The sequence below is a fragment of the Actinomadura sp. 1N219 genome (assembly GCF_044326405.1).
Taxonomy (GTDB): domain Bacteria; phylum Actinomycetota; class Actinomycetes; order Streptosporangiales; family Streptosporangiaceae; genus Spirillospora.
Map to the genome: position 1 here is coordinate 1 of NZ_JBIRAY010000023.1, position 57,671 is coordinate 57,671.

General features: G+C 72.9%; 14 protein-coding genes (1 of these 14 running past the window's edge). 12 read left to right on the forward strand and 2 right to left on the reverse strand.

Going from position 1 to position 57,671, the window contains the following annotated elements:
* Nucleotides 1–52: 52 nt before the first annotated feature.
* A complete protein-coding gene (locus tag ACH35V_RS39635) occupies nucleotides 53–1,696 on the reverse strand; it encodes a carboxylesterase/lipase family protein (protein ID WP_395980036.1) in 1,644 nt (547 codons plus the stop codon).
* A 593-nt stretch (nucleotides 1,697–2,289) separates the two neighbouring features.
* Between ACH35V_RS39635 and ACH35V_RS39640 the strand changes: the two genes are divergently transcribed.
* The 5 genes from ACH35V_RS39640 to ACH35V_RS39660 all read left to right on the forward strand — a co-directional run bounded on the left by ACH35V_RS39640 (nucleotide 2,290) and on the right by ACH35V_RS39660 (nucleotide 7,773).
* Complete coding sequence (locus ACH35V_RS39640) at nucleotides 2,290–4,158, forward strand: CocE/NonD family hydrolase (protein WP_395980037.1); 1,869 nt, start codon at nucleotides 2,290–2,292, stop codon at nucleotides 4,156–4,158.
* A 421-nt stretch (nucleotides 4,159–4,579) separates the two neighbouring features.
* Entirely contained in the window at nucleotides 4,580–4,861 is a 282-nt protein-coding gene (locus tag ACH35V_RS39645; protein ID WP_395980038.1) for an FmdB family zinc ribbon protein, read from the forward strand.
* Nucleotides 4,862–4,870: 9 nt separating this feature from the next.
* A complete protein-coding gene (locus ACH35V_RS39650; RefSeq protein ID WP_395980039.1) occupies nucleotides 4,871–5,524 on the forward strand; it encodes an AmiS/UreI family transporter in 654 nt (217 codons plus the stop codon).
* A 61-nt stretch (nucleotides 5,525–5,585) separates the two neighbouring features.
* Nucleotides 5,586–6,833, forward strand: a complete 1,248-nt coding sequence (gene fmdA / locus ACH35V_RS39655) for a formamidase (RefSeq protein WP_395980040.1) — start codon at nucleotides 5,586–5,588, stop codon at nucleotides 6,831–6,833.
* A 154-nt stretch (nucleotides 6,834–6,987) separates the two neighbouring features.
* On the forward strand, nucleotides 6,988–7,773 hold the full coding sequence (locus tag ACH35V_RS39660; RefSeq protein WP_395980041.1) for an SAM-dependent methyltransferase: 786 nt from the start codon (nucleotides 6,988–6,990) through the stop codon (nucleotides 7,771–7,773).
* Here the strand turns inward: ACH35V_RS39660 and ACH35V_RS39665 are convergent.
* On the reverse strand, nucleotides 7,770–8,429 hold the full coding sequence (locus ACH35V_RS39665) for a hypothetical protein (RefSeq protein WP_395980042.1): 660 nt from the start codon (nucleotides 8,427–8,429) through the stop codon (nucleotides 7,770–7,772). The two genes, ACH35V_RS39660 and ACH35V_RS39665, sit on opposite strands and share 4 nt — an antisense overlap.
* Nucleotides 8,430–8,716: 287 nt before the next feature.
* Between ACH35V_RS39665 and ACH35V_RS39670 the strand changes: the two genes are divergently transcribed.
* The 7 genes from ACH35V_RS39670 to ACH35V_RS39700 all read left to right on the forward strand — a co-directional run.
* Nucleotides 8,717–9,100 carry a helix-turn-helix domain-containing protein gene (locus ACH35V_RS39670; protein ID WP_395980043.1) on the forward strand — a complete coding sequence of 128 codons (384 nt, stop codon included), beginning with the start codon at nucleotides 8,717–8,719 and terminating at the stop codon, nucleotides 9,098–9,100.
* A 27-nt stretch (nucleotides 9,101–9,127) separates the two neighbouring features.
* Complete coding sequence (locus ACH35V_RS39675) at nucleotides 9,128–9,541, forward strand: hypothetical protein (RefSeq protein WP_395980044.1); 414 nt, start codon at nucleotides 9,128–9,130, stop codon at nucleotides 9,539–9,541.
* 392 nt (nucleotides 9,542–9,933) lie between these two features.
* On the forward strand, nucleotides 9,934–25,755 hold the full coding sequence (locus ACH35V_RS39680) for an SDR family NAD(P)-dependent oxidoreductase (protein WP_395980045.1): 15,822 nt from the start codon (nucleotides 9,934–9,936) through the stop codon (nucleotides 25,753–25,755).
* A 6-nt stretch (nucleotides 25,756–25,761) separates the two neighbouring features.
* Complete coding sequence (locus tag ACH35V_RS39685; protein WP_395980046.1) at nucleotides 25,762–42,288, forward strand: SDR family NAD(P)-dependent oxidoreductase; 16,527 nt, start codon at nucleotides 25,762–25,764, stop codon at nucleotides 42,286–42,288.
* A gap of 184 nt (nucleotides 42,289–42,472) precedes the next feature.
* The gene (locus ACH35V_RS39690) at nucleotides 42,473–43,342 is read left to right on the forward strand and encodes a proline iminopeptidase-family hydrolase (RefSeq protein WP_395980047.1); all 870 of its coding nucleotides are present in this window, start codon (nucleotides 42,473–42,475) and stop codon (nucleotides 43,340–43,342) included.
* Nucleotides 43,343–43,349: 7 nt separating this feature from the next.
* Nucleotides 43,350–53,861, forward strand: a complete 10,512-nt coding sequence (locus ACH35V_RS39695) for an SDR family NAD(P)-dependent oxidoreductase (RefSeq protein WP_395980048.1) — start codon at nucleotides 43,350–43,352, stop codon at nucleotides 53,859–53,861.
* A 40-nt stretch (nucleotides 53,862–53,901) separates the two neighbouring features.
* Nucleotides 53,902–57,671, forward strand: the beginning of a protein-coding gene (locus tag ACH35V_RS39700; protein ID WP_395980049.1) for a type I polyketide synthase. 16,444 nt of this gene lie beyond the right edge of the window; only the first 3,770 of its 20,214 coding nucleotides appear in the window; the start codon lies at nucleotides 53,902–53,904; its stop codon lies off the right edge, out of view.

The following is a 57,671-nucleotide window of genomic DNA, read 5'->3' on the forward strand; positions in this document are numbered from 1 at the left end:
CACACCCGCGGGCCCCCGATTCGGATTGACGGTCACGGTTGTCGATTGACGGTCAGCGGTTGTAGGGAGTGAGCTTGTCCCAGAAGTCGCAGTGGTGCTGGCGCGCGATTTCGCGGGTCAGTTCACTGTCGCCGGCCGGGGCCAGGGACATCACGTCCGGGTTGTGGCGGGTGAATCGCGGCCACAGGGGCGCGCCCTTCACGGTCGGGCTGCCGGTGCGGGCGAATCCCGTCCACTGGGCGGTGATCTGCGCGCCGAACGCCTGCTGGTTCGGGGTGAGTTGCGCGCCCGCGCGGGGCGACAGGAATTGGTTCAGCAGGACGTGGAAAGCGCCGTTGGGCTTGGTCTGGTCGAGGAAGCTCGCGGGCGGGGCGTCGGCGTTGTCGGATTGGTAGGCGTACACATTGATGTAGCGCGACATCCGCCGGTGGTTGAGCAGGGACGGGCAGACGGAGTTGGAGTCGGCGACGATCGTCCGGTAGGCGATGAACGCCGAGGGGTCGGGGAAGCGGTCGAGCGGGTACCGGGCGAACACCTGGGGGGCGTACCGTCCGTACTGCTCCCGCACCATCCGCTGGTAGTCGGCGGGCGAGTTGGCGGAGGCCAGCTGGGTCTCGTCGCGGTCCACGCCGTGCATGAGCGTCACGTCGTTGATGCGGCCGGTGGCGAGCGCCTTCCCCATCGACATGGTGAGGGTCTTGCCGTCGACGACCGGCGCGATCGTGCCCTGGTCGGGGCCCATCCCGTTGCCGGACTTGTCGAGCAGCGTCTTCACCGGCACCTGGCGCAGGCAGGCGGCGGTGTCTGCGGCGTCGCCGCAGCCGACGGCGGCCGCGAACCGCTCGTTGATCCGGTGCGCCTCGTCCGCGGTGGGCAGTTCGGACTTGCAGTCCTGCGGCTGCCAGGACGTGTTGGTGGTCCCGAGCAGCGAGTTGTATTCGCCGCTTTGCGCGATTCCCTTGTGGAACAGTCCCTTCGCGGTGGGCGAAACGGCGTTGGCGCAGACGCTCGACCCTCCGGCGGACGCCCCGAAAATGGTCACGTTGCCCGGGTCGCCGCCGAATTTGGTGATGTTCTTCTGCACCCAGCGCAGCGCGGCCTGCTGGTCCTGGAACGCGTAGTTGCCGGAGTTTTGGCCCAGCTCCTTGTGCGACATGAATCCGAAGATGCCCAGCCGGTAATGCAGCTCCACCGAGATGACGTCGCCGGACCGGACGAGGTGGCTTCCGTCGGCGGGGGTGCCGAACCGGAATCCGCCGCCGTGGATCTGCACCATCACCGGCAGCCGTTTGGAACCGGCGTTCTCCGGCGCCCGGACGTTCAGGTTCAGGCAGTCCTCATTGGTCGACCCTGCGCCGAGACCGTCCGCCTGCGGGCAGTTGGTGCCCCGCTCGGTGGCCGGGAACGTCGAGGTCCAGGCGGGTGCGGGCGCGGGCGGGGCCCAGCGCAGGTCGCCGACGGGCGGGGCGGCGTACCGGATTCCGAGCCAGGACGCGACGCCGTTCGAGACCGTCCCGCACACGGGTCCCTTGTCCGTGTTGACGGTCGTGCCCGGTGCGCATTCGGCCGCTTCGGCCGTTTTGGTCAATGTCGTGGACGCGGGGGAAGTGCGGGCCGCGGACGGCGGGGCGGTGAACATCATCGCCGCCGCCGCGACCGCGATGATCGCGGGCCATCGGAGTTTCTTCGGCTCCATGCCGACCTTCTCTTTCTCGCGCGGGGGAATGGACGGCGCCGCCGATCCAATGGAAGGCGCCGGGGGTCGCGGGAAGTCGGCCACGCCACCGGGAAACGGCAATATGCCGGACGCTCTCTGTCCGGGCCGGTGACGTGACGAGCGGGGTACGGATCTGTCTCAGGGGCCGACGAGGGCAGTAGCGCCTTTACTTCTGCCGGATAGTGTGCGCGCGCATGATGATCGCGGGTGAATCGAAGATTAAATTGGCGTTTTGAAGCCGGATAGAGTCCCGTGCCGCCGTGTTCGGCCAGCGGCCACCTGGGAGCGGCGACCGGCGCGGGGGATCGATGAGCGGTCGGATCCCTGCGACGGGCGGTCGTTCGGGCCCGAATTTCCGCGTCCGGCCTTCGCTCGACCGGACGATCGGGACAATCCACGCAAATCGCACGGCTCATCGTGCGTTCCCGACCGCTCGCCGCAGCCGCCCCCGATGCTCGACGCGCCCGCCCGGCGGTTCGGCGCAGCCGCCTCCCGGCCCCCCTGACCAGCGCTCGTGATCATGTGATGCTCCGCCCGACGACGTCGAGTGATCGACCGGAAGGGATGCGGGGATGAGATCAAGACGGCGTACCACCAGACCGGCGGGAGCGGGCCGGGGCCGAAAACTGTCCCTCGCGGCGGCGGTCGTGGTGCTGGCCGGCGCGGCGGCCGCCCCCGGCGCCAGCGCCGCCGGCGGCACGGCGGCGGCGGGCGAGAAGTGCGAGTTCACCGTCCAGAGGGACGTCCCGACGACCATGCGGGACGGCACCGTCCTGCGCTCCAACGTGTTCACCCCGAAGGGGAAGGAGGACTTCCCGGTCATCCTGATACGGCTGCCCTACAACAAGGACCGCGCGGAGAACATCTTCTACGCCGACCCCGACTTCTACGCGGCCGCGTGCTACATGGTCGTCGCGCAGGACGTCCGCGGGCAGTACAAGTCGGACGGCACCTTCTACCCCTACCGGGACGAGGCCACGGACGGCTACGACACCATCGAGTGGGCGGCGCGGCTGCCGCACTCGAACGGCAAGGTCGGCATGTACGGCTTCTCGTATCCGGGGCTGACGCAGTGGCTCCCGGCCACGCTCCGTCCGCCGCACCTGGTCACGATCGTCCCGGCGTTCACCTCGTCCGACGCCTACGACGGGTGGACGTACGAGGGCGGCGCGATGTACCAGTCGTTCACCCAGGACTGGCCGCTGTTCTCCCTGGCCAACAGCGCCGTCGACCGGCTGCCGGACGGGGCGGAGTTGAGCGCGGAGATGAGCCAGGCGTCCCGCGACCTGTTCCGGAAGTGGTACTGGTCCCTGCCGCTGAACAAGTGGCCGCCGCTCTACCCCAAGGACGAGCGCGTCGCGCCCTACTACTACGACTGGGTCAAGCACCCCAGCAACGACGCCTACTGGAAGCGTTGGAGCATCCGCGACCGGTACCCGCAGATCACCGTCCCGGCGCTGAACTACGGCGGCTGGTACGACATCTTCCTCGACGGGACGGTCGAGAACTTCGCCGGGATGCGCGCCAAGGGCGGCTCACAGGAGGCCCGCGACGGCGCGAAGATGCTCATCGGCCCGTGGGGCCACGGCAGCTCGGGCCGCAGGTCGGGGGTCGCCGACTTCGGGCCGGAGGCGGTCGTCTCGATCGAGGAGGTCCAGCTCCGCTGGTTCGACTACTGGCTCAAGGGCAAGCGCAACGGGCTGGACAAGGATCCCGCCGTGAAGATCTTCGTGATGGGCGCCAACAAGTGGCGCACGGCGGACTCCTGGCCGATCCCCGGCACCGACTACACCACGTACTACCTGCACAGCAACGGTGACGCGAACACGCTGACCGGCGGCGGCACGCTCAGCACCGGCCGGCCGGCGAGGGAGGCGGCCGACCGCTACCGGTACGACCCGGAGAACCCGGTGCCGAGCTTCGGCGGACGGTTCCAGAGCTCGGTGCCCGGCGGCGTCCAGGACCAGCGGCTCATCGAGCAGCGGCGGGACGTCCTCGTCTACAGCACCCCGCCGCTGGCGAAGGACACCGAGGTCACCGGCCCGATCTCGGTGACGCTGTACGCGTCGTCCTCCGCCCGCGACACCGACTGGACGGCGAAGCTCACCGACGTCCACCCGGACGGCAGCTCGATGATGATCCGGGACGGGATCCAGCGGGCCAGGTACCGGGTGTCCCTGGAGCGCCCGTCGCTGATCCGTCCCGGGAAGGTGTACAAGTACACGATCAAGCTGTGGCCCACCAGCAACGTGTTCAAGGCCGGCCACCGCATCCGCCTGGAGATCTCCAGCAGCAACTTCCCGATGTTCGACCGCAACCCGAACACGGGGAAGACGTTCGGCACCGACACCAGGACGAAGGTCGCCGACCAGACGGTCTTCCACGACGCCGAGCACCCGTCCTCGATCACCCTGCCGATCATGCCGAGCCCGATCGGCTGACCGCGCCCGATCGGCTGACCACCCCCGATCGGCTGACCGCGCCCGGACGGTGCCCCGGCTCGCCAGACCTTGGCGAGCCGGGGCACCGTTCAGGTTAGAACTATTCCGCTCGACAGTACTTAGGGCCCGAACGACCGTGCCGTCCACCACCGTCCGGTAACGGCCACGCGCCGCGTCGCCGCCCCGTGCGAGCCAGGCCGCGGCGGCCGTTGCGCGCGACCCCGGGAGCCCATAGCAGGACGTCATCGCACGGCTCTGGCCCGCACTCCGGGACCCGGGCCGCGGCCGCGGTGCCGAATCCTCGCCGCGAGGCGGTTTGCCGCCCGCGGATCGGGAAGACCCGCATCACATCATTGACGGATGCTTCCGAAAGAAATACTTTCGTCAGAAAGTAAGCATATGGGCAGCCGGGAGGCCCGTCATGGTGACCTATCAATACCGCTGCGCGCGCTGCGGCCCCTTCGACCTCGCGCTGCCGATGGGCCGGGCACGCCCCGAGGAGCGCTGCGCCCAGTGCGACGGCACCGCTCGCCGCGTCTACACGGCCCCGTCGCTCACCCGTCCCGGCGCCCCGCTCACGCGGGCGCTGGACGCCCAGGCCGCCAGCCGGCACGAGCCCCAGGTGGTGACGACGGCGCCTCCGCCGGAGCGCCGCCCGGCCCCGCCGTCCGACCCGCGCCACGCGCTGCTACCACGGCCCTAGGGGGTTCTCATGGCAAGCGTAGGACTGCTCTACGTCGGCGCGGTGCTCTTCGTCAACGCGGTGATGCTGCTCGGACGCGTCGACCCCCGATCCGCCGGGGTCATGAACCTGTTCGTCGGCGCGATGCAGGTCGTGTTCCCGACGATCCTGCTGGTCCAGGCGGGCACCGACACGGCCGCGATCAGCTTCGCGGCCGGCATCTACCTGTTCGGCTTCACCTACCTCTACGTCGGCATCGGCAACCTCGCCGGCCTCGACTCCACGGGCGTCGGCTGGTTCTCCCTGTTCGTGTCGTTCTCGGCGATCATCTTCTCGGCCGTGAACTTCTTCGACGTCAAGGACTACCCGTTCGGGGTCATCTGGCTCTCGTGGTCCTTCCTGTGGTTCCTGTTCTTCCTCCTCCTGGGGCTCAAGCGGGCGGAGCTGAACGACTACACGGGATGGGTGACCCTCGCCAACGCGCTGGGCACGACGACGCTCCCCGCGTTCCTGCTGCTGACCGACAACTACTCCAGCGCGGGCAAGTACGCCGTGATCTGGGCGGTCTGCACCGTCGTCATCGTCGTCGGGCTGTGGCCGCTGACCCGGCCCGGACGCACGGCCGGAGGCGCACCCGGAGGCACGGCCGGAGGCGCGCCCGCCGAACCCGCCACCGGACCCTGACCGCACTCCGGCAGATCACCGCACTTTCAACAGATCACGCAACAACTCTGGGAGGGCACTCATGCCAGAAGTCGTGTTCAGCGTCGACCAGGCCCGGTCGATGCGCGACCAGAACGTCCCCGGCCACAACCGGTGGCACCCGGACATCCCCGCGGCGGCGACCGTCCGTCCAGGGGCGGAGTTCCGGGTGGAATGCCGGGAGTGGACCGACGGCCAGATCGGCAACAACGACTCCGCGAACGACGTCCGCGACGTCGACCTGCAGCCCTGCCACATGCTGAGCGGGCCCATCGCCGTCGAGGGCGCCGAGCCCGGGGACCTCCTCGTGGTCGACATCCTCGACCTCGGGCCCGTCCCGCAGGAGACCGGGCCGAAGCCCGGCCAGGGCTGGGGCTACACGGGCATCTTCGCCAAGCAGAACGGCGGCGGTTTCCTCACCGACTACTACCCCGACGCCTACAAGGCCATCTGGGACTTCCACGGCCAGCAGGCCACGTCCCGGCACATCCCCGGGGTGAACTTCACGGGGATCACGCACCCCGGACTGTTCGGCACGGCGCCGTCCCCGGAACTGCTGGCGAAGTGGAACGCCCGCGAGCGGGCGCTCATCGCCACCGACCCGGACCGCGTGCCGCCGCTCGCGCTGCCGCCGCTGGAGCCCGGGACGCTCGCCGGCCCGCTCACCGGCGACGCGCTGGCCAGGGTCGCCGCGGAGGGCGCCCGCACCGTCCCGCCGCGCGAGAACGGCGGCAACCACGACATCAAGAACTTCACCCGCGGCGCGCGCGTGTTCTACCCGGTGCACGTGGCCGGCGGCATGCTGTCCGGCGGCGACCTGCACTTCAGCCAGGGCGACGGTGAGATCACCTTCTGCGGCGCCATCGAGATGGGCGGCTTCATCGACTTCCACGTCGACCTCATCAAGGGCGGCATGGAGAAGTACGGCGTGACCACCAACCCGATCTTCATGCCCGGCAACGTGGAGCCGCGCTACACGGAGTTCGTGTCGTTCATCGGCATCTCGGTGGACCACGACACCAACACCAACTACTACAACGACGCCACCATCGCGTACCGCAACGCCTGCCTGAACGCCATCGAGTACCTCAAGACGTTCGGCTACAGCGGCGAGCAGGCCTACCTCCTGCTCGGCGCCGCGCCGATCGAGGGACGCGTCAGCGGCGTGGTCGACATCCCGAACGCCTGCTGCTCGCTCTACCTGCCCACGGCCATCTTCGACTTCGACATCCGCCCGACGGCCGACGGCCCGCGCCGCGCCGACCGCGGCCAGTGCGCGGTCTCGTCCTGACATCGGAAACGCAGGGCGGCCCGCGGCGTCCGCCGCCCTGACCGCCGTGGGCGCCCCGGCCCACACGCCCCCCCCGCCCCCCGGCCCCCCACGGCGCGCTCCGGGGCTATAGTCCACGGCTGGACGAGCCCCGAGCGAAAGGCAGGACCCGCCCATGCCGGACGAGCCAGACCTGCGGACAGACCGTCCACACTCCGCACGGGTCTACAACTACATCGTCGGCGGCACGGCCAACTTCGCCGCCGACCGCGAGACCGCCGCGAAAGCACTGGAGGGCTGGCCGGGCCTGCGGACCTCGATGCTCGCCAACCGCGCCTGCATGCGGCGGATGGCCCGCCATTTCGCGGGCCTCGGCATCCGGCAGTTCCTCGACGTCGGCGCCGGCATCCCGGCCTCGCCGAACCTGCACGAGGTCGTCCAGGAGACGGCGCCCGACGCGCGGATCGTCTACGTCGACAACGACCCGGTCGTCCTCGCGCACGCCCGGGCGCTGCTGACCAGCACACCCGAGGGCCGCACCGCCTACATCGACGCCGACATGCGCTCCCCCGACCGGCTCTTCGGCGATCCCGCCCTCCACGAGACCCTCGACCTTTCCCGTCCGGTCGCCCTCACCGTGATCGCGATGCTCCAGTTCGTCGAGGACGCCCAGAGCCTGATGGACGCGCTCGTCGCCCCGCTCGCCCCCGGCAGCTGCGTCGCCCTCACCATCCCCACCGGCGACCTCGCCCCCGAGTCCCGCGACCTCGCCCGCGAGTACACGCGCAGCGGCATCCCCATGTACCTCCGCGACCGCGCCGAGGTAGAAGCCCTCCTCGCCGGCCTGGAGCTCCTCACCCCCGGCGTCGTCCCGATGCCCCGCTGGCACCCGGCCCCCGGCGACGCACCCCTCCCCGACACCGCCACCAACATGTACGCCGCCGCCGCCCGCAAGCCCTAACCCCACCCACCGCCAGGCGACCACAACCACGCTTTGGCGCGGGTCTCCTTGCAGCTGACGCGCAGGGGACGGTAGGCGTCCGGATTGATCAGACCGCCGCGAGCGGTGGCGTCGTCGTACAGCCTGTCGGACACGATGAGCCCGAGGTCGGCGGCGCCGTCGGCGAGCGCCTTCTTGAAAGCGGCGGCCTCTAGCAGCCGGAACAGATGGAGGACCGCCTGACCGGCCACGCCGTGCGCGTCCCGGTGGACGTGACCCGCGTGGACGGCGACGCGCAACCTTAACCGCGCCGCCGGGGACGCGAGGCGGTTGGAGCGGCGGAGCACCGCGGTCAGATGATGCGCGAAGGGGTCCAGGAAGTCGTCGGCGGGCACGTCGGGCGGCGCGATGATGAGAGCGCCGTCCCCACGGTCCTCCCGGTAGCAGTCCCACCAGGGGATCCGCGTGATCTCGCAGGCCTCGGCCAGGCGCATGTACATCTGGTGGCGCTGGTGAAGCTGGCTGTGCGCGTCGCCGAGCAGGCCGAAGGAGCAGATGTCGACGGCGGCCAGGGTGGCGTAGAGCGCGGGCGGCACGACGTGCGGCCGGAGGATGACCTCTCCGTCCGGCCGTGTCGGCGTCTGTTCGATGACGCGGAGATTGCGAGCGCTGGCCATGATTGCTGAACTCCGTTCGTGTTTTATGGTGTCGACCTGCTCTGGCGGGAACCAGGCTGTTGCGGAAATCGGCCCGGCGTCAGGTCATTAATGCCCCACCCCTTTTCAGGACGAGGGCCCTCCTGGCTCAGATCTAGCAGATCGACTGGATGAAGCTCGGAGCCTTGACAAGAGTGCGACCTTTGCTAGCGGCCAAGGGTGGCAGCGAAACTTTTCGAACTTTGGCAAATTTCTCCGGGTGATGCCGGACAATGACGGGCAACGATGCCTGCAGGAGTCTGCCGACCATGCCGCCACGTCCACGTCCCCTGAACCCGTCGGTCCCCGTGGAGCGCTTCGCGCTGGCCCTGCGCCGCCTGCACCGGGACGCGGGCAGGCCCAAGCAGCAGGTACTCGCCACCGCGATGCACTGCAGCCACGCCACCGTCTCGGCCATTCTCAACGGTCACCGGTTCCCCTCCTGGGAGCAGACGGCGGCGTTCGTCGAGGCCTGCCGCGGTGACGTCCAGGCGTGGCGGTCTCATTGGGTCGAGGTCGACCGGGAGATCAGCGCGGAACTCTCGCCGGACCACGGCGGGGAGGCGCTGCTTCAGGCCCCCTCGTCATCGGTCCAGCATCTGACCGGACGCCACCACTACAAGGCCTTGACCGCGCAGATCCGCAAGGCCTAGTCGCGCATCCTTACCACTTATATCCGCGTGACGCCGCCGTCGTACTTCGTCGGGTTCACGGACCGCGACACGGGTGATGCCGCGGAAGAGTACTTCGCCGAGTTGAGCAATTGGCCCCTTTTGCAAGGGGCGCGATCGATGTGCCGTCTGATCTGCCTGCCCAACAGGGAAATGGTCGACTGGGCCAGAGGGCACCACGAGAGCTCCGGGGATCTCCCGAACTACGAAGTGCGAGTCGTCGACTGGCAGATCAGCGCGGACCCCGTCAACCTGGCCGTCTTCGACGACACCGTCGCCTTCCTCACGTTCGCGGCCGGCACCGCCCAGGAGATGACCGGCTTTCGCATCGACGACCGGAACCTCGTCCGCGACGCCGCCGGGTACTTCGGCCGACTCTGGTCCAGCGGTATCCCGCTGGCCGACCGACTCAGGGAACTCTGAACGGTGGCACCCGCCTCGCGGGCTGTCCGCGGGTGTGCGGCGTGCTCGCGCCGGCAGCCTTTCCGGGACGGTTGATTGCTTCGCCCGATCGCGGATCTGTTTTCGGTAAGTCGTGCCTAGCGCTTATCGTGAGAAGAGTTCATTGGCGGACCGGGAAGCGCTGCGACCGAATGTCGTCGGCGCTGACGTTACGGACGGAATGGACGCCGAACAACCCCTATGTCAACCCCTACCATTGGCCGTCGCACCGGACTGGCCTGGCCATTCTTGGACGGTAGGGGTGGTGTGACGGCGATCAGGGGTGCGCGCGGGTAGTGGCCTGCCCGCCCCGGCCGGTTGAATTCGCTGGTGACCGCGGGTTCGCGGTGTGTCGGCCGATTTCAGTGTGCGGGGTGGTCGGGATAAATACCGAGGAGAAGCTGCTCGACTATCTCAAGCGGACGACCACGGATCTGCGCGAGGCGCGCAGGCGTGTCGCCGAGTTCGAGGAGCGGGACCGGGAGCCGGTCGCGATCGTGGGCATGGCGTGCCGGTTCCCGGGAGGCGTCGTCTCGCCCGAGACGCTGTGGGACCTGGTCGCGGGCGGCGCGGACGGGCTGTCCGGCTTCCCCGCGGACCGGGGCTGGGACGCGGCGGGCCTGTTCGACCCGGAGCCCGGCCGTCCGGGCAAGAGTTACGTGGACCGCGGCGGCTTCCTGCACGACGCGGGCTGGTTCGACCCGGGGTTCTTCGGCGTCGGCCCGAACGAGGCGCTGGTCATGGACCCGCAGCAGCGGCTGCTGCTGGAGGTCTCGTGGGAGGCCCTGGAACGGGCGGGGATCGACCCGTCCTCGCTGCGGGGAAGCCGCACGGGCGTGTTCGCCGGCGTCAACTACCACGACTACGCGTTCAACAGCAGCACCGGCGCGATCGCGTCCGGCCGGATCTCCTACACGCTGGGCCTCGAGGGCCCGGCGGTGACGGTGGACACGGCGTGCTCGTCGTCGCTGGTGGCGCTGCACTGGGCGATCCAGTCGCTGCGCACGGGCGAGTGCTCGCTCGCGCTCGTCGGCGGAGTCACGGTCATGGCGACCCCCGACACGTTCATCGAGTTCAGCCGCCAGCGCGGGCTGGCGGCCGACGGGCGCTGCAAGTCGTTCGCGGCGGCGGCGGACGGCACCGGGTGGGGCGAGGGCGCCGGGATGCTGCTGGTGGAGCGTTTGTCGGACGCTCAGCGGAACGGTCATCGGGTGCTCGCGGTGGTGCGGGGGAGCGCGGTCAACCAGGACGGGGCGTCCAACGGGCTGACCGCGCCGAACGGGCCGTCGCAGCGGCGGGTGATCCGCGAGGCGCTGGCCGCCGCGGGGCTGAGCACGGTGGACGTCGACGCGGTCGAGGCCCACGGGACGGGGACGAGGCTCGGCGACCCGATCGAGGCGCAGGCGCTGCTCGCGACGTATGGCCAGGACCGTCCGGAGGGGCGGCCGCTGTGGCTGGGGTCGATCAAGTCGAACATCGGGCACACGCAGGCCGCGGCGGGTGTCGCCGGGATCATCAAGATGGTCCAGGCGATGCGGCACGGCATGCTGCCGAAGACGTTGCACGTGGACGAGCCGACCCCGCATGTGGACTGGTCGGCCGGCGATGTGGAGCTGCTGGCCGAGGCGCGCGAGTGGGCGGCCGGCGGGCGTCCGCGCCGGGCCGGGATCTCCTCGTTCGGGATCAGCGGGACGAACGCGCATGTGATCATCGAGGCCGCCGAACCGGCCGGCCCCCGCAGCGACCAGGCCGTTCGCGAGTCGCCGCCGGCCGTTCCTTGGGTGCTCTCGGCACGCGATCAGGCCGGGCTGCGCGGCCAGGTCGAACGGCTGCGCTCGCACGTCCGGGCGCGCTCCGAGCTGGCGCCTCTCGACGTCGGATGGTCCCTGGCGACCGGCCGGGCGGTGCTGGAGCACCGCGCGGTCGTGATCGGCCGGGACCGGGACGAGCTGCTCGCGAGCCTGGACCGGCTCGTTGATCCGGACGGTCAGACCGCCGTCCAGGGCATCGCCGGGTCGGGTTTGACGGCCTTCCTGTTCTCGGGCCAAGGCGCGCAGCGGCTCGGAATGGGCCGAGAGCTGTATGAGGCGTTCCCGGTGTTCGCGGTTGCTTTTGATGACGTGTGCGCGGCATTGGACGGGCATTTGGACCGTCCGTTGCGTGACGTGATGTGGTCTGAAGCCGAATTGCTGGATCAGACGGTGTTCACGCAGGCTGGATTGTTCGCGGTCGAGGTGGCGCTTTTCCGGTTGCTGGAGTCGTGGGGTGTGCGGCCTGATGTGCTGGCCGGGCATTCGATTGGCGAGTTGGCGGCGGCGCATGTGGCCGGGGTGTGGTCGCTGGACGATGCGGCGAAATTGGTGGCGGCGCGCGGACGGTTGATGCAGGCCCTTCCGGCGGGCGGCGCGATGGCGGCCGTGCAGGCTTCCGAGGACGAGGTCACCGATCTGCTCGGTGATGGGCCGGTGTCGGTGGCGGCGGTGAACGGCCCGGCGTCGGTGGTGGTGTCGGGAGCCGAGGACGAAGTCGTCCGGATTGTTGAGCACTTCAAGGGGCTGGGGCGTAAGGCGTCGCGGTTGCGGGTGTCGCATGCGTTCCACTCGCCGCTCATGGACCCGATGCTGGACGGATTCCGCCGCGTCGCCGAAAGCCTGGAATACCGGCTGCCGGAGATCCCGATCGTTTCCACCTTGACGGGTGGAGCCGCCGCGTCCGGCGAAGTCGGCTCGGCGGAGTACTGGGTGCGGCATGTGCGGGAGGCGGTGCGGTTCGCCGATGCCGTCCAGACGCTGCACGCCGACGGGGTGACCCGTTTCGTCGAGCTGGGGCCGGACGGCGTTCTGACCGCGATGACCGAGGCGTGCCTCGACGCGTCCCAGGACGGCGAGACGACGGACGGCGAGACGACGGTGGCGGCGGCGCTGCGCGGAGACCGTCCGGAGCCTGCCGCGCTGCTCGCCGCGGTGGCTTCGCTGCACGTCAAGGGCGTCCCCGTGACCTGGCGGGCCGTGCTGGACGACCGGGGCGCCGAGCAGGTGGATCTGCCGACGTACGCGTTCCAGCGGGAGCGGTACTGGCTGGTGAGCCCGGACGGGACGGGCGACGTCTCGGCCGCCGGGCTCCAGCAGGACGAGCATCCGCTGCTGGGCGCCGTGGTGGCGTTGCCGGAATCGGGCGGCGTGGTGCTCACGGGACGCCTGTCCCTGAACGCGCAGCCCTGGCTGGCCGACCACGAGGTGGGCGGCGCCGTCCTGCTGCCGGGGACCGCGTTCGTCGACCTCGCGATCCGCGCCGGGGACCATGTCGGCTGCGGGTTCCTGGAGGAGCTGACGCTGCAGGCGCCGCTCGTCCTGCCGGAGCACGGCGGTGTCGCCGTCCAGGTCGTGGCGGGCGCGGCGGACGAGTCCGGACGGCGCGTCGTCGGCGTCTACTCCCGGACCGGGGACGACACGGCCGACCAGGTCTGGGTCCGGCACGCCACCGGGACGCTGACCGCCGAGGCGGGCGAGCCGTCCTTCGACCTCGCGGCGTGGCCGCCCGAGGGGGCGTCGGCCATCCAGATGGACGGCGCCTACGAGCGGCTGGTGGCCGCCGGATACGGCTACGGCCCCCTGTTCCAGGGCTTGAAAGCGGCGTGGCGTCGCGGGGACGAGCTGTTCGCCGAGGTCGCGCTGCCCGACGACGCCTGGGAGGACGCCGGCCGGTTCGGGTTGCATCCGGCGGTCCTGGACGCGGTGCTCCACACGGGACTCGTCGCCAGGGCACAACGCGAGCGACCGGAACACGAAGAGGAGGAGGACGCGACGCTGCTGCCGTTCGCATGGAACGGCGTCCGCCTCTACGCGTCAGGCGCGCCCGCCGTCCGGGCGCGGCTGACCCCGGTCGGCTCGGACGGCACGGCCCTGCACCTCGCCGACGGGACGGGACGCCCGGTCGCGGCGGTGGAGTCCCTGGTGTCGCGCCCGATGACCCCGGGCCCCCTCGCAGCGTCGGCTTCGGCGTCCCGTGATCCGCTTTACCGCGTGGAGTGGCCCACGTCGCCGGTCCCGGGCCTAGTTCCGGGTGCCCACGGCGCTGCGGCCGCCGGTTCCTGGAGCGTGTGGGACGAACTCGCCGGGCAGGACGAGAACGCCCCGTCCCCTGAGATCGTGGTGCTGCCCGTCGAGCACGGACCGGCCGAGGAGGTCGGGGCCGCTGTGCACCGCGTGCTCGCGGCCGTGCAGGCGTGGTCGTCGGGTCGCCGGTTCGCGTCGTCGCGGCTGGTGGTCGTCACCGCGGGCGCCGTCCCGGCGGGCGGCGAGGACGTCACGCATCTGGCGGGCGCGGCCGTGTGGGGCCTGGTCCGCTCGGCGCAGTCGGAGGACCCGGGACGGATCGTCCTGGTGGACGCCGACGACCTGGACGACCTCGCCGGAGCGGTGGCGGTCGTGTCGGCGACCGACGAGCCCGAGGTCGCGATCCGCAACGGGACCGTCCACGTCCCGAGGCTGGTGCGCGTGGCCGCAGGACAGCCTGAGCCGGGTGAGGCGGAGGAACGTCCGTTCGGTGAGGGAACCGTGCTGGTCACGGGCGCGATGGGTGCCCTGGGCGCGCTGATCGCACGGCATCTCGTGACCGTCCACGGTGTGCGACGCCTGCTGCTGGTCGGCCGCCGCGGCGCGGAGGCGCCCGGCGCCGGTGAGCTGGTGGCGGAGCTGGCGGACCTGGGCGCGGACGCCGAGGTGGCCGCGTGCGACGTCGCCGACCGGACGGCGCTCGCGGACCTGCTCGCCGCCGTCCCCGACCGGCATCCCCTCTCGGCCGTGGTGCATGCGGCGGGCGTGCTGGACGACGGCGTCATCGCGTCCCTGACCCCCGAACGCGTGGACGCGGTGCTCGCACCGAAGGCCATCGGCGCGTGGAACCTGCACGAACTGACCCGCGACGCGGACCTGTCGGAGTTCGTCGTGTTCTCCTCGGCGGCCGGTGTCCTCGGCGCACCCGGCCAGGGAAACTACGCGGCGGCGAACGCGTTCGTGGACGGGCTCGTCCAGCATCGCCGCGCGCTGGGCCTGCCGGGCCGGTCGCTGGCGTGGGGCCTGTGGGCCTCCGACGAGGGCATGGCCGGACGCCTCGATGACGACGGCGTGCGGCGGATGGCCCGGTCCGGAGTCCACGCCCTGACCGTCGAGGAGGGGCTGCGGTTGTTCGACGCGGCCATGACGGTCGAACAGCCGGTGCTGATGCCGATCCGGTTGGACCCGGCGGAACTGGCCGGAGCCGGAGCCGGAGTGGGCGATGAGCCGCCGCACGTCCTGCGAGGGTTGGTGACCCGCCGACGTCCCGCGGCGGACGCCGGACCTGGGGGTGTGGCGGGCGCGGCCGGAGTGCTGCGGGAGCGCCTGTCGGTGCTTCCGGAGGACGAGCGCCGGACGGTCCTGCTGGAGATCGTCCGGACACAGGCGGCGTCCGTGCTCGGCTACTCCGATCCGGAGCCGGTCGACGCCGAACGCGCGTTCCGCGACCTCGGCTTCGACTCCCTTTCAGCCGTTGACCTGCGAGGACGGCTCAGCAAGGTGACCGGCCTCCGGCTTCCCGCGACGCTGGTGTTCGACTATCCGACGCCGGTGGCGCTGGCGCGGTACCTGGTCGACGAGCTGCTGGGGACGGATTCCGCCGTGGCTGCCGTCGCGGTCCGGGCGGCGGCGGTCGATGACGATCCGATCGCGATCGTCGGGATGGCGTGCCGCTACCCCGGCGGCGTCGTCTCGCCCGAGGACCTCTGGGACCTGGTCACCGGCGAGACCGACGGGGTGTCCGGCTTCCCCGCCGACCGCGGCTGGGACGTCGAGCGGATCTACGACCCGGACGGCCTCCGCCCAGACACCAGCTACGTCGGCTCCGGCGGCTTCCTGCATGACGTGGCGGGGTTCGACCCCGGCTTCTTCGGCATCAGCCCCAACGAGGCCTGGCTGATGGACCCGCAGCAGCGGTTGCTGCTGGAGGTGTCGTGGGAGGCGCTTGAGCGGGCGGGCATAGACCCGGCGTCGTTGCGTGGCAGTGCGACGGGTGTGTTCGCCGGGATGATGTATCACGACTACGCCTACAACAACAGCACGGGTTCGGTGGCGTCGGGCCGGATCTCCTACACCTTCGGCTTGGAAGGCCCGGCGGTGACGGTGGATACGGCGTGTTCGTCGTCGCTGGTGGCGTTGCATCTGGCGGTGCAGGCGTTGCGGTCGGGTGAGTGTTCGCTGGCGTTGGCGGGCGGTGTGGCGGTGATGGCGACGCCGGATGCGTTCATCGAGTTCAGCCGTCAGCGCGGCTTGGCTCCGGATGGGCGGGCCAAGTCGTTCGCGGCGTCGGCGGACGGCACCTCCTGGGGCGAAGGCGCCGGGATGCTGCTGGTGGAGCGCCTGTCGGATGCTCGCCGCAATGGGCACCCGGTGTTGGCGATTGTGCGGGGCAGTGCGGTCAACCAGGATGGTGCGTCCAATGGCCTGACCGCGCCGAACGGGCCGTCGCAGCGCCGCGTGATCGGCCAGGCCCTGGCCACCGCAGGCTTGACCACGAGTGATGTGGACGCGGTCGAAGCGCACGGTACCGGCACCACGCTGGGCGATCCGATCGAGGCGCAGGCGGTGTTGGCGACCTACGGGCAGAACCGCCCCGAAGGACGTCCGTTGTGGCTCGGGTCGATCAAGTCGAACATCGGGCACACCCAAGCCGCCGCCGGGGTGGCGGGGATCATCAAGATGGTCGAGGCGATGCGGCACGGCGTCCTCCCGAAGACGTTGCATGTGGATGAGCCGACCCCGCACGTGGATTGGTCGGCGGGCGCGGTCGAGCTGCTGACCGAAGCGCGCGAATGGCCGGTCAACGGGCATCGGCGCCGCGCTGGGATCTCCTCGTTCGGGATCAGCGGGACGAACGCGCACGTCATCATCGAAGAACCCGAGCCTGAACCGCAGCCGTCCGAGTCCGTCGAGGAGGTGCGAGGCCCGCTGCCGGTCGTGCCGTGGGTGATCTCCGCCCGCGACGAGACGGGACTTCTCGGCCAGGCCGAACGTCTCCGCGCCCACGTGGAGGCCCGTCCGGAGCTGGATCCGGACGATGTCGGGTTCTCGCTGGTCAACACACGTGCGCTCCTGGAGCACCGCGCAGTGATCCTGGGCCGTGACCGCGACGAACTGCTGTCGGGGCTGGACGCACTGGACGGTCCTGATGCACTGCGCGGGGTGGCCGGATCCGGTTCGACCGCGTTCCTGTTCTCCGGTCAGGGTGCGCAGCGGCTCGGAATGGGCCGGGAGCTGTATGAGGCGTTCCCGCGCTTCGCGGACGCGTTCGACGCGGTGTGCGCGGCACTGGACGAGCATCTGGACCGTCCGGTTCGTGATGTGGTCTGGTCGGACGCCGAGCGGCTCGATCAGACGATGTTCACACAGGCCGGGCTGTTCGCGGTCGAGGTCGCACTGTTCCGGTTGCTGGAGTCGTGGGGCGTCCGTCCCGACGTGCTGGCCGGGCATTCGATCGGTGAACTGGCTGCTGCGCACGTGTCCGGGGTGTGGTCGCTGGACGATGCGGCGAAGCTGGTGGCGGCGCGCGGACGGCTGATGCAGGCCCTTCCGCCGGGCGGCGCGATGGCGGCGGTGCAGGCGTCCGAGGACGAGGTCACCGCCCTGCTCGGGGACGGGCCGGTCGCCGTCGCGGCGGTGAACGGGCCGCAGTCGGTGGTGGTGTCGGGGGCCGAGGACGAGGTCGTCCGGATTGTCGATCACTTCACCGGCGAAGGGCGCAAGACGACCCGGTTGCGGGTGTCGCATGCGTTCCATTCGCCGCTCATGGACCCGATGCTGGACGAATTCCGCAACGTCGCCGAAGGCCTGAATTACGGAGCCCCGGCCATTCCGATCGTGTCCACCCTGACCGGTGGAGTCGTTGAGTCGGAGCAGCTCGGCACGGCGGAGTACTGGGTGCGGCATGTGCGGGAGGCGGTGCGGTTCGCCGATGCCGTCCAGGCCCTGCACGCCGACGGAGTGACCCGGTTCGTCGAACTGGGTCCGGACGGCGTCCTGACCGCGATGACCCACGCCTGCCTGGACGACGCGTCCACCCGCATGCTGGTGACGCCGGCGCTGCGCAAGGGCGCACCGGAAATCGAGGCTCTCCTGAGCACGGTCGGGCGGCTGCACGTGGATGGCGCCCCGGTCGATTGGAAGGCGGTCTTCGCCGGACGAGGCGCCCGTCAGGTGGACCTGCCCACCTACGCGTTCCAGCGGCAGCGATACTGGCTGGACGGGCCCGGCGCCGCAGGTGACGTCTCGGTGGCGGGACTGCGTCCGGCCGAGCATCCGCTGCTGGGCGCGGTCGTGACGCTGCCGGAGTCGGGCGGCGTGGTGCTGACCGGCCGCCTGTCGCTGGGGACACGGCCGTGGCTGGCCGATCACCGGGTGCTGGGCAGCGTGCTCTTCCCCGGGACGGGGCTGGTCGAGCTGGCGATCAGGGCCGGTGATCACGTCGGGTGCGGGGTGCTGGAGGAGCTGACGCTGCAGGCGCCGCTCGTCCTGCCGGAGCACGGCGGCGTGACCGTCCAGGTGGTCGTGGGAGAGGACGACGACGAGGCCGGACGGCGGCGTTCCGTGGGCGTCTACTCCCTGCCCGGGGACGGTTCCGACGACGACGCCTGGGTCCGTCATGCCACCGGAACGCTGACCGCCGATGCCGGTGAACCGTCCTTCGACCTGTCGGCATGGCCGCCGGAGGGCGCGTCGCCCGTCCCGCTGGACGGCGCGTACGAGCGGCTGGCGGACGCGGGCTACGGCTACGGCCCGCTGTTCCAAGGGCTTCGCGCGATGTGGCGTCGCGGGGACGAGCTGTTCGCCGAAGTCGCGCTGCCCGAAGAGTCCTGGGAGGAGGCCGGCCGGTTCGGGATGCACCCGGCGGTGCTCGACGCGGTCCTCCACACCGGTCTGATCTCCGGGGACGGCGAACGGGCCGGCGACGGCGAGATGGTCCTCCCGTTCTCCTGGAACGGGGTGCGGCTGTTCGCGTCCGGCGCGCCCGCCGTCAGGGCGAGGGTGGCTCCGTCCGGGCCGGACGGCGTGTCGCTGTGGCTGGCGGGCCTGGACGGGCGTCCCGTCCTGGCGGCGGATTCGCTGATCTCGCGGCCGGTTTCGCCTCGGCAGCTGTCCGCGCCCGCGTTCCACGACTCGCTGTACCGCCTGACATGGTCCGCCGCCTCGGTCCCTGCCGCCGTCTCCGCCGATGCGGCGGAGGTGTCGTGGTGCCTGTGGGACGACGTCGGCCTCCAGGACGGGCCGGTGCCGGACGTCGTCGCCGTCCGCGTCGCGGGCGACCTCCCGGGCGACTCGGTCATCGACGGGGTGAACGAGGTGCTCGCCGTCGTCCGCGCATGGTCGGCGGACGAGCGGTTCGCGTCGTCCAGGCTGCTGGTCGTCACGTCCGGCGCGGTGGCGCTGGACGGCGAGGACGTCCGGGACCTGGTGGGCGCGGCGGTGTGGGGGATGCTGCGATCCGCGCAGGCGGAGGACCCCGGTCGCTTCGTCCTGGCTGACACCGACGGCACCGATCTCGCCGAGGTGGTGCGGCTGGTGACGGCGATCGGCGAGCCGCAGGCCGTGGTCCGCGAAGGGACGGGACATGTCCCGCGCCTGACCCGGACGCCCGTTCCGACCGCCCCGGAATCCGAGACCGACGAACCGGACGGGCCAGTGCTCGGCACCGGCACCGTTCTGGTCACCGGCGGGACGAGCGGGTTGGGCGCCCTGGTCGCGCGGCATCTGGTGTCGGCGCACGGCGTCCGGGATCTGCTGCTGACGAGCCGTCGCGGCATGGATGCTCCGGGCGCGACAGAACTGGTGGCGGAGCTTGCGGAATCGGGCGCGCGGGCGGAGGTGGCGGCGTGTGACGTGAGCGATCGTGCCGCGTTGGCACGGTTGCTGGAAGGCCGCCGCTTGTCGGGTGTCGTGCACGCCGCCGGGGTGCTGGACGACGGGATGATCTCGTCGCTGACGCCCGAGCAGGTCGCGGGCGTGATGGGCCCGAAGGCGGTGGGCGCGTGGAATCTCCACGAGCTGACCCGCGAGATGGACGTGTCGGCGTTCGTGGTGTTCTCGTCGGCGGCGGGCGTGCTCGGTGCGCCGGGGCAGGGCAACTACGCGGCGGCGAACGCGTTCGCGGACGGGCTCGTCCAGCATCGCCGAGCGATGGGGCTGCCAGGCCAGTCGCTGGCCTGGGGGCTGTGGACCGCCGACACCGGGATGGGCGGACGGCTCGACGACGGCGACCTCAGGCGGATGCGGCGCTCCGGCGTCCGTCCGCTGACCGTCGAGCAGGGCCTGAATCTGTTCGACGCCGCCGCCCGAGCCGGGGACCCGCTGCTGGTCCCCATCGGCCTGGACCTCAACGCGCTGGCCGGGGCCGGTGACGGAGTGCCGCATGTGCTGCGGATGCTGGCGGGAGGCGCGCGTCCCGCGGCCGGGACCTCCGCAAGCGGCCCGAGCGGCGCGAGCGGTGCGTTGCGCGGACGTCTGGCGTCGCTGCCGGAGGACGACCGCGTCCAGGCGCTGGTGGAGATCGTCCGGGTGCAGGCCGCGTCGGTGCTCGGATACGACGGGCCGCGCGCGATCGACGGTGAGCGGGCGTTCCGGGACCTCGGCGTCGACTCGCTGTCGGCCGTCGAGCTGCGCAACCGCCTGAACGAGGCGACGGGCCTGCGGCTCCCCGCGACGCTGGTGTTCGACTATCCGACGCCGGTGGCGCTGGCGCGGTATCTGCTCGATGAGCTGCTGGGGACGGATTCCGCCGGGACGGGGGTCGTGGTCCGGGCGGCGGCGGTCGATGACGATCCGATCGCGATCGTCGGGATGGCGTGCCGATACCCCGGCGGCGTCGTCTCGCCCGAGGACCTCTGGAGCCTTGTCGCGGACGGGACGGACGGCATCTCGGCCTTCCCGGACAACCGCGACTGGAGCGTGGAACGCCTCTACGACCCGGATGGCACTCGTCCCCGGACGAGCTACGTCGATCAGGGCGGATTCCTCTATGACGCCGGTGATTTCGACGCGGACTTCTTCGGCATCAGCCCGAATGAGGCCTGGGCGATGGACCCGCAGCAGCGGCTGCTGCTGGAGGTGTCCTGGGAGGCGCTCGAACGGGCGGGTATCGACCCGGCGTCGTTGCGCGGCAGCGCGACCGGCGTGTTCGCCGGGATGATGTATCACGACTACGCCTACAACAACAGCACCGGTTCGGTGGCGTCCGGCCGTATCTCCTACACCCTCGGCCTCGAAGGCCCTGCGGTGACGGTCGACACCGCATGCTCGTCGTCACTGGTGGCCTTGCATTGGGCCGTCCAAGCGCTGCGCTCGGGCGAATGCTCGCTGGCACTGGCCGGTGGCGTGACCGTGATGGCGACGCCGGATACGTTCATCGAATTCAGCCGCCAGCGCGGCCTGGCTCCAGACGGCCGGGCCAAGTCGTTCGCGGCCTCGGCGGACGGCACCTCCTGGGGCGAAGGCGCCGGGATGCTCCTGGTGGAGCGGTTGTCAGACGCCCGCCGCAATGGGCACCCGGCGCTGGCGATCGTGCGGGGCAGTGCGGTCAATCAGGATGGTGCATCCAATGGCCTGACCGCGCCGAACGGCCCGTCGCAGCGCCGCGTGATCGGCCAGGCCCTGGCCACCGCTGGCCTGACCACGAGTGACGTGGACGCGGTCGAAGCGCACGGCACCGGCACCACCCTGGGCGATCCAATCGAAGCGCAGGCGCTGCTGGCGACCTACGGCCGGGACCGGGAGCCGGAACGTCCGCTGTGGCTCGGGTCGATCAAGTCGAACATCGGGCACACCCAAGCCGCCGCCGGTGTCGCGGGAATCATCAAGATGGTCCAGGCGATGCGGCACGGCGTCCTGCCCAAGACCTTGCACGTGGACGAGCCGACCCCGCATGTGGATTGGTCGGCGGGCGCGGTGGAGTTGCTGACCGAGCCGCGCGAATGGCCGGTCAACGGGCATCCGCGCCGCGCCGGGATCTCGTCCTTCGGGATCAGCGGGACCAACGCGCACGTGATCATCGAAGAACCCGAGCCTGAGCCGCAGCCGTCCGAGCCTGTCGAGGAGGTGCGAGGCCCGCTGCCGGTCGTGCCGTGGGTGATCTCCGCCCGCGACGAGACGGGACTTCGCGCCCAGGCGGAGAAGCTCGGCTCGTACCTGGAAGCACGTCCGGACGTGTCCCCGCTCGACGTTGGGTTCTCGCTGGCGACGTCCAGGGCGGCGCTTCCGCATCGCGCGGTGGTGCTGGCCGCCGACCGGGACGCGGCCCTGCGAGGACTGGCGGGGCTCGCCGAGGGATCGGATCCCCGCCCTGGCCTCCTCCGGGCCATCGCCTCGGACGGCTCGACGGCGTTCCTGTTCACCGGCCAGGGAGCGCAGCGCGCGGGCATGGGCGCGGAGCTGCACGCCGCGTTCCCCGCGTTCGCGGACGCCTTCGACGCCGTGTGCGCCGAGCTTGACGCCCACCTCGACCGCCCCCTCAAGGACGTGATCGGTTCCGCGGACGACGCCGGAGAGGCCCTCGACCAGACCGGTTACGCGCAGGCGGGCCTGTTCGCCGTCGAGGTGGCGCTGTTCCGGCTCCTCGAATCCTGGGGCGTCCGTCCCGACCTCCTGACCGGGCACTCCATCGGCGAGCTGGCCGCCGCGCATGTCGCGGGGGTGTGGTCGCTGCGGGACGCGGCCACGCTGGTCGCGGCGCGCGGACGGCTGATGCAGGCCCTTCCGCCGGGCGGCGCGATGGCGGCCGTCCAGGCGTCCGAGGACGAAGTGATCCCGATGCTCGGCGCCGGACGCGTCGACATCGCCGCGGTGAACGGCCCGGACTCGGTGGTCGTGTCGGGCGACGAGGAGGCGGTGGACGACCTCCGGTCCCATTTCGACGGGCTGGGACGCAAGACGTCCAGGCTCCGGGTCTCGCACGCGTTCCACTCGCCGCTCATGGAGCCGATGCTCGACGAGTTCCGTACCGTCGCCGAGAGCCTCCGCTATGCCCCGCCCCGCGTCGCCGTCGTGTCCGCCCTCACCGGCCGCGTCGCGGCAACGGACGAACTGACGTCGCCGGAGTACTGGGTGCGTCATGTGCGGGAGGCGGTCCGGTTCGCCGACGCCGTCGCGCGGCTGGAGTCCGAGGGCGTGACGCGGTTCGTCGAGCTGGGCCCGGACGGCGTGCTGACCGCGATGGTCCGGGGCCTGCTGGACGACCCGTCCGGCGAACGCGTCGCGGTGCCCGCGCTGCGCCGCACCGGCGCCGAGACGGCCGACCTGCTCACCGCCGTCGGGCAACTGCACGCCGGCGGCGCGCCCGTTGACTGGCGCGCAGTGTTCGGCGGGACGGGCGCGCGGCGGGTCGATCTGCCCACCGCCGCGTTCCAGCGCCGCCGGTACTGGCTGAGCGATCGGATCGTCGGCGGGGACCCGCAGTCGATCGGGCTCGGCGAGGCCGGGCATCCGCTGCTCGGCGCCGTGGTCCCGTCGCCCGAGTCCGGCGGGGCGGTGCTGACCGGGCGGCTGTCGCTGACCGCGCAGCCGTGGCTGGCCGATCACACGGTCGGCGGGACGGTGCTGTTCCCGGGCGCCGGGTTCGTGGAGCTGGCCGTCCGGGCCGGGGACCAGGCCGGCTGCGGCGCGCTGGACTCGCTGACGCTGGAGACGCCGCTTGTCCTGCCCCGCGACGGCGGCGTGGCGCTGCAGGTCGTGGTCGGCGACGCGGAAGAGGCGGACCCGGACCGCAGGCCCGTCGCGGTGTATTCGCGCGCCGACGCGGACACCGACGGCCCGTGGCGGCGGCACGCCGCCGGGGTGGTCACCGCGGGCGCGGCGGAGCCGGTGCCCGACGCGCGGCCGTGGCCGCCGCCGGACGCTGTGCCCGTCGACCTGGACGGGTTCTACGCGGACATGGCGGAGGCGGGCCTCGGCTACGGCCCGGTCTTCCGCGGGCTGACGGCGGCGTGGCGGTCGGGCGACGAGGTGTTCGCCGAGGTCGCGCTGCCGGAGCAGGCCCAGGAGGACGGCTTCGGGATGCATCCGGCGCTGCTGGACGCGGCGCTGCACGCGATCGCGCTGAGCGGACGGGCGGGTTCCGGCACGGCCGTGCCGTTCGCGTGGTCGGAGGTGGAACTGTTCGCCTCGGGCGCGACGGCGCTGCGCGTGCGGGTGACACCGAACGTCGGTGGCGGCGACGGTGTGTCGCTGCACCTGTCGGACGCCGCCGGGCGCGCGGTCGCGTCCGTCGGGTCGCTGGCGCTGCGGGAGATCTCCGCGGATCAGCTGGCGTCGGCCGGGCCTGAATTCCACGAGTCGCTGTTCCGGGTGGAATGGTCGCCGGTGGCGGCCGGCGCGGACGACGAGCCCGGCACGTCGTGGGCGGACTGGGAGGCGCTGAAGCCGGACGGCGACGTGCCCGAGGTCGTGGTCCTGCGGGTGACGGGCGGGACGGACGCCGCCACGGTCAGGAGAACCCTCCATCACGTCCTGGACGTCCTGCGGACCTGGCTGGGCGAGGAGCGGTTCGCCGTGTCCAGGCTGCTGGTCGTCACGTCCGGAGCGGTGTCCGTGGACGGCGAGGACGACGACGTGACCGACCTGGCGGGCGCGGCGGTGTGGGGCCTCGTCCGCTCGGCGCAGTCGGAGAACCCCGGCCGCGTCACGCTCGCCGACCTTCCTGCCGGGGGCGTGCAGGAGCTTGACGTCCGCGAAGCGCTGGCCGCACTGGCTTCCGGTGAGCCGCAGGTGGCCGTCCGCGGCGGCGCGGCGCACGCCCCGAGGCTGGCGCGCGTCCCGGCGGGACCGCCCGGTGGCACGCCCGCCTCCGTCCTGGCGGGGGAGGGCCCGGTGCTGGTCACCGGCGCGATGGGCGCGCTCGGCGGGGCGGTGGCACGGCATCTGGTGACCGGGCACGGCGTCCGGCGGCTGCTGCTGGCCGGACGGCGCGGCGCGGACACCCCCGGCGCGGCGGAGTTGCGCGCCGAGCTGGCCGCGCTGGGCGCCGAGGCCGAGATCGCGGCCTGCGACCTCGCCGACCGGGACGCCGTCGCGGAACTGCTGGCGGACCGCCGCCTCACCGGAGTCGTCCACGTCGCAGGGGTGCTGGACGACGGCGTCATCCCGTCGCTCACACCGGAGCGCATGGACGCCGTCCTCCGCCCGAAGGTGGACGCGGCCTGGAACCTGCACGAGCTGACCCGCGACATGGACCTGTCGGCGTTCGTGCTGTTCTCCTCGGCCGCCGGGGTGCTGGGAGCCCCCGGCCAGGGCAACTACGCCGCGGCGAACGCCTACCTGGACGCGCTCGCCGCGCACCGGCGGGCGCACGGCCTGCCCGCCCAGTCGCTCGCCTGGGGGCTGTGGCGGACCGACGACGACGGCATGGCGGGCCGCCTCGGCGAGGGCGACGTCCGGCGGATGGCCCGCTCCGGCGTGACCGCGCTGCCCGCCGCGCGAGCGCTGGAGCTGCTCGACACCGCCGGCACGCTGGACGCTGCCGCGCTGGTCCCGATCGGGCTGGACCTCGCGGGCCTGGCCGCCGCCGACGACCTGCCCCCGCTGCTGCGGGGCCTGGTCAGGCGGCCGTCCCGGAGGGCCGCGGGCGCCGGGCAGGGCTCGGCGGACGCGCTGCGCCGCCGCCTGGCCGGAATGTCTCCGGACGAGCGCGACGAGGCGCTGCTGGAGATCGTCCGGACGCACGCGGCGGCGACCCTCGGACACGACGGGCCCCGGGCGATCGAGCCCGGCCGGGCCTTCAGCGAGCTGGGGTTCGACTCGCTCACCGCGGTGGAACTCCGCAACGGCCTGAACGCGGCGACGGGGCTGCGGCTCTCGCCGACGCTGGTGTTCGACTACCCGAACCCCCGCGTCCTCGCCGCCCATCTCGGCGCGGAGCTGGCCCCGGACCTCGGCGCCGGCGGGGACGGCGGGGAGGCGGAGGTGCGCCGCATCCTCCAGGCGATCCCCCTCAACCGGCTCCGGGAAGCCGGGCTGATGGACAGCCTCCTGGAGCTCGCCGGGGCCCGGGACCGGGTTGCGGAACCCGGCGGCGACGACGGCGGCGGCGAGCGCGGCCCGATCGACGCGATGGACACCGAAAGCCTGATCAGCATGGCGCTCGACGGCGCCGGGTTCGACGACACGACGCGGGAAGAGTGAGCGACGATGCCTGAAACCGACGAAAAACTCCTGACGGCACTTCGGGCGTCGCTGAAGGAGACCGAACGTCTGCGGGCACGGCACCGCAAGCTCACGGCCGAGCTGCGCGAGCCGATCGCGATCGTGGGCATGGCGTGCCGCTACCCCGGCGGCGTCACCTCGCCCGAGGACCTGTGGACCCTGGTCGCGGACGGCGTGGACGCGCTGTCGGGCTTCCCGTCCGACCGCGGCTGGGCCCCGGACCTGTACGACCCGGAGCCGGGCCGTCCGGGCAAGAGCTACGTGGAGCGAGGCGGGTTCCTGCACGATGCGGCCGGTTTCGATCCCGGCTTCTTCGGGGTCGGCCCGAACGAGGCGTTCATGATGGACCCGCAGCAGCGGCTGCTGCTGGAGGTGTCGTGGGAGGCGCTTGAGCGGGCGGGCATCGACCCGGCGTCGTTGCGCGGCAGCGCGACCGGTGTGTTCGCCGGGATGATGTACCACGACTACGCCTACAACAACAGCACGGGTTCGGTGGCCTCCGGCCGTATCTCCTACACCCTCGGCCTGGAGGGCCCGGCGGTGACGGTGGACACCGCATGCTCGTCGTCGCTGGTGGCGTTGCATCTGGCGGTACAGGCGTTGCGTTCGGGGGAGTGTTCGCTGGCGTTGGCGGGCGGCGTGGCGGTGATGGCGACGCCGGATGCGTTCATCGAGTTCAGCCGTCAGCGCGGCTTGGCTCCGGATGGTCGGGCCAAGTCGTTCGCGGCCTCGGCGGACGGCACCTCCTGGGGCGAAGGCGCCGGGATGCTGCTGGTGGAGCGCCTGTCTGATGCCCAGCGCAACGGTCACCCCGTGCTGGCTATCGTGCGGGGCAGTGCAGTCAACCAAGACGGTGCGTCCAACGGTTTGACTGCGCCCAACGGGCCGTCGCAGCGTCGCGTGATCGGCCAGGCGCTGGCGAACGCCCGGCTGGCCGCCGATCAGGTCGACACGGTCGAAGCGCACGGCACCGGCACGGCCCTGGGCGATCCGATCGAAGCGCAGGCGCTGCTGGCGACCTACGGGCAGAACCGTCCCGAGGGGCGTCCGTTGTGGCTGGGGTCGATCAAGTCGAACATCGGGCACACCCAGGCCGCTGCCGGGGTGGCGGGGATTATCAAGATGGTCGAGGCGATGCGGCACGGCGTCCTCCCCGCGACCCTGCACGTAGACGAGCCGACCCCGCATGTCGACTGGTCGGCTGGTGATGTGGAGCTGCTGACCGAGCCGCGCGACTGGCCGGCGGACGGGCGTCCGCGCCGCGCCGGGATCTCCTCCTTCGGGATCAGCGGGACCAACGCGCACGTGATCATCGAAGAGCCCGAGACCGAGTCCGAGCCCGCGGCGGAGCGGGAGGCCGAGCCGTTGCCCGCCGTGCCGTGGACGCTGTCCGGGCGCGGGGAGGACGGGCTGCGCGCGCAGGCCCGGCGGCTGGCGGCGTTCGTCCGGGACCGTGCGGAGCTCGACCCCCTGGACGTGGCGTTCTCCCTGGCCACGACGCGCGCCGTCCTCGAACACCGCGCGGTGGTCGTGGGCGCGGACCGCGACGCGCTGCTGGCGGACCTGGACGCTCTCGCCGAAGGCGCGCCCGGCCGCGATGTCGCGCGGGGAGTCGCCGCTCCCGGCCTGACCGCGTTCCTGTTCTCCGGGCAGGGCGCGCAGCGCGTCGGAATGGGCCGCGAGCTGCACGAGACGTTCCCGGTGTTCGCGGACGCCTTCGACGCCGCCTGCGCGGAGTTCGACAAGCATCTGGACACGCCGCTGCGGCAGGTCGTCTGGTCCGAGGCCGAGCTGCTCGACCGGACGGCCTACACGCAGGCCGGGCTGTTCGCGGTCGAGGTGGCGCTGTTCCGGCTCCTCGACTCCTGGGGCGTCCGTCCCGACTTCCTGGCCGGTCATTCGATCGGCGAGCTCGCGGCCGCGCACGTCGCCGGGCTCTGGTCGCTGGAGGACGCCGCCACCCTCGTCGCCGCGCGCGGACGGCTGATGCAGGCGCTGCCCGCCGGCGGTGCGATGGCGGCCGTGCAGGCGTCCGAGGACGAGGTGACGCCGCTGCTGGACGCCGCCGCCATCGACATCGCCGCCGTGAACGGCCCGGAGTCGGTCGTCGTCTCCGGAGCCGAGAGCGCCGTGGCCCGCGTCGTCGACGAGTTCGCCGCGCGGGGCCGCAAGACGACCCGGCTGCGCGTCTCGCACGCGTTCCACTCGCCGCTGATGGAACCGATGCTCGACGAGTTCCGCCAGGTGGCGGAGAGCGTCGCCTACGGCACGCCCGCGATCCCCGTCGTGTCCGACCTCACCGGCCGGACCGCGACGCCCGAGGAACTCGCCGCACCGGACTACTGGGTGCGGCACGTCCGGCACGCGGTGCGGTTCGCCGACGCCGTCCGGCACCTGGAGGACGAAGGCGCGACACGGTTCGTCGAACTCGGCCCGGACGGAGTGCTGACCGCCCTGGCGCAGGCCGCGCTGACGGCGCCGGACGGCATCGCGGCGGCCATGCCCGCGCTGAAGGCCGACGTCCCCGAGGCCGCCACGCTGCTCTCCGCGATCGGCGCGCTGCACGCGACCGGCGCCGGCGTGGACTGGACGGCGCCGCTTGCGGGACGCGGCGCCCGCCGGGTGGACCTGCCGACCTACGCGTTCCAGCGCGAGCGGTTCTGGCTGCTGGAGCGGCCGGGCGCGGCGGACGCGGCGGCCCTCGGCCTCGGCCCGCTGGAGCATCCGCTGCTCGGCGCCGCGGCCGTTCTCCCGGACGCGGGCGGCGCGGTGCTGACGGGGCGGCTGTCGGCCGACTCCCAGCCGTGGCTCGCCGACCACCGGATGCTGGGCAGCGTGGTGCTGCCCGGGACCGCGTTCGTCGACCTCGCGATCCACGCGGGCGACCTGCTCGGCTGCGGGACGCTGGAGGAACTGACGCTGCAGGCTCCGCTCGTCCTGCCCGAGCACGGCGACATCGCCGTCCAGGTGGTCGTGGAGGCCGCCGACGACGAGGGCCGCCGGGTGGTGGGCGTCCACTCCCGGGCCGACGACCGGATGTGGGTGCGGCACGCCACCGGCGTGCTCGCGGACGGCGCCCCCGAACCGGCGTTCGACCTGGCCGTGTGGCCGCCCGAGGGCGCCGCGCCGGTCCCGGTGGACGGCGCGTACGAGCGGCTGGCGGACGCGGGCTACGGCTACGGCCCCCTGTTCCAAGGGCTTCGCGCGGTGTGGCGGCGCGGCGGCGAACTGTTCGCCGAGATCGCACTGCCCGAAGAGGCCCAGGAGGACGGTTTCGGCGTGCACCCGGCGCTGCTGGACGCGGTGCTCCACGCCGGGCTGGTCGCCTCGGACGGCGCGCACGACGACGACGGCGGGATGGTGCTGCCGTTCGCGTGGAGCGGGGTGCGGCTGCACGCGTCGGGCGCCACGTCCGTCCGGGCGCGGCTGACGCCCGCCGGCGCGGACGGGACGGCGGTGCTGCTCGCCGACGAGTCCGGCCGGCCGGTGCTGAGCGCCGACTCGCTCGTGTCGCGGCCCGTCCAGGCCGAGCGGTTCACGAGCGGGGCGGCGGGCCACCACGACTCGCTGTACCGGCCGCACTGGACCCCCGTCCCGACCGGGCCCGGCGATCAGGACGCGCCCGCCGCCCCGTCGTGGGCGCTGTGGGACGACCTGAACGACCTGGACGACGACGCCGCAGACGTTCCGGAGACCGTCGTGCTGCCCGTCGACGGCGGGACGGCCCGCGACGTCCGCGCCGCCGTGCACCGGGTCCTCGACGTGACGCGCTCATGGCTGGACGGCGACCGGTACGCAGGCTCGCGGCTGCTGGTGCTGACGAGCGGCGCGGTCGCGGTGACCGGCGACGACCTGTCCGACCTCGCGGGCGCGGCGGTGTGGGGCCTGCTGCGGTCCGCCCAGGCGGAGCACCCGGACCGGATCGTCCTCGTGGACTCCGACGACCCCGCCGACCCGTCCGCCGCGGTCGCGGCCGCGGCGGCTGCGGGCGAGCCGCAGGTGGCGCTCCGGGACGGGCGCGGGCACGTGCTCCGCCTGGCCCGCGTCCCGGCCCACCCCGGCCCGGCCGACCCCGGCGGTCCCGGGACGGCGTCCGCCACCCCGGTGCTGGACGGCGCCGGAACCGTGCTGATCACCGGCGGGACCGGCGGCCTCGGCGCGCTGCTCGCCCGGCACCTGGTCACCGAACGCGGCGTCCGGCGGCTGCTGCTGACCAGCCGCCGCGGCATGGACGCGCCCGGCGCCGCGGACCTGGCCGCCGACCTGCGCGTGCTGGGCGCCGACGTCACGGTCGCCGCCTGCGACGCGGCCGACCGCGACGCGCTGGCGGCGCTGCTCGGCGGCCTGCCCGCGGACCGCCCGCTGACCGGCGTGATCCACGCCGCCGGAGTCCTGGACGACGCGACGTTCACCGCGCTCACCCCCGAACGCGTGGACGCCGTCCTGCGGCCCAAGGCGGACGCGGCCTGGAACCTGCACGAGCTCACCCGCGACATGAGCCTGTCCGCGTTCGTCCTGTTCTCCTCGGCCGCCGGCGTCCTCGGCACGCCGGGACAGGCCAACTACGCCGCCGCGAACGCCTTCCTGGACGGCCTCGCCGCCTACCGCACGGCCCGCGGCCTGCCCGCGCAGTCGCTGGCGTGGGGCCTGTGGGCGGCGGACGGCAGCGCCATGACCGGCGCGCTGGACGGCGGCGACGTCCGCCGCATGGCCCGCTCGGGCGTCCGGGCGCTGCCCGCCGACGAGGGCCTCGCGCTCTTCGACGCCGCGTCCCGGTCCGCGGAGCCGCTGCTCGTGCCGATCGGGCTGGACGTCAAGGCGCTCGCGGGCGCCGGCGACGACCTGCCGCCCGTGCTGCGCGACCTGGTGGGCGGGCGCTCCCGCCGCCGGGCCGCGTCCGCCGCCGGGGCCGGCGCCGCGCTGCGGGACCGGCTCGCGGCGCTGCCGGAGCCTGACCGGCGCCCCGCCCTGGTGGACATCGTCCGGACCCAGACCGCGCTGGCCCTCGGATTCGACGGGCCGCGCGCCATCGACGCCGTCCGCGCGTTCCGGGACCTCGGCGTCGACTCGCTGTCGGCCGTCGAGCTGCGCAACCGGCTGAACCAGGCGACCGGCCTGCGGCTCCCCGCGACGCTCGTCTTCGACCACCCGACCCCGGACGTCCTGGCCGGGCACCTCCTCGACGAACTGTCCGGCGGCGACCCGTCCGGCGCGGTTCCCGCCGTGACCGTCCGGGCGCCGGTGGACGACGACCCGATCGCGATCGTCGGGATGGCGTGCCGCTACCCCGGCGGCGTCACCACCCCCGACGACCTGTGGCGGCTCGTCGCCGGAGGCGTGGACGGCGTCTCCGGCCTCCCGTCCGACCGCGGCTGGAACCTGGCCGGGCTGTTCGACCCGGAGCCCGGCCGTCCGGGCAAGAGCTACGTGAACCAGGGCGGCTTCCTGGACGACGCGGCCGACTTCGACGCGGACTTCTTCGGCATCAGCCCCAACGATGCCTGGCTGATGGACCCGCAACAGCGGCTGCTGCTAGAGGTGTCGTGGGAGGCGCTTGAGCGGGCGGGCATCGTTCCGGCGTCGTTGCGTGGCAGTGCGACCGGTGTGTTCGCCGGGATGATGTATCACGACTACGCCTACAACAACAGCACGGGTTCGGTGGCGTCCGGGCGGATCTCCTACACCCTCGGCTTGGAAGGCCCGGCGGTGACGGTCGACACCGCGTGTTCGTCATCGCTGGTCGCTTTGCATTGGGCCGTCCAGGCGTTGCGCTCGGGTGAGTGCTCGTTGGCATTGGCCGGTGGCGTCGCGGTGATGGCCACTCCAGAGACATTCGTGGAGTTCAGCCGCCAGCGCGGCTTGGCTCCGGACGGCCGGGCCAAGTCGTTCGCGGCCTCGGCGGACGGCACCTCCTGGAGTGAAGGCGCCGGGATGCTCCTGGTCGAGCGCCTATCGGACGCCCGCCGCAATGGTCACCAAGTGTTGGCGATCGTGCGGGGCAGCGCGGTCAACCAAGACGGTGCGTCAAACGGTCTGACCGCGCCGAACGGGCCGTCGCAGCGTCGCGTGATCGGCCAGGCCCTGGCCACCGCTGGCTTGACCACGAGTGATGTGGACGCGGTCGAGGCGCACGGCACCGGCACCACGCTGGGCGATCCGATCGAGGCGCAGGCGGTGTTGGCGACCTACGGGCAGAACCGTCCCGAAGGGCGTCCGCTGTGGCTGGGGTCGATCAAGTCGAACATCGGGCACACCCAAGCCGCCGCCGGTGTCGCGGGGATCATCAAGATGGTCGAGGCGATGCGCCACGGCGTCCTGCCCAAGACGTTGCATGTGGACGAGCCGACCCCGCACGTCGACTGGTCGGCGGGCGCGGTGGAGCTGCTGACCGAAGCGCGCGACTGGCCGGTCAACGGGCATCGGCGCCGTGCCGGGATCTCCTCGTTCGGGATCAGCGGGACGAACGCGCACGTCATCATCGAAGAACCAGAACCGGCAGACGACATCGCGGAGTCCGGCGACGATTCCGGCGGCGTCGTGCCCTGGGTCGTCTCCGGCAAGTCCGCCGAGGGACTGCGGGGGCAGGCGGAGAAGCTGCACGCGTACCTGGTGGAGCGTCCGGAGCTGTCGCCGGTGGACGTGGGCTTCACGCTCGCGACGTCGCGCGCCGTCCTCGATCAGCGCGCGGTGGTCGTGGCGGGTGACCGGGCCTCCGGGCTGCGCGGGCTGGCGGCGGTAGCGGCGGGCGAGTCCCGACCGGACGCGCCCACCGGAACCGTCTCCGCCGGCTCGACGGCGTTCCTGTTCTCGGGTCAGGGCGCGCAGCGGCTCGGGATGGGCCGCGAGCTGTATGCGGCGTTCCAGCCCTTCGCGGACGCGTTCGACGACGCGTGCGCGGCGCTGGACGAGCACCTGGACCGGCCGCTCCGCGACGTGATCTGGTCGGACGCCGAGCTGATCGATCAGACGATGTTCACGCAGGCCGGGCTGTTCGCGGTGGAGGTGGCGCTGTTCCGGCTCCTCGGATCCTGGGGCGTCCGCCCCGACTTCCTGGCCGGGCACTCCATCGGCGAGATCACGGCCGCGCATGTCGCCGGGGTGTGGTCGCTGCGGGACGCGGCGACGCTCGTGGCGGCGCGCGGACGGCTGATGCAGGCGCTGCCCGCGGGCGGCGCGATGGCGGCCGTCGAAGCCGCCGAGGACGAGCTGACACCGCTGCTGGACGCCGAGCCCCGCGTGGCGATCGCCGCGCTGAACGGGCCCCGGTCGGCCGTGATCTCCGGAGCGGAGGACGCGGTCGCGCAGATCCAGGCCGATTTCGAGGCCCAGGGGCGCAGGACGACCCGCCTCCGCGTCTCGCACGCCTTCCATTCGCCTCTCATGGACCCGATCCTCGACGACTTCCGCGCCGTCGCCGAAGGGCTCGCCTACGCGGCTCCGTCCGTGCCGATCGTCTCGGGTCTCACCGGCAGCGTCGCGACAACGGACGAACTGACGTCGCCGGAGTACTGGGTGCGGCATGTGCGGGAGGCGGTCCGGTTCGCCGACGCCGTCGCGCGGCTGGAGTCCGAGGGCGTGACGCGGTTCGTCGAGGTGGGGCCGGACGGCGTCCTGACGGCGATGGCGCAGGGCTGCGTGGCCGACCCGGCGGAAGCCGTCCTCGTCCCGGTCCTTCGCCGGGACCGGGCGGAGGAGCCGGAGGTGTTCGCGGCGCTCGGTGCGATCCACGCGCACGGCGCCGCCGTGGACTGGTCCGCGATCTTCGCGGGACGGAACGCGCGCCGGGTGGACCTCCCGACCTACGCCTTCCAGCGGCGGCGCTACTGGCTGGACGCCCCGGCGCTCTCGGGCGACGTGTCGGCGCTCGGCCAGGTCGCCGCGGAGCATCCGCTGCTGGGCGCGGCCGTGGCGCTGCCGGACTCGGACGGCGTGGCGCTGACGGGCCGCCTGTCGGCGGGCGCGCAGCCGTGGCTCGCCGACCACGAGGTGCTCGGCAACGCGCTGCTGCCCGGGACGGCGTTCGTCGAACTGGCCGTCCGGGCCGGGGACCAGGTCGGCTGCGACGTGCTGGAGCGGCTGACGCTGCTCGCGCCGCTGACGCTGCCCGAGCACGGCGGTGTCGACGTCCAGGTCGTGGTGGGCGCCGCGGATGAGGACGGCGCCCGTCCGGTGAGCGTCTACTCCCGCCGCGGCGACGCCCCCGACGACCTTCCGTGGACGCGCAACGCCGACGGCGTCCTCGCCGCGGCCGGCCCGGCGCCGGAGGCCGAAGCGTCCGACCTCGGGGCATGGCCGCCCGCCGGCGCGACGGCCGTGGACGTCGACGGCGTCTACGACGACCTCTCCGGGCGCGGATTCGGCTACGGGCCGGTGTTCCAGGGGCTTCAGGCCGCGTGGCGGCGCGGGGACGAGCTGTTCGCCGAGGTCGCGCTCCCGGAGGAGGCACGGGTCGAGGCCGGCGGTTTCGGCGTCCACCCGGCGCTCCTCGACGCCGCGATGCACGTGATGCTCATCAGCGGCAGCGGCAGCGGCGACGACGACGGCCAGGAAGCGGTCCTCCCCTTCGAGTGGAGCGGGGTGCGGCTGCTGGCCTCCGGCGCCTCGTCGGTCCGCGTCCGCGTCACGCCGGCCGGTGACGGCGGTGTGGCCCTGACGCTGGCGGACGAGTCCGGGGGCGCGGTGCTGTCCGTGGACTCGCTGGTGACGCGGCCGGTGCCGGCCGGGCAGCTCGGCGCCGCGGACGGGCCGGGCGCCGACTCGCTGTTCCAGGTGACATGGACGCCGCATCCGCTGGACGACGCGTCCGGAGCCGGCGCGTCCGGAGCCGGGGACGGCTGGGCGGTCGTCGGCGCGGACGGCCCGGACCGGCTCGGCCTCGACGCCGGGACCGCGCATTTCCCCGACCTCGCCGCGCTGGCCGAGGCCGCCGGGTCCGGGCATCCGATCCCGGACGTGGTGGTGTGGTCGTGCGCGCGGCGGTCCGGCGACGTCCCGGACGCGGTCCGCTCGGCCACGCATGAGGCCCTGGACGTCGTGCGGACCTGGCTGGCCGATGCGCGGTTCGGCTCGTCCCGGCTGGTGGTGGTCACGCGCGGCGCGGTCGCCACCGCCCAGGGGGAAGGGCCGGACGATCTCGCCGCCGCGTCCGTGCGCGGCCTGATCCGCACCGCGCAGACGGAGAACCCGGACCGTTTCGTCCTGCTGGATCTGGACGAGGACGAGCCGCCGTCCGGCCTCATGCCGGCCGTGATGCGGGCCGACGAGCAGGAGCTCGCGGTGCGGGCCGGAGAGGCGCGCGTCCCGCGCCTGGCCCGAGCCACCGGCCCCGGCCCCGGCTCCGGCGCTGGACCCTGGACGGCGGACGGGACGGTCCTGATCACCGGCGGCACGGGCGGTCTCGGCGCGCTGGTGGCGCGGCATCTGGTGGCGGCGCACGGCGTCCGGCGCCTGCTGCTGACCAGCCGCCGCGGCATGGACGCCCCGGGCGCGGCGGAGCTGCGCGCGGAGCTCGCGGCGGCGGGCGCGGACGCCGACGTCGCCGCGTGCGACGTGGCGGACCGCGACGCGGTCGCCGGGCTCCTCGCGCGGATCCCGGCCGAGCACCCGCTCACCGGCGTGATCCACGCGGCCGGGGTGCTGGACGACGGCGTGGTCTCGGCCCTGACGCCCGAGCGGATGGACACCGTCCTGCGGCCCAAGGCCGACGCCGCGTGGCATCTGCACGAGCTGACCGCGGACCTGGGCCTGTCGGCCTTCGTACTGTTCTCGTCCGTCGCGGGGACGCTCGGCGGCGCGGGGCAGGGGAACTACGCGGCGGCCAACGCGTTCCTGGACGCGCTGGCCGAGCACCGCCGCGCGCGGGGGCTCGCCGCCACGTCGCTGGCGTGGGGGCCGTGGAGCGGGACGGACGGGATGGCGGGCCGCCTGGACGACGCGGACGCCGAGCGGCTCCGGCGCTCCGGCATGCCGCCGCTCGCACCGGACGAGGGCCTCGCGCTGCTCGACGACACGCTCCACGCGGACACGGCCGTGCTCGTGCCGGTCCGGCTGGACCTGGCGCTTATGCGGACGTTCGCGGGTTCGGGCCTGCTGCCGCCGATGCTGCGCGGCCTGGTCCGGGCTCCCGCCCGGCAGGCGGCGCGGGGCGGCGGCGCGTCGGCGCTGCGCCGCCGGCTCGCCGGGCTGGACGGCCCGGAACGCGAACGCGTCCTCCTCGACCTGGTGCGGACGCAGGTCGCCGCCGTCCTCGGGCACGACGGCACCGCGTCCATCGAACCGGACCGGGCGTTCAGCGAGCTGGGCTTCACGTCGCTGTCGGCGGTGGAGCTGCGCAACCTCCTCAACGCGGCGACCGGGCTGCGCCTGCCCGCCACCCTGGTCTTCGACCATCCGAACGCGCGCGCCGTGGCCCGCCACATCGAGGGCGAGGTCCTCGGCGCGGACGACGACGCCGCGCTCCCCGCGGCGGCCGGCGCGGCGGCGGGCGACGATCCGATCGCCATCATCGGGATGGCGTGCCGCTACCCGGGCGGCGTCTCCAGGCCGGACGACCTGTGGCGCCTGGTGTCCGCGGGCGTGGACGCGGTGGCGCCGTTCCCCCGCGACCGCGGCTGGGACATCGACGGGCTCTACGACCCCGAGCCCGGCAAACCGGGCAAGACGTATGCGGCGGAGGGCGGGTTCCTCTACGACGCGGCGGACTTCGACGCCGAGTTCTTCGGCATCTCGCCGCGCGAGGCGGAGGAGACCGACCCGCAGCAGCGGCTTCTGCTGGAGACGTCCTGGGAGGCGTTCGAGGACGCCGGCATCGACCCGTCCGTGCTGCGGGGGAGCGCCACCGGTGTGTTCGCCGGGGTGATGTATCACGACTACGCGGGCGGGGCCAACGCGGGGAGCATCGCGTCGGGCCGCGTCTCTTACACGCTCGGGCTGGAGGGCCCGGCCGTCTCGGTCGACACGGCGTGCTCGTCGTCGCTGGTTGCGCTGCATCTGGCCGTCCAGGCGCTGCGTTCGGGCGAGTGCTCGCTGGCGCTGGCGGGCGGCGTGACGGTGATGGCGACGCCCGGGACGTTCGTGGAGTTCAGCCGCCAGCGCGGCCTGGCGGGCGACGGGCGCAGCAAGTCGTTCGCCGCCGCCGCCGACGGCACAGGCTGGGGCGAGGGCGCCGGGATGCTGCTGGTGGAGCGGCTGGAGGACGCGCGCAGGCACGGCCATCCGGTGCTGGCGATCGTCCGGGGCAGCGCGATCAACCAGGACGGCGCGTCCAACGGTCTGACCGCGCCGAACGGGCCGTCGCAGCGGCGCGTGATCCGGCAGGCGCTCGCGAACGCCGGGCTGGGCCTGGACGACGTGGACGCGGTCGAGGCGCACGGCACCGGCACCACGCTCGGCGACCCGATCGAGGCGCAGGCGCTGCTCGCGACGTACGGGAAGGACCGTCCGGAAGAGCGGCCGCTGTGGCTGGGGTCCGTCAAGTCCAACATGGGGCACACGCAGGCGGCTGCTGGCGTCGCCGGGATCATCAAGATGGTCGAGGCGATGCGGCACGGCGTCCTGCCCAAGACCTTGCACGTGGACGAGCCGACACCGCACGTGGACTGGTCGTCGGGAGGCGTCCGGCTGCTGACCGAGGCGCGCGAGTGGCAGGTGGAGGGGCGTCCGCGCCGCGCCGGGGTGTCCTCGTTCGGGATCAGCGGGACGAACGCGCACGTGATCCTCGAAGAGCCCTCGGCCCCCGCGCCTGCCCCCGTGCCGGGCGCACCCGGGAACGAGGACGGGGCAGGCGCGCCGGGCGTCGTCCCGTGGGTGGTGTCCGCGAAGACCGCGGGCGCGGTGGCGGGTCAGGCGGAGCGGCTGGCCGCCCTCGTCCGGGCCGATGAGGGGCTCGGCGCGCTGGACGTCGCGCACGCGCTCGTCACGTCCCGGGCCGTGTTCGCGCATCGCGCCGTCGTGCTCGCCGAGGACCGCGAGGCCGCGCTCGGCGCGCTCGCCGACCTGGCCGCCGGGCGGGAGTCCGGCGTGGTGGTCCGCGGCGTCGCCCGCGGTGCGGCGCGCCCGGCGTTCGTGTTCCCCGGGCAGGGCTCGCAGTGGGCGGGCATGGCCGTGGAACTGCTGGAAACGTCCCCGGTCTTCGCGGCGCGGCTGGCGGAGTGCGCCGACGCGCTGCGCCCCTACACCGACTGGGATCTGTTCGACGTCCTCCGCGGCGACGGCACTCCGCTGGAACGGGTGGACGTCGTCCAGCCCGTGCTGTGGGCGGTGATGGTCTCGCTGGCCGAGACGTGGCGCGGGTTCGGCGTGCAGGCGGAGGCCGTCGTGGGCCACTCCCAGGGCGAGATCGCCGCGGCGTGCGTGGCCGGGGCCCTGACCCTGGACGACGGCGCACGCGTCGTCGCGGTCCGGAGCCGGATCATCGGCGAGGGCCTGGCGGGCAAGGGCGGCATGCTGTCGGTGGCGGCTTCGGCCGACCGCGTCACCGCCCTGCTCGAAGGCTACGGCGGCCGGCTGGAACTGGCCGTGGTGAACGGGCCCGGCTCGGTCGTCGTGTCCGGCGACGTCAGCGCGCTGGAGGAACTGCGGGCGGCGCTGGACGGGGACGGCGTCCGCGTCCGCGTCATCCCGGTGGACTACGCGTCGCACTCGATGTTCGTCGAGGGCATCCGCGACCGGATCCTCGCCGAGCTGGACGGGCTGTCCCCGCGCTCGGTGAAGACCGGCTTCTACTCCACGGTCACCGGCGGGCCCGTGGACACCGCGACCCTCGACGCCGAGTACTGGTACGCCAACCTGCGCAACACCGTCCGCTTCGAGGACGCGACCCGCGCGCTGCTCGCCGACGGGTTCGGCGCGTTCGTCGAGGCGAGCCCGCACCCGGGCCTGCTGGTGGGCCTCGGCGAGACCCTGGACGCGGCCGGCGCGAACGCCGTCGCGGTCGGCTCGCTGCGCCGCGGCGAGGGCGGCCTCGCGCGGCTGCTGGCATCGCTCGCCGAGGCGTTCGCCGGCGGCGTCGACGTCGACTGGAACGCCGTGCTCGGCGGGCGGCCCGGCCGGGCCGTGAAGCTGCCGACGTATGCGTTCGAGCGCCGCCGCTACTGGGCCGACGCCCCGGCCGGGACCGGCGACGCGACGTCCCTGGGCCTGGACGCGCCCGACCATCCACTGCTCGGCGCCGCACTCGCCGCACCCGAATCGGGCGGCGTGACGCTCACCGGCCGGCTGTCGGCCGCGGCGCAGCCGTGGCTCGCCGACCACGCCGCCGGCGGTGTCGTGCTGTTCCCCGGCGCGGGCTTCGTGGAGCTGGCGATCCGCGCGGGCGACCAGGCAGGCTGCGGACGCGTCGAGGAACTGGCGCTGGAGGCGCCGCTGGTGCTGCCGGAGGACGGCGGCGTCCGCGTCCAGGTCGTCGTCGGCGCCGAGGGCGACTCGGGCGAACGGCCGGTGTCGGTGTACTCGCGGCCGGACACGGACGAGCCGTGGACCCGCCACGCCGCGGGCGTCCTCACCCCCGCGGGCCCCGAACCGGAGCCCTCGCCCGCGCAGTGGCCCCCCGCTGGCGCCGAACCCGTGGACGTCACCGACCTTTACGACGGTCTCGCCGTGGCCGGGCTTGAGTACGGTCCGGCCTTCCAGGGGCTGAGGGCCGCGTGGCGGCGCGGCGACGAGGTGTTCGCCGAGGTCGCACTCCCTGAAGACATGAATGTGGAGGGTTACGGCCTGCACCCCGCCCTGCTGGACGCGGGCCTGCACGCGATCGCGCTGACCGGAGTAACCGGCGACGGGATCCTGCTGCCGTTCGCGTGGTCGGGCGTGGAGCTGTTCGCGTCGGGCGCGTCAGCGCTGCGGGTGCGGGTCGCGCCGGCCGAGAACGGCGCGGTGTCCCTCCGGCTCGCCGACGTCACCGGACGCGCCGTCGCGTCCGTGGACGCGCTCGTGCTGCGGGCCGTCCCGGCCGACCGGCTGGCGGCCGCCGCCGGATCGCGGTTCCACGACTCGCTGTTCCGGCTTGACTGGCTCCCGCTGCCCGCTCCGGGCCCGGCCGCCGCGGCCCCGCCGGAGTGGGCGGACTGGGACACGCTGGACGCGGACGCGGCCGTCCCGGAGATCGTGGTGCTGCGCGTCACGGGCGGACGGGATGCGGCGGCCGTCCGGCCCGCCGTCCACCGCGTGCTGGACGTGCTGCGGCCGTGGCTGGAGGAGGAGCGGTTCGCCGCGTCCCGGCTGGCCGTCGTCACCTCCGGCGCGGTTGCCGTGACCGGCGCGGAGGAGGTCACCGACCTCGCGGGCGCGGCGGTGTGGGGCCTGGTCAGGTCCGCGCAGTCGGAGGACCCCGGCCGGATCGTGCTCGCGGACGTTCCCGAGCCCGCGGCCGGGCTCGACGAGGTCCTCACCGCCCTCGCGTCCTCGGGCGAGCCCCAGGTCGCGCTACGGGACGGCGAGTTCCACGCGGCGAGGCTGGCACGCGTCCCGGCAGGCCAACCCGAACCGCCCGAAGAGGCTGAGGCCGCCGACGCCGATGGCGCGGTCTTGGTGACGGGTGCTTTGGGTGCCTTGGGTGGTGTGGTGGCTCGGCATCTGGTGGCCGGGCGTGGTGTGCGGCGGTTGCTGCTGACGAGCCGTCGCGGCGCCGACGCGCCGGGTGCGGCGGAGTTGCGCGCGGAGTTGGAAGAGCTGGGCGCCGAGGTGGAGGTCGCCGCGTGTGATGTGGCCGACCGGGAGGCGCTGGCGCAGCTCCTGAACGGCCGCCGCCTCTCGGGCGTGGTGCACGCGGCCGGAGTCCTGGACGACGGCATGATCTCGTCGCTGACCGCCCAGCATGTGGACACCGTCCTACGTCCGAAGGTCGATGCGGCCTGGAACCTGCACGAGCTGACACGCGACATGGATCTGTCGGCGTTCGTGCTGTTCTCGTCGGCGGCCGGTGTTCTTGGGACGCCGGGCCAGGGCAACTACGCCGCGGCCAACGCGTTCCTGGACGCTCTCGCCCACCACCGCAGGGCCGAGGGCCTGCCCGCGCAATCGCTCGCCTGGGGGTTGTGGGCCGCCGACGACAGCGGCATGGCCGGGCAGCTCGACGACAGCGAACGCCAGCGGATCGCCAGGTCCGGCGTGGACGCGCTGCAGCCCGACCGGGGACTCTCGCTGCTCGACACGGCGGCCGCGCTGGACGAGGCCGCGCTCGTCCCGATCAAGCTCGACCTCAGGGCCCTCGCCTCCGTGCCCGAGCCGCCGCACCTGTTCCGCGGGCTCCTGCCGCGGTCCCGGCGCAGCGCGTCGGGGGCGCGGGCGGACGCCGAATCGCTGCGCGAGCGCCTCGCCGGGCTCCCGGCGGAGCAGCAGGAACGCGAGCTGCGGGACCTCGTCCTCGCCTACGCGGCCGGGGTGCTCGGGCACAGCGGCCCCGACGCCGTCGACCCCGAGCGCGACTTCCTCGAAGCGGGCTTCGACTCGCTGACCGCGATGGAGCTGCGCAAGGGCCTCAACGCCGCGACCGGGCTGCGGCTGCCCGCGATGGCCGTCTTCGACGCCAAGAACCCCGCCGAGCTGGCCCGGCACGTCCGGGCCCGCCTCGCCGCCGAGCTGGGCGGCGACGCGACCACGGCGCCCGGCGGCGCGGCGGACCCGGCAGGACCCGGCGCCGGGACCCCGGCGGACGGCACGGACGCCGCGGACCGCACGGACGGCGGCGACACGCTGAGCGACCTCTTCCGGTCGGCCGTCCTCTCCGACAACGTCGTGAAGGGGTTCTTCATGCTTCATGCGGTCGCGGACACCAGGCCCAGGTTCTCCTCCGCCGCGACGGCGCCGCCCCTGGCGCCGGTGAAGCTGGCGGACGGGCCCGCGCGCCCCCGCCTGATCTGCGTCTCGACGCCGATGGCCGTGGGCGGCGTCCACCAGCACGCGCGGCTGGTCTCCCACTTCCAGGGGGAGCGGCACGTGTCCGCGCTGCCGCTGCCCGGGTTCGCGCCGGGCGAGAGCCTGCCCGAGTCGGCGCCCGTCATGACCGAGGCGGTCGCGGAGAGCGTCCTGCGGGCCGCGGACGGGGAGCCGTTCGTCCTGCTCGGCTACTCCTCCGGCGGGCTCGTCGCGCACATGGCGGCCCGCCACCTGGAGAAGGCGGGCGCCGGGCCCGACGGCCTCATCATGCTGGACACCTTCCGCGTCGGCGACGCGGCGATGAGCGCCGGGCAGAAGCCGCTGGCCCTGGCCCTGCTGGAGATGGAACCGGCGTTCGGCCGGTTCGACAGCGCCCGGCTGTCCGGGATGGGGTACTACGCCAAGCTGCTCCTCCACTTCGCGCCCGCCCGCCTCGCCGCGCCGGTCCTGTTCGTCCAGGCCACCGAGGCGTTCATACCCGTGCCCGCGAACGACCCCGAGGCCGGCGACATGCTCGCGGCGCCCTGGGACCCCGCGCACACCCTCCGGACGGTCTCCGCAAATCACTTCACGCTCATCCAGGACCACGCGGAGACCACCGCGCAGATCATTCGGGAGTGGCTCGCCGACCGGGGATAAGGGGCCCCGGGATAGGGGGTCCCGGAGGACTTACAGGGGGTTTCTGGGAGTGGCCCCTCTACTACCGTCGTTTTCAGTGCCCTGATCGCCGATCCAACCGCGACGGGAGTATGCCGACGCGGCGGCGTGATCCGAGCTGATCGAGGTGGTGGACATGTCATTGGCGCCCAGTGCCAAAGGAACCGTGCCATTCGGCGAATATGAGACCTGGTATCGCGTCACGGGGGAGCCGGGCACGGGCCCGGCGCTCGTCGTCGTGCACGGCGGGCCCGGAAGCTCCCACGACTATCTGCTGGGTCTCGCCCGGCTCGCCGACCGCGGCCGGCCCGTCGTCCACTACGACCAGATCGGCAACGGAGGCTCCACCCACCTGCCGGACCGCGGCGCGGACTTCTGGACGGTCCGGCTGTTCCTCGACGAGCTCGACAATCTGCTGACCCGGCTCGGCATCGCCGACGACTACGTCCTGTTCGGGCAGTCCTGGGGAGGAATGCTCTCCGCCGCGCACGCCGCGACACGTCCGGAAGGGCTCCGCGGCCTCGTCATCGCCAATTCTCCCGCCTCGTATCCGCGGTGGCGGGAGGCGATGAAGGAATTGCGGGACCGGCTTCCCGACGGCGTCGACGCGACACTCCGCCGCCACGAGGAGGCGGGCACCACCGAAAGCGACGAATACCTCGAGGCGATGACCGTTTTCTATGACCGGCACCTTTGCCGGGTACGGCCGTGGCCGCGCGAATTGACGGCGACATTCATGGAGATCCAGAACGACCCGACCGTCTACGGCGTGATGAACGGCCCCAGCGAGTTCCACGTCGTCGGCACGCTGCGCGACTGGTCGGTCGAGGACGGCCTCGCCCGCATCGCGGCCCCGACCCTGGTGCTCTCCGGCCGCCACGACGAGGCGACGCCCGCGACCGTCCGCCCGTTCGCCGACCTGATCCCGGACGTCCGCTGGGAGCTGTTCGAGGAGTCGAGCCACTCGCCCCACCTTGAGGAGCCCGACCGCTTCCTCCGCGTCATGACCGGATTCCTGGACGAGATCGGGGGCTGAGAACACCGTGGACGCATCCGTCGAGGAGATCGTCGAGGCGCTGCGCGACTCGCTGGTGGAGAACGAGCGGCTGCGCCGCCGCGCCGACCGGCTGGCGGACGCCGCCGCCGAACCGATCGCGATCGTCGGGATGGCGTGCCGCTTCCCCGGCGGCGTCGCCACCCCCGACGACCTGTGGCGCCTCGTCGCGGGCGGCGTGGACGCGGTCACCGGCTTCCCCGCGAACCGGGGCTGGGACCTCGCGGGCGTCTACGACCCGGAGCCCGGCGTGCCCGGCAAGAGCTACGTGAACCAGGGCGGCTTCCTGCACGACGCGGCGGAGTTCGACCCCGCGTTCTTCGGCATCAGCCCCCGCGAGGCACTGGCGATGGACCCGCAGCAGCGGCTCCTGCTGGAGGTCTCCTGGGAGGCGCTCGAACGCGCTGGAATCGACCCGGTCACCCTGCACGGCAGTCGGACCGGCGTGTTCGCGGGTGTCATGTACCACGACTACGGCAACAGCTCCAGCAACGGCAGCATCGTCCCGGGCCGCGTCGCCTACACGCTGGGTCTTGAGGGCCCGGCGGTGACGGTGGACACGGCGTGCTCGTCGTCGCTGGTGGCGTTGCATTGGGCCGTCCAGGCGCTGCGGTCGGGCGAATGCTCGCTGGCACTGGCCGGTGGCGTGACCGTCATGGCGACACCGGAGACCTTCGTCGAGTTCAGCGAGCAGCGCGGCCTCTCGCCCGACGGCCGCTGCAAGTCGTTCTCGGCGTCGGCGGACGGCACCGGCTGGGGCGAAGGCGCCGGCGTGGTGCTGGTGGAGCGGCTGTCGGACGCTCAGCGGAATGGTCATCCCGTGCTGGCGGTGGTGCGGGGCTCGGCGGTCAACCAGGACGGCGCGTCCAATGGTCTGACCGCGCCGAACGGCCCGTCGCAGCAGCGGGTGATCCGCCAGGCGCTGGCGAGCGGCGGCCTGGACGCCGCCGACGTGGACGCGGTCGAGGCCCACGGGACCGGAACGAGCCTGGGCGACCCGATCGAGGCGCAGGCGGTGCTGGCGACCTACGGGCAGAACCGTCCCGAGGGGCGTCCGCTGTGGCTGGGGTCGATCAAGTCGAACGTGGGCCATGCGCAGGCTGCGGCGGGCGTGGCCGGAATCATCAAGATGGTCCAGGCGATGCGGCACGGCGTGCTGCCGAAGACGCTGCATGTGGACGAGCCGTCCCCGCACGTCGACTGGTCGGCGGGCGCGGTCGAGCTGCTGGCCGAGGCCCGGGACTGGCCGGTGGACGGACGACCGCGCCGGGCCGGGGTGTCGTCGTTCGGGATCAGCGGGACGAACGCGCACGTGATCCTGGAGGAGGCTCCCGCCGAGGAGAGCACCGGGGACCGCGAGGTGTCGGGTGGTGTGGTCCCGTGGGTGATCTCGGCGAAGTCGGCCGAGGCGTTGCGGGCGCAGGCGGAACGGCTGCGCTCCTACGTGGGCGCGCGTCCGGAGCTGAAGCCGGTGGACGTGGGCTGGTCGCTGGCGACCGGCCGGACGGCGCTGGAACACCGAGCGGTGGTGGTCGCCGACGACCACGCCGCTGGGCTGGCCGCGCTAGCTGAGGGTGAAGCGTCTGTCGGACTGGTGACCGGTGCCGCGGTTGCTGGCTCAACGGCGTTCCTGTTCTCGGGGCAGGGCGCGCAGCGGCTCGGGATGGGCCGGGAGCTGTATGAGGCGTTCCCGGAGTTCGCGGCTGCCTTCGATGAGGTGTGCGCCGCATTGGACGGTCATCTGGACCGTCCCTTGCGTGACGTGATCTGGTCGGACGCCGAGCTGATCGATCAGACGATGTTCACGCAGGCTGGATTGTTCGCCGTCGAGGTGGCGCTGTTCCGGCTCCTTGCTTCGTGGGGTGTCCGTCCCGATTTTCTGGCCGGGCATTCGATTGGCGAGTTGGCAGCGGCACATGTGGCCGGGGTGTGGTCGCTGGACGATGCGGCGAAGCTGGTGGCGGCGCGCGGACGGCTGATGCAGGCCCTTCCGGCGGGCGGCGCGATGGCGGCGGTGCAGGCTTCTGAGTCCGAGGTCGTCGACCTGCTCGGTGATGGGCCGGTGTCGGTGGCGGCGGTGAACGGCCCGGCGTCGGTGGTGGTATCAGGGGCCGAGGACGAAGTCGCCCGCATTGTTGAGCACTTCAAGGGGTTGAGGCGTAAGGCGTCGCGGTTGCGGGTGTCGCACGCGTTCCACTCGCCGTTGATGGACCCGATGCTGGACGAATTCCGCCGCGTCGCCGAAAGCCTGAACTACGCAGCCCCGGCCATTCCGATCGTGTCGACCTTGACCGGTGCGGTTGCGGAGCCGGAGCAGCTCGGCTCGGCGGAGTACTGGGTGCGGCATGTGCGGGACGCCGTTCGGTTCCACGAGGGCGTCCAGGCGTTGCGTTCTGAGGGCGTGTCCCGGTTCGTCGAGGTGGGCCCGGACGGGGTCCTGACCGGGATGGCGCAGCAGAGCGTCGAGGCCGAGGACGCGGTGCTCGTCGCGGTGCAGCGCAGGGACCGTCCAGAGCAGGACGTCCTTCTCCAAGCGGTCGCGAGCCTGCACGTCTCGGGTGCGGCGGTCGACTGGACGGCGGTCTTCGCGGCCCGTGACGGTCGCCAGGTCGAGTTGCCGACCTACGCGTTCCAGCGCCAGACGTACTGGCTCGCCCCGCGAACCGGGGAGGCGGACATCTCATCGGCAGGGCTCGACGTGGCGGGGCATCCGCTCCTGGCCGCCATCGTGACGTCCCCGGACTCCGATGGCGTCACGCTGACGGGCCGCTTGTCGGTGGACGCCCAGCCCTGGCTCGCCGATCACCGGGTGCTCGGCAACGTGCTGCTGCCCGGGACGGCGTTCGTCGAGCTCGCGATCCGGGCGGGGGACGCGGTCGGCTGCGACGTGCTCCGGGAACTGACGCTGGAGGCGCCGCTGGTCCTTCCCGAGCAGGGCGGCGTCGCGATACGGGTGACGGTCGGCGAGGCGGCGGACGAGTCCGGAGACCGGTCGGTGAGCGTCCACTCCCGTCCCGAGGACGCGTCGTCCGGAGATGGCTGGACCCGGCACGCCAAGGGCGCGCTCGGCACGGCCGGTCCGGCGGCGCCCGCCTTCGCTCTCCCGGCCTGGCCGCCTGCCGACGCCACCGCGATGGATATCACCGGCGCCTACGCCCGGCTGCTGGACGAAGGCTACGGATACGGGCCCGTCTTCCGCGGGCTGCGGGCGGCCTGGCAGCGCGGCGACGAACTGTTCGCCGAGGTCGCACTGCCCGAGGAGTACCGGGATGAGGCCGAGGGATTCGGCGTCCATCCGGCCCTGCTGGACGCGGCCATGCACGCCGAGCTGCTTCACCACGACGCGCAGAGCGGAGACGAGACCCTGCTCCCGTTCGAGTGGAGCGGGGTGCGGCTGCACGCGTCCGGAGCGTCGGTGCTGCGCGTCCACACCCGTCTCGGACGCGGCGATGGCAGCGCGTCCATGACCCTCGCTGACGAGTCCGGACGCGAGGTCCTCGCGGTGGAATCGCTCGTGTCGCGGCCGGTGTCGTCCGGGCAGTTGCGCTCCGCCGACGGGACCGGCGGCTCGCTCTTCCGGATCGGATGGACGCGGCGCCCGCTGCCCGAGGCCCCGGACGGCGCGGACGTGACGGTCTGGACGTGCCCGCAGGCGCGCTCGGGCGAGGTACCGGCGGATGTGCGTTCGGTCGCGGGCGAGGCGCTGTCGGCGATCCAGGGTTGGCTGGCCGGTGAGGAGTCCGCGGGTTCTCGGCTGGTGGTGGTGACGCGGGGTGGGGTGTCGGTCGCCGGTGAGCCGGTGGAGTTGTCGCAGGCTCCGGTGTGGGGTCTGGTGCGGGCGGCTCAGGCGGAGCATCCGGACCGTGTGGTGCTGATGGACGTGGACGACGATCCGGGTTCGATGCGGTTGGCGTTGGCGGTCACGGCCTCCGGCGAGCCCGAGGCGGCGGTGCGCGGCGGGGAGCTGTGGGTGCCGAGGCTGACCGGGGCGTCGGTGGAGGGCGGCCGCACGGTCGATGACCCATGGGCCGGGCACGGGACGGTGCTGGTCACCGGCGGTACGGGCGGTCTGGGCGCGTTGGTGGCCCGGCATCTGGTGTCGGCGCACGGTGTGCGGCGTCTGCTGCTGACGAGCCGGCGGGGCATGGACGCGCCCGGCGCGACCGGGTTGTGCGCGGAGCTGGCGGATCTGGGCGCGGAAGTGACGGTCGCGGCGTGTGACGTGTCCGACCGGCGGGCGGTGGCGGACCTGCTGGCCGCGATCCCGGACGAGCAACCGCTCACCGGCGTGATCCACGCGGCCGGTGTCATGGACGACGGTGTCTTCTCCTCCCTCACCCCTGAGCGAATCGATGCCGTCCTGGCGCCGAAGGCGGACGCGGCGTGGCATCTGCATGAGCTGACCGAAGGCATAGTCCTTTCGGCGTTCGTGCTGTTCTCGTCGGCGGGCGGGCTGGTGCTGGCCGCCGGGCAGGGCAACTATGCGGCGGCGAACGTCTTCCTTGACGCGCTGGCCGTGCACCGGCGGGCGAAGGGGCTGGCGGCGACGTCGATCGCCTTCGGTCTCTGGGACGTCACCACTGGCCTCACCGCCGCCGAGATGGACCGGGTGGGGCGGCTAGGCATGCCGGCCCTCACGGTCGAGACGGGTCTGGCGTTGTTCGACGCGGCGTCGTTCGCGGACGAAGCCGTCCTGGTGCCGGTTCAGCTCGACCGGAAGGCCCTGCGCGCAAGGGGCGACACGGTTCCGGCGCTACTGCGCGACATGTCCGGCGGATCACTGCGTCGAGCCGTGCAGGCACAGCCCCAGAACGCCGAGGCGATGACGGGACGACTCGCCGGGCTGCCCGAGGCGGAACGCATCGAGACGCTGCTTCAACTCGTCCGGACCCACGTCGCCTCAGTGCTCGGACACGGTTCCGCCGACGCCGTCCAGCCCGAGCGTCCATTCAAGGAACTCGGTTTCGATTCGCTTTCGGCGGTGGAGCTGCGTAATGCGTTGCGCGGTGAGACGGGTTTGCGGTTGCCCGCGACGTTGGTGTTCGACTATCCGACGGCGCGTGCTGTGGCGGGCTTTTTGAACCAGGAGATCGCCGGGACGAGCGCCGCCGTGGCGGCGGTGACGCCGGTGGGCCGGGCCGCGCAGGACGACGATCCGGTCGTGATCGTGGGAATGGCGTGCCGGTATCCGGGTGGTGTCGGGTCTCCGGATGATTTGTGGCGGCTGGTGGCCGATGGAGTGGACGCGGTGTCGGGGTTCCCGGTCGATCGCGGCTGGGACGTGGACGGGCTGTACGACCCGGTACCGGGTCGCGCGGGCAAGAGCGTCGCGCGCGAGGGCGGGTTCGTGTATGACGCGGCGGAGTTCGATGCGGATTTCTTCGCGATCTCACCACGGGAGGCGGCCGACACCGATCCGCAGCAGCGGTTGTTGCTGGAGGCGTCGTGGGAGGCATTGGAGCGGTCGGGGATTGACCCGTCGTCGTTGCGGGGCAGCGCCACGGGCGTCTTCGCCGGATTGATGTACCACGACTACGGCCTAGGTGGAGATTCCGCCACGACAAGCGGCGGCAGCCTGGTTTCGGGTCGCGTGGCCTATGCGCTGGGCCTGGAGGGTCCGGCGGTGACGGTCGACACGGCGTGCTCGTCGTCGCTGGTCGCGCTGCACTGGGCCGCGCAGGCGCTGCGTTCGGGCGAGTGCTCATTGGCGTTGGCCGGTGGCGTGACCGTGATGTCCACGCCAAATATGTTCGTGGAATTCAGCGAGCAGCGGGGGCTTTCGCCGGAGGGCCGTTGCAAGTCGTTCTCGGCGTCGGCGAATGGCGCCGGGTGGGCCGAGGGCGTCGGCGTGGTCCTGGTGGAGCGGTTGTCGGACGCTCGCCGCAACGGTCATCCGGTGCTGGCGGTCGTGCGGGGCAGCGCCATTAACCAGGACGGCGCGTCGAATGGTCTGACTGCGCCGAACGGACCGTCCCAGCAGCGGGTGATCCGCCAGGCTTTGGCGAACGCGGGCCTGAACACCGGTGACGTGGATGCGGTGGAAGCGCATGGCACCGGCACCACGCTGGGCGACCCGATCGAGGCGCAGGCGGTCCTGGCGACCTACGGGCGGGACCGGGAGCCGGAGCGTCCGCTGTGGCTGGGGTCGATCAAGTCGAACATGGGCCACGCGCAGGCCGCCGCCGGAGTGGCGGGGATCATCAAGATGGTCGAGGCGATGCGGCACGGCGTCCTGCCCAAGACGCTGCACGTCGACGCCCCGTCCCCGGAGGTGGACTGGTCGGCGGGCGCGGTTGAGCTGCTGACCGAGACGCGCGAATGGCCGGTCAACGGGCATCCGCGCCGGGCCGGGGTGTCGTCGTTCGGGATCAGCGGGACGAACGCGCACGTGATCCTGGAAGAAGCTCCCGCTGAAGAGGTCACTGAACGCGAGGACGGTACCGGTCGCGCGGTGCCATGGGTGATCTCGGCGAAGTCGGCCGAGGCGTTGCGGGCGCAGGCGGACCGGCTGCGCTCCTACATGGGTGCGCGTCCGGCGCTGGAGCCGGTGGACGTGGGCTGGTCGCTGGCGACCGGCCGGGCGGCGCTGGAACACCGAGCGGTGATCGTCGCCGATGACCACGCCGGTGGATTGGCCGCACTTGCCACGGGTGAACCGTCCGTCGGACTGGTGACCGGTGTCGCCGTTGCTGGCTCAACGGCGTTCCTGTTCTCAGGCCAGGGCGCGCAGCGGCTCGGCATGGGCCGGGAGCTGTATGAGGCGTTCCCGGTGTTCGCCGCCGCCTTCGATGAGGTGTGCGCCACGTTGGACGAGTACCTGGTTCGGCCGATTCGAGACGTGATCTGGTCGGACGCAGAACGGCTCGATCAGACGATGTTCACGCAGGCCGGGCTGTTCGCGGTCGAGGTGGCGCTGTTCCGGCTCCTTGCTTCGTGGGGCGTCCGTCCCGATTTTCTGGCCGGGCATTCGATTGGCGAGTTGGCGGCTGCGCATGTGGCCGGGGTGTGGTCGCTGGACGATGCGGCGAAGCTGGTGGCGGCGCGCGGACGGCTGATGCAGGCGCTCCCGCCGGGTGGTGCGATGGCGGCGGTGCAGGCGTCCGAGGACGAGGTCATCGACCTGCTCGGCGACGGGCCGGTCGCCGTCGCGGCGGTGAACGGGCCGGACTCGGTCGTCGTGTCGGGGGACGAGGACGAGGTCGTCCGGATTGTCGATCACTTCGCCGCCCAGGGCCGCAAGACGACTCGCCTCCGGGTTTCGCATGCATTCCATTCGCCGCTGATGGACCCGATGCTGGACGACTTCCGCAAGGTCGCCGAAAGCCTGAACTACAAGGTCCCGACCATCCCGATCGTGTCCAACGTGACCGGCGGGGTCGCGGCGCCCGAGCAGCTTGGCACGGCCGAGTATTGGGTGCGGCATGTGCGGGACGCGGTCCGGTTCCATGACGGTGTCCAGGCGTTGCGTTCTGAGGGCGTGTCCCGGTTCGTTGAGGTGGGGCCGGACGGTGTCTTGTCGGCGCTGGTCAGGTCGGCGCTGGACGAGGCCACGGCCGTCCCCGCGCTGCGCGGCGGCCAGGACGAGCCGACCGCGCTCCTCACCGCGATCGGGCACCTCCACGCCAGCGGCGCGGACGTCGACTGGCGCGCGGTGTTCACCGGACGGGGCGCCCGCCGGGTCGAGCTGCCGACCTACGCCTTCCAGCGGAAGCGGTACTGGACGGACGCCGCCGCGACGTCGGGCAACGTGTCGAGCCTCGGCCAGATAGCGGCGGAGCATCCGCTGCTGGGCGCAGTGGTGGTGGCGCCGGAATCCGGCGGGGTCGTGTTGACGGGCCGCCTGTCGGTGGACACGCAGCCGTGGCTGGCAGAGCACGAGGTGCTGGGCGCCGTGGTGTTCCCGGGCGCGGGTTTCGCGGAACTGGCGATCCGGGCCGGTGACCAGGTCGGCTGCGACGTGCTGGAAGAGCTGGCGATGGAGACGCCGCTCGTCCTGCCCGAGCATGGCGGGGTGGACGTGCAGGTCGTGGTCGGGGCGCGGGACGAGTCCGGAACGCGGCCGGTGAGCGTCCACTCCCACCGGGACGGGGCGGCGGCCGATGAGTCGTGGGTGCGGAACGCGGTCGGCACGCTCGGTACCGGGGCCCCGGCGCCCGGTGCGGAGCTGGACGTGTGGCCTCCGGTGGGGGCGGCCCCGGTGGACGTCGGCGACGCGTACGCGCGGTCGTTCGAGCGAGGCTTCGACTACGGGCCGGTGTTCCAGGGGTTGCGGACGGTCTGGCGGCGCGGTGACGAATGGCTGGCGGAGGTGGCGCTGCCGGAGGACGCCGCCGCGGTCGCCGACAGGTTCGGGATCCATCCGGCTCTCCTGGACGCGGCGGCGCACGTCCGCTGGCTGGACGACGACGCCGCGGAGGAGGGCGAACTCCGGCTCCCGTCCGACTGGCGTCGTGTCTCGCTCCATGCGACGGGTGCGACGTCCCTCCGGGTGCGGGTGGCTCCGGCGGAGGACGGCGACGGCGTGTCCCTGCTGATGGCGGACGAGACAGGACGTCCCGTGCTCTCGGCTGCGGCGCTGGCGTCGCGGAAGGTCACGGCGGATCAGCTCCGGCCGACCGGCGAGGAGTTCGTCGATTCGCTGTTCCGGGTGGAATGGTCGCCGGTCCCGGGAACTGCGGCCTCAGCCGTGTCCTGGACGACGTGGGACGAGGTCCAGGCCGTGGCCGCCGCCACGGAGCCGGTCCCGGACGTCGTCGTCATGACGCCCCGCGCGGGCACCGACGCCGAGTCCGTGCACGCCGCCGCGCAGGAGGTCATGGAGGTACTGAAGGCGTGGTCGGCCGGCGAGCGGTTCCGTGAGTCGAGACTGCTCGTCCTCACCAGCGGGGCGGCGGCGCTGGACGGCGAGGACGTCTCCGACCTGGCGGGCGCGGCGGTCGGCGGCCTGGTCCGCGCGGCGCAGGCGGAGAACCCCGGCGACGGCATACTCCTCGCCGACATCGCGAACACGACCGGCGAAGGCCCGGCCGGACCGGCCGCACCGGACGTTGGCGCGATCGTGGCATCCGGCGAACCGCAGGTGATCATGCGCGACGGGGTCGTGCACCGGGCGCGGCTGGCCAGGGTCCCGGTCGTCCGGCCGGGGACGACGCCGCCCGCCGCGACGTTCGGCGACCGGGGCACCGTGCTGGTGACCGGCGGGCTCGGCATGCTGGGCCGCCTGGTGTCACGGCACCTGGTGACCGCGCACGGCGTCCGCTCGCTGCTGCTGGTCGGGCGCCGGGGCATGGAGACGCCCGGCGCCGCCGAGTTCCGGGAGGAGCTGGCGGGGCTCGGCGCCGAGGTCGCGATCGCCGCGTGCGATGTCGGCGACCGCGACGCGGTGGCCGGGCTGCTCGCCGGGATACCGGCGGACCGTCCGCTGACCGGGGTCGTCCACACGGCCGGTGTCCTCGACGACGGTGTGATCGGCTCGCTCACTCCGGAGCGGCTCGACCGGGTGCTCCGCGCCAAGGCGGACGCGGCGCTGCACCTCCACGACCTCACCCGCGGCATGGACGGGCTGTCGGCGTTCGTGCTGTTCTCCTCCAACGCCGGGGTCTTCGGCAACGCGGGCCAGGGCAACTACTCGGCGGCGAACGCGCTGCTGGACGCCCTGGCCGCGCACCGGCGGGCGAACGGCCTCCCCGGCCAGTCGCTGGCCTGGAGCCTGTGGGCGGACGGCAGCGACATGACCGCCGGGCTCACCGGCCTCGACCGGGAGCGGATGCGCCGGACCGGGATGATCGCGCTGACCGGGGAGCGGGGCGCCGCGCTGTTCGACGACGCGGCCGCGGTGGACGAGGCGCTGCTCGTCCCGATCCCCCTGGACGAGCACGCCGCCCGGATGAACCTGGACGAGCTGCCGTGGATGTTCCGCGGCCTGTTCCGCGGAACCGGGGCGGCGCGTCCGGCGGCGCGGGCGTCCGCGGACGCCCGCCAGATCCTGGAGCGGCGGCTCGAAGATCTCGCCGAGCACGAGCGCGACGCGGTCCTGCTGGAACTCGTCAGCGGCCGGGTGGCGACGGTGCTGCGGCGCGGCTCGGCCGGCGAGGTCGACCCGGACCGCGCGTTCAAGGAGCTCGGGTTCGACTCGCTGATCTCGCTGGAGCTGCGGAACGCGCTGAACGCGGCGACGGGGCTGCGGCTGCCCGCCACCCTCGTCTTCGACCATCCGACCGCACGGGCCGTCGCCCGGGAGATCAAGACGTCGATCGCGCCGCGCGAGCACGACGCGACCCGGCCCGTCCTCGCGGAGGTCGACCGGCTGGAGGCCGCGCTGGCGGCCGCGGCCGCCGCCGGCGGCGACCACACCAGGATCACGGCCCGCCTGGAGGCGCTGCTGAGGTCCTGGCAGGACAGGGACGACGGCGGCGCGGAGCCCGAACCGGACTCCGGGATCGACTGGGCCGACGACGACGAGCTGTTCGAAGCGCTCGACAACGAACTGGGCATCTCCTAGCACCGTGACCCGCGATGGCATCGGGATTGGCTGATATTCGATGGCGAACGACGACAAGCTGCGCGGCTACCTCAAGCGCGCCACCACCGAGCTGCAGAACACGCGGCGCCGCCTGCGGGAGATCGAGGCCCGCGAGCACGAGCCGATCGCGATCGTCGGGATGGCGTGCCGCTTCCCCGGCGGCGCGGCGTCGCCGGAGGATCTGTGGCGGCTGGTGGCCGGCGGCGTCGACGCGGTCACCGAGTTCCCGGCCGACCGCGGCTGGAACACCGGCGAGCTGTTCGACCCGAGCGGCGCCAGGCCCGACACCAGCTACGTGAACCTCGGCGGCTTCCTGCATGACGCCGCCGAGTTCGACGCCGGGTTCTTCGGGATCGGCCCCAACGAGGCACTGGCCATGGACCCGCAGCAGAGGCTGCTGCTGGAGACGTCCTGGGAGGCGCTGGAGCGCGCCGGGATCGACCCGGGGTCCCTGCACGGAAGCGCGACCGGAGTCTTCGCCGGGCTCGTCTACCACGACTACACCGCCAGCCATAACACGGGCGCGCTCGTCTCCGGCCGCGTCGCCTACACGCTGGGCCTCGAGGGCCCGGCGGTGACGGTGGACACGGCGTGCTCGTCGTCGCTGGTCGCGCTGCATCTGGCCGTCCAGGCGCTCCGCCGCGGCGAGTGCTCGCTGGCCCTCGCGGGCGGCGTGACGGTGATGGCGACTCCGGACACGTTCGTCGACTTCAGCCGCCAGCGCGGTCTGGCCCCCGACGGGCGCTGCAAGGCGTTCGCCGCCTCGGCGGACGGCACCGGGTGGGGCGAGGGCGCCGGGATGCTCCTGGTGGAGCGTTTGTCGGACGCTCAGCGGAACGGCCATCGGGTGCTGGCCGTGGTGCGGGGCACTGCGGTCAACCAGGACGGCGCGTCCAACGGGCTGACCGCGCCGAACGGCCCGTCCCAGCGCCGCGTCATCGGCCAGGCGCTCGCGGACGCCCAGGTCCCCGCGAACCAGGTCGACGCGGTCGAGGCCCACGGCACCGGGACGACCCTGGGCGACCCGATCGAGGCGCAGGCGCTGCTCGCGACGTACGGCCAGGACCGTCCGGAGGGGCGTCCGCTGTGGCTGGGGTCGATCAAGTCGAACATCGGCCATGCGCAGGCCGCGGCGGGTGTCGCCGGGATCATCAAGATGGTCGAGGCGATGCGGCACGGCGTCCTGCCGAAGACGCTGCACGTCGACGCCCCGTCCCCGGAAGTGGACTGGTCGGCGGGCGCGGTGGAGCTGCTGACCGAGGCCCGCGACTGGCCGGTCAACGGGCACCCGCGCCGTGCCGGGATCTCCTCGTTCGGGATCAGCGGCACCAACGCCCACGTGATCATCGAGCAGGCCCCAGAGACCGCCGAGACCGCCGAGGAAGCCGGCGGCGAGACCGGCGGAGGCGCCACGCCGGTGGCATGGACGCTGTCCGCGCGAAGCCGGGACGCCCTGCCCGCGCAGGCCGCCCGGCTGCTGACCTTCCTCGATGAGCGTCCCGAACCGGACCCGATCGACTTGGCGTTCGCGCAGGCCACCACGCGCGCCGCGCTGGAACACCGCGCGGTGGTCGTGGGCCGTGACCACGCCGACCTGCGACGCGGCCTTACGGCATTGGCCGCGGACGAGCGCGTCCCCGGAGCCGTCCGCGGAAACGCCCGCAAGGCGGGCTCCACGGCCTTCCTGTTCTCGGGGCAAGGCGCGCAACGGCTCGGCATGGGCCGGGAGTTGTACGAGGCGTTCCCCGTGTTCGCCGAGGCGCTCGATGAGGTGTGCGCGGCATTGGACGGTCATCTGGATCGGCCGTTGCGTGACGTGATCTGGTCGGACGCCGAGCTGCTCGATCAGACGATGTTCACGCAGGCCGGACTGTTCGCAGTCGAGGTGGCCCTTTTCCGCCTCCTCGAATCGTGGGGTGTGCGGCCTGATTTTCTGGCCGGGCATTCGATCGGTGAGTTGGCCGCGGCGCATGTGGCCGGGCTGTGGTCACTGGACGATGCGGCGAAGCTGGTGGCGGCGCGTGGGCGGCTGATGCAGGCGCTTCCGGCGGGCGGCGCGATGGCGGCCGTGCAGGCTTCTGAGGACGAGGTCATCGCCCTGCTCGGGGACGGGCTGGTTGCCATCGCGGCGGTGAACGGCCCGAGCTCGATAGTGGTGTCCGGGGACGAGAGCGAAGTCGCCCGGATCGTCGAGCATTTCACCGGCGAAGGGCGCAAGACGTCTCGGTTGCGGGTGTCGCATGCGTTCCATTCGCCGTTGATGGACCCGATGCTGGACGAATTCCGCAAGGTCACCGAAAGCCTGAACTTCGCAGCCCCGGCCATTCCGATCGTGTCCACCTTGACCGGTGGAGTCGTTGAGCCGGAGCAGCTCGGTACGGCGGAGTACTGGGTGCGGCATGTGCGGGAGGCGGTGCGGTTCGCCGATGCCGTCCAGGCGTTGCACGCCGACGGAGTGTCCCGGTTCGTCGAGCTGGGGCCGGACGGTGTTCTGACCGCGATGACCAGGGCCTGCCTGGACGAGGCGTCCGCTGAAACGGCCGTCGTCGTCCCGACCCTGCGCAAGGACCACGACGAGCCGACGACGCTGCTCACCGCGGTCGGGCATCTGCACGTCACCGGGTCCAGTCCGGACTGGGGCGCGGTCTTCGCTGGACGTGGAGCCCGCGCGGTCGAGCTGCCCACCTACGTGTTCCAGCGGCAGCGGTACTGGCTGGACGCCGGGACCGGCGCGGTCGACGTGACTTCGGCGGGCCTGGACAGGGCGGACCATCCGCTGCTCGGCGCGGCGGTCGGCCTGGCCGAGTCCGGTGAAGTGGTGCTGACGGGCCGGTTGTCGACGGGGACGCAGCCGTGGCTGGCCGACCATGTGATCGGCGGGATGGTGCTGTTCCCGGGCACCGGGTTCGTGGAGCTGGCGATCCGGGCCGGGGACCAGGTCGGGTGCGGCCGGATCGAGGAACTGACCTTGCAAGCGCCGCTCGTGCTGCCTCCCGGCGGCGTGCGGGTGCAGATCGTCGTGGGTCCCGCCGAGGAGACGGGTGCGCGGCGGGTGAGCGTCCACTCCCGCGACGAGGGCGTCGCGGTGTGGCGGCAGCATGCGACGGGCGTCCTCACGCCCGGCACGGCGGAAACGGACGTCGATCTGGCGCAGTGGCCGCCGCGCGGTGCCGTCCCCGTCGACCTGGACGGCTTCTACGAGGGCTTGGCCGACGCTGGTCTGGAGTACGGGCCGGTGTTCCGCGGGCTGGAGGCGGCGTGGCGGCGCGGCGACGAGGTGTTCGCCGAGGTCGCGCTGCCCGAGCAGGTCGAGACGGACGGTTTCGGACTGCATCCGGCGCTCCTCGATGCCGGGTTGCACGCGATCGCGCTGAGCGGCGCGGTCGGCGACGGCACCGCGCTGCCGTTCGCATGGTCGGGCGTGCGGCTGTTCGCGTCCGGCGCGGGCGCGCTGCGGGTGCGGGTGACTCCGGCGGCCACCGGAGCGGGAGCGTCGTTGCAGGTGGCGGACGCGTCCGGCCGGGCGGTCGCGGCGGTGGAGTCGCTGGTGCTGCGGGAGATCTCCGCCGAGCAGCTCTCGGCGGCGAGTTCGGCGTTCGCCGAGGCGATGTTCCGCGTGGAGTGGCCGGTGGTCCCGCCCGCGCCGCCTGCCCGTCCGGCGTCGTGGGCGTGGTGGGACGCGCTGGAATCTGGCGGTGACGTCCCGGACGTCGTCGTCCTGCCGGTGCCGTCCGGCAAGGAGCCGGACGATGTGCGGCAGGCCGTCCAGCAGACCTTGGGCGTGCTGCA

Bases quoted from the DNA above. Each gene is read 5' to 3' on its own strand.
- ACH35V_RS39685 (WP_395980046.1), top strand. From the start codon at position 25,762: ATGCCTGAAACCGACGAAAAACTCCTGACGGCACTTCGGGCGTCGCTG.
- ACH35V_RS39660 (WP_395980041.1), top strand. From the start codon at position 6,988: ATGCCGGACGAGCCAGACCTGCGGACAGACCGTCCACACTCCGCACGG.
- ACH35V_RS39665 (WP_395980042.1), bottom strand. From the start codon at position 8,429: ATGGCCAGCGCTCGCAATCTCCGCGTCATCGAACAGACGCCGACACGG.
- ACH35V_RS39650 (WP_395980039.1), top strand. From the start codon at position 4,871: ATGGCAAGCGTAGGACTGCTCTACGTCGGCGCGGTGCTCTTCGTCAAC.
- ACH35V_RS39640 (WP_395980037.1), top strand. From the start codon at position 2,290: ATGAGATCAAGACGGCGTACCACCAGACCGGCGGGAGCGGGCCGGGGC.
- fmdA (WP_395980040.1), top strand. From the start codon at position 5,586: ATGCCAGAAGTCGTGTTCAGCGTCGACCAGGCCCGGTCGATGCGCGAC.
- ACH35V_RS39670 (WP_395980043.1), top strand. From the start codon at position 8,717: ATGCCGCCACGTCCACGTCCCCTGAACCCGTCGGTCCCCGTGGAGCGC.
- ACH35V_RS39645 (WP_395980038.1), top strand. From the start codon at position 4,580: ATGGTGACCTATCAATACCGCTGCGCGCGCTGCGGCCCCTTCGACCTC.
- ACH35V_RS39635 (WP_395980036.1), bottom strand. From the start codon at position 1,696: ATGGAGCCGAAGAAACTCCGATGGCCCGCGATCATCGCGGTCGCGGCG.